Genomic DNA, 55,491 nt, shown 5'->3' on the forward strand with positions numbered 1-55,491 from the left:
TCAACCAGGATGTCCGGGCCCCAGCGCGCCCGCCGGGCCCATGCAGGGGGTCACGCTCACCCCGGGCCTGCATGGGCCCGGCGGGCGCGCTTCGGCCGCGACCACGCTGCCGATCGCGGGCAGGGCGGGAGGTGTGGTTTTTGGGGACGGCCGTTACGCGTACCGGATCGATTTGATGGAAAGCACTGTCGGCACCGGCGTGCCTCCTTCACTGAAACGGGTGAAGGTCAAGCCGGCGTCCAGGAAAGCGTGCAGCAGGCCGGGCAGCGGCCAGTGGCTGGCGCCGACCTTGTCGCGAACCCCCTGGGTGGTCCAGGAGGCCTTGGTCCAGTGGCCGTCCAGGTACCCGGGGCGGATGACCACCGCCTGCGGATCGCTGCGGTCGGCGAAGCCGCCGCAGAACGCCGGATGCACACCGACATGGACGAACGTCCCGCCGGGCCGCAGCACCCGGGCCACCTCGCGCAGCACACCCGGATAGCCGGGCATGTCGGTGTGCACCATCACCGCGACGGCGGCGTCCAGCACGCCGTCGCGGATCGGCAACCGGGTCGCGTCGGCGCGGGCGACCGGAAGGCGGCCCGCGGCGTAGCCCAGCATCCCGCTGGAGAGATCCACGCCGACCGGCGTCCAGCCGAGAGCGCGTAGCTGCTCGGCGTGGACACCGGTGCCGCAACCCACCTCCAGGCAGCGGCCGCTGCCCGGGCCGAGCAGGTCGGTGAGCGCCCGGCGGATCCCCAGCGGGTCGCCGGGGCTGCTGGCCGGGAGGAACTCCTGCTCGTACCAGTCGGCGATCTCGTCGTAGGCGGCGGTCACAGCACCCATTCGTCGTCGCGGATGATGTCGACGGTTCCCTTCGGGCCGGTGCCGGTCACGGTGATGCCGTCGCCGCCGATCACCACGTCGGTGTGCACGCCCGACGTGTTCAGGCCCAGGCCGGCACGTTCGGCGTCGCTCATCGCGAGCCCGCCGGGCACCGCGAACGGGAAGCTCTGGCCCCAGGCCACGTGGCAGCCCGCGTTCTCGTCGAAGAGCGTGTTGTGGAAGACGATGCCGGCCCGGGCGATCCGGCTGTCCCGGTCCACCAGCGACACCTCACCCAGGTAGCGGGCGCCCGGATCGGTCTCCAGCTGGGCCTCGACCACGTCGGCGCCGGAGTCGGCGGTGACCTCGGTGACCCGGCCGCCGGCGAACCGCAGCCGCAGGCCGGTGACCAGCCGGCCGTGCAGGACGAGCGGTTTCGTCACCCGGATCACGCCCTCGGCCGTCCGGCGGTCCGGGCTGGTGAAGACCTCCTCGGTGGGGATGTTCGGCAGATAGGCGATGCCGTCCGCGTCGACCATCCCGCCGCCGGTCCAGTGGCAGCCCGGGATCAGGCCGACGGTCAGGTCGGTGCCGTCACCCAGATACCGGATCTCGGTCAGCTCCAGCGCGTCCAGCTCCGCACCACGTGCCGCCAGGGTCTCCGCGCGCTGCTGCCAAGCGGCGGCCGGGTCCGGCTCGTCCAGGCGCATCGCGGTGGCCACCGCGTCCCAGAGCCGGTCCACGTCCGGCTCACCGAAGATCTGGGTCGCCCAGCCCGGGTTCGGCGCGCCCACCGCGGTCCAGCGCAGCTTGCCGAGCACCGCCACACGCCGGGCCCGCGCCTCCTCGAGCGGGAAGGCGGCGGCCCGCACCGGGTCGGCGCCGTCGAGCACGTGCGGGTCGGGGTCGCCGAGCAGGCTGATCGAGGCGGCGCCCTGCTCGCTCCACTCCTTGATCCGCTGCAGGGCCCACGGGCGGCTCCGCCGCAGAGACTCCAGGTCGGCGTGATCCACAGCGGACCGGTGCATCGGTCCGTCTCTCCAGATCGGCTCGACCCAGGCGGCGCCTGCCGCGTACGCCCTCTCGACCACCGCCCGGGCGATCTCCAGATGTGCGGTGTCGGTGTTCAGGATGACGCCCTGGCCGGGCTGAAGGTTTACCCCCGCCCGGACCACGACTTCTGCGAAGCGCTGAATCCGGTCCATGCCGGCCAGCGTAGTTAATCGGTGTGCGGCACGCGGCCCGCCGGGATGACGCCCAGCCGTCCCTTCTGGAAGTCCTCGAAGGCCTGCTTGAGCTCGTCCCGCGTGTTCATCACGAACGGGCCGTAGTGCGCGATCGGCTCCCGGATCGGCCGCCCGCCCATGATGAACAGGTCCAGCTCGCTTTTCGCCTCGACCCGGACGGCGTCGCCGGGGCCGTGGGTGGCGAGCTGGCCGAGCCGGATCGGCCGCATGTCGGTGCCGACCGAGCCCTCGCCGGAGAGCACGTAGACCAGAGCGTTGTACTCCGGCTGCCAGGGCAGGTCGAGCCGTGCTCCCGGCTGCAACGTCACGTGCGCCAGGTTGATCGGGGTGAACGTCGAGCCCGGCCCGCTGTGCCCGGAGATCTCCCCGGCGATCACCCGGATCAGCGCTCCGCCGTCCGGCGTGGTCAGCAGGGCGGCGGACCGACCCCGGATGTCCTGATATTTCGGATCAATCATCTTGGCGGCCCGGGGCAGGTTGACCCAGAGCTGGAGGCCGTGGAACAGGCCGCCGCTAGTCACCAGGTGCTCCGGTGGGGCCTCGATGTGCAGGATGCCGGATCCGGCGGTCATCCACTGGGTGTCGCTGTTGGTGATCGAGCCGCCACCACCGAGCGAGTCCTGGTGGTCCATGATGCCGTCGATCATGTAGGTGACCGTCTCGAAGCCGCGGTGCGGGTGCCACGGCGTACCTTTCGGCTCGCCCGGCGCGTAGTCCACCTCGCCCATCTGGTCCAGGTGGATGAACGGGTCGAGCTCGGTCATCGGGACCCCGGCGAAGGCGCGGCGAACCGGGAAGCCCTCACCCTCATATCCCTGCGGGGCGGTGGTCAGCCGGCGGACCGGCCGGTACGCGGTGGCCACCGGGTCCAGCTTCGGCAGCCGGGGCAGGACGAGCACGTCATCGACGGTGATTGCAGGCATCTCAAGCCCTCCTGACTTCGATGACAACAGCCTAGCTCTTTCAAATCTGAAACACTAGGGATTAGCTTCAAAACTGAAGAACTTGTGGGGTGCGCCACCCGGAGCGGCTGAGAGTGGTGATCGGCGCAGCCGACCGGCCGGCGCCCGACCCGGTCGCGGCGATTGAGTACCTATATCGAAACTGGTAGCTGACCATCTAGACAGCCAAAGTATGGATCGTATACGATCTATGTGCCTGTCCTTCGGGCCACTCCTGCATGCATTTCTGCCGGTATTTGGGCGCTCTCCCTCAAACTCAGGAGCTTTCCTTGACGTCTGAAAAGACAATTGCAAAGAGTGTCGCTGCGGCGATCCTCGGCTCGGCCGCCGCGCTTGTCAGTCCGGCGCCAGCCCTCGCGACCAGCCAGTATGGCTGCAACTATCCCTATGTCTGCGTGTACGGGGGTAACGGTGACTGGGTCAGCTCGAACATCGTGGGCAGATTCCGCGACATCACTTCCGGCTTTCAGTACGCAAGCACGAACAGGTCGCCGTTCTCGGTCGTGAGCACTCGCAATGACGACACCGTCTACGTTCTATATCGAAACGGCGGCGAGAATTTCGATCGAGTAGACTGCCTGCTTCCTAATGAGGGCGCTTTCTATAACTCCACATTCAGGGGTATCCGGATCGACGACCGGCCGGGGTGCAGCGGACTCGGGACGCCGTAAAGCGCCAGGTGGTCACGGCCGGCACTGCTATCAACAGACCCAGGCGTAGTCGTGGACACGTAGCCGTTGGACTTACCTCCGCGCTGCGCCTGGGCCGTTGGCCGAACGGCAGGGCAACTTTTTCGTCGCTGAGCGCCGCGAGGTGAGCGCTGGAGTTGAGCCAGCCCGGCGCGGGCCGGCCGGACGGAGTCGCGTGTCAGCGCTCCGGCCAGCGGACTCACACTTTCCTGATCTTGGCGAAGGCTCGGCCGATCACGGCTAGTTCCTCGTCGTCGAGTTGGTCGATGAAGCTCTTGCGCACCGTGTCCAGATGGGCCGGTGCGGCGGCGCGCAGCATCGCCAGCCCCTCGTCGGTGAGTACGGCCTCGAAGCCGCGCCCGTCCTCCGGGCAGCTCTCCTTGCGGACCAGGCCCCGCTTGATCATCGAGGTGATCTGGTAGGTGACCCGGCTCGGCGAGAGCACCAGGCGGTTGGCCAGCTCGCCCATCCGGATCCGCCGGCCGGGTGCGTCGGCGAGGGCGACCAGTACGTGGTAGTCGTTCATGCTCAGGCCGGTGTCGGCGCGCAGCTCGTCCTCGAGACGGGTGTGCAGCGCCCACGAGCTTTCGATGAAGGTACGCCAGTGCAGCAACTGCGTCTCGGTGAGCGGTTCGGCCATGCCGTCGACGGTACTCGTTCAAATCTGAAGCTTCAAAGCTGAAGTACGTGTGACCGTCGCCTCTAAGGTTCCTGAAGTGCAGATCCGTCAAGCCGTCCCAGCGGACGCCGCCGAGCTGATCCGCCTGCGCGTGGTCATGCTCCGCACCATGAGCACCGCGAACTGGAACGACGACTGGCGCGAGCCGGCCCGCCGATCCCTGGTCCGGCGCCTCGGCGAACCGGAACCCACCCTTGCCGCCTTCGTCGCCGACCGGCCCGACGGCACCGGCCTGGCCGCCTGCGTCGTCGGCCTCATCGAGGAGCGCCTCGGCAACCCTCGCAATCCGACCGGGCTGGCCGGCTACGTGTTCAGCGTCGCCACCGACCCTGACATGCGACGCCGCGGCTACTCCCGGGCCTGCATGACGGCCCTGCTGGACTGGTTCCGCAGCCGTGGCGTCGGCGTCGCCGATTTGCGCGCCTCGCCGGACGGCGAGCCGCTCTACGCAGCGCTCGGCTTCGTCCGCACGCCCGACCCTGCGATGCGCCTGCTTCTCTGAGGCGTCCTCGCGGCGTGCCTGCACCTATGAGGTCCGTGCCCGCCCCGCCGCGCATGCCCCGCCGGGGGACGCAAGCGCCCTCGCTCCACCCGCCCACTGCCGACAACCAGCCGCTCGCCATGCGGGTGTCGCGGGCTCCGATTCATGCCTGGCTGGCGGCTGGCAGTCGCCGGCCGCCGCTCAGGCGGGTAACGGGTGCCCGGTTGCATGTGCGGCTGGCGGCTGGTGGTCGCGAGCCGCCGCTCAGGCAGGTAACGGGCTCGGTTGCATGTCTGGGTGGCGGCTGGTGGTCGCGAGCCGCGCTCAGGAAGGGAACGCGCGCCCGGAGGGCGGCTGGTGCGGGCGGGCCGCCCGTCAGGATTGGGCGTCGGCGGGGGGGGGGGCGCCGGCCCCCCCCCCCCGCGACGGGCCCAGGGAGGCCGCGGGGTGCCCGGGCTGGGCCGGGCGGTCGCGGTGGGGCCTGGAGTGGGCAGGTGGCCGCGTGGGCAGGGCGGGACGGACAAAGTCCGGCGGGACGGACGATTACCCGTACCCCGAACGGTTTCAGGCCGCGTGGCTGCTGAGTGACCGGGTCAGCTGGTCGCGCACCGCGTCGAAGTCGACCTCGCGCTCGGCGAGGATGAGGGCCGCAAGGCCCCGGCCTTCGCGCAGGATGCCCAGCATGATGTGTTCCGGCGCGATGAAGTTGTGCTTGAGCCGGATGGCCTCGCGCAGCGAGAGCTCGAGGACCTTCTTGTTTCGCGGCGAGAACGGGATGTGGCTGGTGCCGGCGTAGAACCGGCCGAAGATTCCCTTCTTCTTCGGCGCGGGGCGGGGGAGGTGCAGCGCTCCGGCGCCGAAGTTCTCCTCGATGGCGGCGCGGACCGCGTCGAGGTCGATGCCGATCGCCTTGAGTGCCGCGGCGTCCTCGGCGTCGCGGTCGGCGATGGCGGCCGCCTCGCTCCGGTCGCCGACGTGCCGGATGATCGCGTCACGCACGTAGGTCTCGTCGATGCCCGCGTCGCGCAGGGCGTCGCGGGTCGAGCCGTTCTCGGAGGCGAGCAGCGCGAGCAGGGTGTGCTCGGTGCCGATCGTCTGGTGTCCCAGCTCGCGGGCCTGGTGCTGCGCGCCGACCACGACGGTGCGGGCGTCCTTGGTGAATCGCTCGAACATGTCAGCCCTCCCGTGGATCCTGCATCGGCATCAGTTTCGCGTGTTTCTTGTGCACGCCCTGGCGAGTCACCTCGAGTGCGTCGGCGATCTCCTGCCAGGACCAGCCTTTGGCGCGCGCGTTGGCGACCTGGAGGTGCTCCAAGCCTTCCAGGAGGCGGCGCAGCGCCACGACCGCGCGCAGCCCGACGCGTGGATCGGCGCTGCTCGCTGCCGCGGCCAGATCGGTCGCTTCAGTCATGCTGTCAACGTACGTTGACAAGGCCCGCCTGTCAACCTCGGTTGACGCGGGCGGCAAAGAGAAGGACCGGCCCGATCGGGCCGGTCCTGCACGAGCCGGGGTCAGCGCCCCCGGCCGGTCTTCTCCTGCAACTCGTCGATCTTGCGGGAGGCGTCCGCCTTGGTGAGGTCCTCCGGGACCTCCTCGTGCGCCTCCGCCGCGAGGGTGTTCAGGTACGACTCCTGCGCACCGGTCGCCGGCTCCTCGCCGGTCGTCCAGTCGGCGGGGTCCTTGATCGTGTTGCTGTTATCGGCGCTCGTCCGGTCAGCCATCACGCTGTCCTTCCGGTTGTGGACTCGAACGCCTGTGCCATTACCCTCCGAAGGTCATTCCCATGCGGGCAGATTGCCCAGAGAAACCGTCAGCTCGACCGGGTGGTGTACCGGCGCCGCCACCGTGAAGCGGGCGCCGTACGGGTCGGCCAGCTCGGCGAAGGCGGTCAATCCGGCCTCGGCGGGCTGGCTGACGATCGAGCCGCCGAGACGCTCGCAGAGGTCGGCCGCGTGCTCGATGTCGTCCACCTGGAACGCGGCCCGCCACCATGCCCCGCGGTAGCCGGCCGCCAGCCCGGCGATCGCGTCGTGCGCCTGGTTGAGCCACTCCCCGGTGCCGAACTCGTGCCGCAGCAGCCACCCGAACGCGGAGCCGTAGAAGCGGGCCGCGGCGTGCGGGTCGTCGGTGATCAGCTCGGGCCAGGACATGGTGCCCGGCTCGCCGCCGGCCTGCGCGCCGGCGAAGTCGTAGCCCTGCCAGAGGCCGATGATCGCCCCGGACGGGTCGGCGACGACGGCACGACGGCCGCCGTGCGCCTCGGTCGGGTGGGTCACGCAGTGCCCGCCGGCGAGAGCGACCTGCTCGAGGGTCTCCTCGAGATCGGAGGTGCTCAGGTGGGTGAGCCAGCCGTCCGGCCGGTCGAGCCGGCTGCGGGTGAGGCCGGCGACGGCACGCCCCCCGAGCTTGAACCGATCACCCGCCGACTCCCAGCCGAACAACTCTCCGTAGAACTCCGCCGCGCGTGCGGGGTCCGCACTCGCCAGTTCCACCCAGCAAGGTGTCAAGGGTGCATAGCCTCTGATCCGCATGAGCCGCTCCGTTGTGGACATCCCCAGTTGATTCAGCACTCTACGGCACTGATAACGCTTCGTCACCACCGCACGGTTCATTGTCCGGTTTAGAGCAGAAAAGTATTACCTAGCGTGAGCGGTTGAGTGATCCAGGTGACGCATCACGGGTGTTGCGGCGATTCCATGGAGCACGACGGAGACGACGACCACGAATCCGGCGATCGCCCAGACGAGGTCCGCGGCCGGAAAATCGGCGTGCGTCATTGCATACGCAAGGTAATAAAACGAGCCGATGCCACGGATCCCGAACGCCGCGATCACCCAGTGTTCCGCGGTGGTCCCGGGCGCTCCGCGCAGCGACGCGAAAGCGGCGAGCGGCCGCACCAGGAAGATCAGAACCAGGCCGGCCAGGGCGGCGGGCCAGGTGAGCGGCGCCAGCAGGCCGCCGACCACGGCGCCACCCAGCAGAAGCAGCAACAGTACGGTGAGCAGCCGCTCGGTCTGCTCGGCGAAATCGTGCAGCACCTGGTGGTACTCGTGCGACCGCTCGGCGGCCCGGATCGCCCGTGCCGCCACGAAGACGGCCAGGAAACCGTAGCCGCCGACCACCTCGACCAGCCCGTACGCCAGGAAGGTGGCGGCCAGCGCGAGGAAGCCCTCGGAGTGCCGGGCCAGTCGCAGCGCGTCCCGCTTCGCCCGGAAGAAGAGCTTGCCGAGCATCCATCCGATCAGTACACCGCCGATCAGCCCGACCAAGCCCTTGTAGAGGACGTCCTGGAGCACCCACTCGCCGAACCAGGAACCGCCGACGGCCATCGCGATCGCGGCGTACACGAACGGGAACGCCAGACCGTCGTTGAGCCCGGCCTCCGAGGTGAGGGCGAACCGCACCTCGTCCTCCGAATCCTCCTCATCGGTCGGCTCGCCCACCTGCACGTCCGAGGCGAGCACCGGGTCGGTCGGTGCCATCGCGGCGCCCAGCAACAGCGCGGAGGCCGGCACCAGGCCGACCCACCACCAGCCGAGGAACGCCATGGCGGCGATGGTGACCGGCATGGCGACGATCAGGAGGCGGCCGGTCGACGCCCAGCGGCGCCGGCCGAACGGGCGGTCGATCTTCAGGCCGGCGCCCATCAGCGCCACGATCACGCCGACCTCGGTGAGGTGTTCGGTGAGCTTGGCGTGCTCCAGCGGGTCCGCCTCGGGCAGGCCCAGCGGCAGGCCGAAGACCAGCAGGCCGAGCGCAAGGAAGGCGATCGGCATGGAGAGCGGGCGCCGCTCCACCAGGCGCGGCAGGATGCCGGCGAGCAGGGCGCCCACCCCGATCAGGGCGAACACCACGTCGGAAAGCTGCATACCTAACCGAGCTCGGAGATCGCGGACGACTCCAGGTCGTGCAGCAGTGCGGCCGGGTTCGCGTACGTCGCGACCGCGCCCGCCTCGCGAAGTTCCGCCGCGCTGGTGCCGCCGCAGGTCAGACCGATGCAGGGAATGCCGAGCTTGCCGGACGCCTGCACGTCCCAGACCGCGTCGCCGACGAACACCGCCCGCTCCGGGTCGATGTCCGACCGGTCGAGCGCCGCCTGAAGGATGTCCGGGGCGGGTTTGCTCTCCTCCGCGTCCGACGACGACGTGGCCGCGGCGATCACGTCATCCGCGCCGAGCACCCCGCGGAGGTGGTTGAGCTCGGTCTCCTTGGCCGAGGAGGCGAGCACCACGGCCAGGTTCCGGGCGGCGACCGCGCGTACCAGATCGGCGGCGCCCGGCAGCGGCCGCAGCCGCTCCCACCAGGCCCGGTAGAGCACGTCGTGCGCGGCGGTCATCTCTTCGTCCGCGCCGCGGTCCCGGTCCGCGCCGAGCAGATGGTCGAGCAGCTTGTCGGAGCCCATCCCGATGCTCCGATGGATCTCCGACATCGGTACGTCCCGGTCGTGCTGCCGCATCGCCTCCCACCAGGAGACGGCGTGCAGATAGGTGGTGTCGATCAAGGTGCCGTCGACGTCGAACAGAACTCCGGGCCTCATGCCCTGGCATTACCCGCGAGCAACATCTCGAACCAGACGGTTGATCCACGAACCGTCGGATCGGTGCCCCACGAGTCGCTCAGCTCCTCGATCAGCCCCAGCCCACGGCCGCGGCTGGCCAGCGTGTCGGTCTGCGCCCGGATCACGCTGCCCCGGGTGCCGGTGTCGGCCACCGAGACGAGCAGGCGCTCCGCGTTCAGGTCGATGTGCACCTGGGCCGGGGTCCCCGCGTGCAACAGGGCGTTCGTGGTGAGCTCGCTGGTGCAGAGGATCGCCGCACCGATCACCGGCTCCGGCACACTCCACTCGCGCAGGCGGGTCGTCATCCACTGCCGTACCCGGCTGGGCCCGGTCGGCTCGGCCGCCACCTGCATCGTCGCCGACCGGCTCATCGCCAGCGCGTGCTCCACCACGAGCACCGCCACGTCGTCGTCGGTGGTGCCCGGCACCGCGGCCGTGGCCAGCGCGCACATGTTGCGCGGGTCCCCGCTCGGCGAGGCGGCGGCGGCGGCGACCAGCGCGTCCATGCCGTCGTTGAGCGGCCGGCCGCGGCGCTCCACCACGCCGTCGCTGAACATCAGTATGGTGTCGCCCGGCTCCAGCACCAGCGAACCGGTCTGCCAGCGGCCACCCAGCCCCAGCGGCGCGCCCGGCGGCACCTTCACCAGCTCGGCGGTGGCTCCCTCGCCACCCTGCCCGGCGCGGCGCAGCACCGGCGGCGGGTGACCGGCGCTGGCCAGCGTGATCGAGCCGTCCGTGGGGTCCAGCACGCCGTACACGACGGTTACGAAGATCTCCTCGTTGCGCGACTCCGCACCGAGCGAACCGACGAGGCGGTCCAGTCCGGCCAGCACGCTCGGCGGTGCCGGATCGGTCAGGGCCAGCGCACGCAGCGCGGCCCGGACCTGCCCCATCACCGCCGCCGCCCGCACGTCGTGCCCGGCCACGTCGCCGAGCACCATGGCGAGCCGGCCGTCGAGCAGGTGGAACGCGTCGTAGAAGTCGCCGCCGGCCGCGTTGCCGTCCACACCGACGTCGTAGCGGGCCGCGATCCGGAACGTGTCCAGCTCGGGGAGGTGCTCCGGCAGCATGCTTCGTTGCAGCAGCTGCGCCGTACCGTGCTGAGCCTCGAAACGCCGCGCCCGCTCGGCCGCCTGGGCCACCAGCTCGGCCGCGGCCTTCAGCAGCGCCCGCTCCGCGGGCAGCCAGGCGTGCGCGTGCCGGAAGCCCATGGTCAGCGCGCCGCGCAGCGAAGGCGTGCGCAGCGGCAGCACGGCCAGCGCGCGGATCCGGCGCTCGTGCCGGTCGGTGGCCACCTCGCGCAGCGGCTCGCCGTCGGCGACGAAGGACGCCCGCCCGCTCTCCGCCGCCACCACCAGCGGCGCCGCCGGATCGGCGCCGATGCGGCGCCAGACCGGCGGGAGACGTTCGTCCGCCTCGTCCAGCATTTCGCCGCGAATGCGGCGGACATAGCGGTAGGCAAGGCCGTCGTCCACCGCCAGCACGCAATGATCAAGATCAAAAGAGGCCATCGCGTACGCGAGGACGACGCGCGTGACGTCGTCGATGGTGAGCGCGCCGGCCAGCCGGGCGGTCAGCTCGCCGAGACTGTGCAGCCGGTGGATCACCTGAGTGGTCTCGGCGGCGACGGTCAGCACGCCGGTGATCTCGCCGCGGGAGTCGCGGACCGCGGAATAGCCCTGGGTGTAGAAGGCCGGTTCGGTGCCGCCCGGGGTGACCGGAACCTCGCTCTCCGGCTCCAGGACCGCGCGGCCCGTGCGGTAGACCTCCGCGATCGCGTCACCCATCCCGGGCTGCCGCCACGCCGCGCCGAACGCCTCGGCGGCGGGGCGGCCCAGCGCGGTCGGGTGCAGGGCGTGCAGGACCTCCGCGTACGCGTCGTTGTAGAGCACCACGAAGTCGTCGCCGCAGGTCAGCATCATCGGCACGGGGGAGGCGAGCATCAGCTCGACGGCCGCCCGGACCGCCGGGTCCCAGCCGATCATCGGGCCGAGCGAGGTCCCGGACCAGTCGAAGGCATGCACCAGCGCCGCGCAGCCCTTGCCGGTGTGTTCCGCGCCGACCGCCTGCACGGGCAATGCCGAGATCGCGGACGGGCGCAGGCCACCCGGCCCCATCCCTCCCGAGCCGACCATGCGGAAAGCCTATCCCGACTGGTCCGTTTGTACGATGTCCCACCGGCCGTCCGTCCGGTTGTTGACTATCCGCCAAGCTCAGCGGCACCGCGTTTCACGCGGAAGATGACGCAGAGTGGCAGGTCAGAGGCGCTCTGAACGTGGCCGGCAAGATCCAGGTTCGGCTAAGGTCGCCGCCGTGACCGAACGACCGCACGGTGTGATGCGCTACATCGCGGAGATGCAGCAGATGGAGGACATCACTGATCGTCCGGCTCATCGGTATCCGCCGGCCGGGGAACGGCCTTCGGATTTGTCGGATTTCGCTGCGGAGGGGGTTCCGGGTCCCGCTGCTGGGTGGTCGCCGGGCGGGCCGGCCTCGGATGTGGATGTGGAGTGGTCGTCGGATCTTCCGTCCGGTTGGCTTCCTGCGCCGTCTTCGGATTTTTCTGCTGGTCCGGATCCGTCGCGGTCTTCGGGCTTTTCTGCTGGTCCGGGTCCTTCGCCGTCGTCGGAGGTGCCGGTCCGGGGGTCCGAGGATCTGACGGGTGAGCGGTATGCGGCCCTCGCGAACTGGGCGGAGTCGGCCGAGACCGTCACGATGTCGGCGGTGACCGAGGCGCGCCTCGAACGAGCGTGGCCGGCGGCCGGCGCCGAGCTGCCGCGAACGCCGGTCTCGCACGTCGCGCCGGGCAGCGCGACCCGTTCACGCCGGATCAGGGTCGCGGTTCTGACCGGCGCGGCACTGGCACTGCTGGCCGGTGGGGCGGCGGTCCGGTGGGGCGGCGACGACCGGCCGGACACCCCGGTCGCGGCCGGGGCCGTACCCACCACTGGCACCGAGCCCGCGGTGTCCGGCCCGGAGCCGGTCAGCCCGGAGATGACTGCCGGCCCGACCGGATCGGTCTCCGCGTCCCCGTCCGCGACCGCGGCCCAGCCGTCGCGGTCCGTTTCGCCGACTCCGTCGGACGACGAGGGCGGCCTGAGCGTGGGCACCGCCACCCGGGCACCGGTTCGCTCCGCCGAACCGGAGCCGAGCGTCCCGGATGAGGAACCGCCGGTCTACACGGCTTTCTACGGCTATCAGGCGGATCCCGGCTCGGGGTACGCGGGCACCGTCCAGGTGGTGAACGCGGGCGGCGCCGCCGGTGGCGACTGGACGGTCACCCTCACCGTCCCGGGCGCCGAGAAAGTCGTTCTCACCAGCGGGAACGTGCGGATGTCGCAGTCCGGCAGCTCGGTCACGTTCCGGCCGGCCGGTGGTGCCGAACTCCAGGTGGGCGGTTCGGTGACCATCGGGTTCACGATCGACGGCGTACCCGGAGAACTGCCGACCGGCTGCGCGGTCAACGGCTCCGCCTGCGCCTGATCGACTTCTGTCCGGTCCGAGACTGGAGAGATTGTCAGGGGTACGTGGTACTCCTTCAGTCCTATCGTTCGTTGAGGTGGCCGAGCGCCGAGCGAAGGAGGGCGGATGACCCAGGACGGGCTGAGCCGTGGGCTGAGCGACCTGTGGCGATCGGTGGTGCTGTTCCTGCCGTACGCGGTGGCGTTCATCGCGATCCTGTTCGTCGGCTACCTGCTGGCCAGGCTGGCCCGCACGGTGACCGGCAAGGCGTTGCGCCGGGTCGGCTTCGACCGGGCGGTCGAGCGCGGACCGGCCGGCCGCCTTTTCCGGGAGAACGCGCCCAGCGCCACCGACGTCTGCGCCCGGCTGGCGTTCTTCGTGGTGTTGCTGATGGCGGTCCAGATCGCCTTCGGCCTGTGGGGTCCCAACCCGGTCAGCGACCTGCTCAACGCCCTGATCGCCTGGCTGCCACAGGTGTTCATCGGGATCGTCATCGTGGTGGTCGCGGCGGCCGTGGCCGGTGCCGCCCACGACCTCGTCGTCGCCGTCCTCGGCGACCTCGGCTATGCGCGGGTGCTGGCCAAGGTGATCGCGGCCGTGATCGTCACGCTCGGTGTGATCGCCGCGCTGGACCAGATCGGGATCGCCACGTCGGTGACCCGCCCGTTGCTCATCACGATCCTGGCCACGGTGGCCGGCGTGATCATCGTCGGCGTGGGTGGTGGTCTGATCCGGCCCATGCAGCAGCGCTGGGAGGGCTGGCTGGACCGGGCCGCCACCGAGTCCGCCGCGATCCGCCGGCAGGCCCGGGCGTACGCGGAGGAGCAGGCCCGGAAGGCCGCCGAGGAGGAGGCCCGCAAGGCCGAGGAGGCCCGGCTGGCGGAGGAGGCTCGCCGCGCCGAGGAGGCCCGGCTGGCCGAGGAGGCGCGTCTCGCGGAGGAAGCTCGGCAGGAGGAGGCCCGCAAGGCCGAGGAGGCCCGGCTGGCCGAGGAAGCCCGTCGCGCGGAGGAGGCCCGGCTGGCCGAGGAGACACGCCGCGCTGAGGAAGCCCGTCGGGCGGAGGAGGCCCGGCTGGCCGAGGAGGCACGCCGCGCCGAGGAGGCACGCCGGGCGGAAGAGGCGCGTGCCGCCGAGGAGCGCCGGGCGGAAGAGGCCCGTGCCGCCGAAGAGCGCCGGGCGAAGGAAACCCGTGCCGCCGAGGAACGCCGGGCTGAGGAGCGCCGGGTCGAGGAGCAGCGACGGACCGACGCCGAGAAATGGGCGCGGGCTGCGCGGCTGGCCGCCGAGGAGCGGCGCGCGCAGGAACGCGACGCCGACGAGACCCAGGTCATCGCCACACCGGTCGGGGACCTGCCGCACCCGGTCCCCGGTTTCGGGGGCGACCCGTCACGCGACGACCTCCCCGGCGACACGGAGGACGAGGTGACGACCGTGATCCGGAGCGCCGACACGGCTGCGACCAGCGACGACTCGACGGAAACCGTGATCTTCGGCCGCGGCGACGACGACACGGTCGACACGACCGGCGACGCGACCGAAACGGTGATTTTCCGCCAAGGCGGCGACCCGGCCGACGCGACCGCCCCCACCGACACCGTGATCTTCCGGCGCGACGACGACACGGTCGACACCACAGGCGCCGCCGACGGTTCGGTCGAGACGGTGATCTTCCGCGGTGACGACGACACCGCGGACACCACGGTGGTCACCTCGGGGAGCGACTCGCAGAAATCGAGCCTGGTGCCGATCCCCGGCCCGGAGCGGTCCGTGGTGCTCGAGCCGGCCGACGACAGCGACCGCACGCAGGTGGTGCCGCTGCCGGGCCCGGAGCGGGCGCAGACCGCCGGGGCGGACGGCGAGCCACCCACCGAACCCGGCCGCGACCGCCCCGGCAGCGGCCGAGGCCGGAAGTAGGCAGCCGGGGGGCGTGCGGCAGGCTTCCAGCGCCTGCCCCCCAATCTTCGTGGGCTACCACGCGGCAGTTGCGAGCGGCTGTCTGATTCGGCCGCGCGGTCGGCGAGGGCGGTCGCCGGTAGCTCGAATGCCCGGGCCGGGAAATGAGTTGGGGCCGGCACCGGGTGTCCGGTGCCGGCCCCATACGGCCGTTGTCGGTTGCTGGGTGGCCGACGTGCGGCCGTGACGGTCATGCGGGAGCGGGTTCGGTCCGGCGGCCCGCCAGGCCCCGCCCGCCGTGTGGCGGGCCGGGCCGGTGGCTGCCGGATCGTGAGCTTGGCTGGTGGCTGCCGTTCGGCGAGCCGGGCCGGTGGCTAGCTGGGTGTGGTCTGGGTCAGCGGGGCGCGGGCAGGGTGCGGGCCAGCACGCAGACCGCGAGCAGGCGCCGCAGCACCCAGTCGTTCTCGGTCCAGTCGATCTGGCCCTCGGGTGCGGTCCAACCGTGCTGGAAGGCGGCGTCGCGGACGCCCTCCGCGTATGCGGCGAGCAGGATCGCGGTGAGCGGCCGGGTGTCGGCGGAGAGGCTGTCCCGCACGCCGGCGGCGTGCTGGTCGATCACGGACATGAGGCCCGGGTTCTCCTGCGCGGTGGCGATACCGCTGACGCCGACTGCGGCGGTCAGGTCGGCGAGCGAAGCGTGGGCGGAGCGCTGAGCAGCGCGAGCGGCGGCGTTGCTGAACAGGCCATTCATGAGGAGAACGTTATGGAGGCTGGGGTAGCGAACGGTTCTTCGTACCGGTGCAGGTCGGTTGAACCCGGCGGCGCTGGGAAACAGCGAAGGGCGCTCGGTTGGCGGGCTGGCTGTCACGGTTGTCCGTGGGTCCGCGGTGCGCTGGGCAGCTTCGCCCGGAAGGAGGGCGGCTGTCAGGGTTGGCCGCGGGTGCGCCGTGGGCAGTTTTGAGGGCCGGCCGGGTAGCTGGGCTGGCTGTCAGGGTTGTTGGCGGGTGCGTGGAGCAGTGTGAGAGCCAGCCGGTGGGAACGGCTGACGGCGCGTTGGGGCGCGGTGAGAGTGTCGCGTCATCGCGCGCTGTGCGCCGGAGGTGAGGCGGGGAGGCGCGGAGTGGGAGAAGGGGAAGAGGCTGTGGCGAGGACGGGACCGGAGGAGCCGGGGGCGGATCAGCGTCGGCCGGCGGGGTCGGGGGCGGAGCAGCGACAGGCCGGCGAAGCTGAGGAAGAGCGCGGGCGGGCTGGTGGGCCGGGTGCGGAGCCTCAGCGGGCCGATGGGCGGCCGGGTGCGGCGCATCAGCTGGCCGATGGGCCGGATGCGGAGCATCGGCGGCCTGATGGGCTCGATGATGTCACCGTGCAGGCGCTCGGGAAGCTCAGCGAGGCGCTGGAGACGGTGGAGCGGGTGCGCGGGCACCTCTACGCGATGCACCAGCTCACCGGGACCGCCGACTTCATGCTGGATGAGGCGGTTTCGTTGTTCATGCAGGCCGGGCACACCGAGCTCGCCGATCGGATCCAGCGGGAGTTGATCGGGCGCAACGTCATACCGGGGCACTGGACGTTCCAGATCGTCGAAGCGTACGACGATGGCTATTACACCGAGCTCCGGACGGTGGAGCGCGACGCCCGGGAGCGGTTGGCTCAGGGGCGCCGGCACCTCTACGAGGCGGAACTCAAGGAACGCCGGCGGACCCACGGCCGGCCGGGGCATGAAGCGCTGCCGGATTACTCCGGGTAGTCGGCGGGTGTGGGACGGCGGCGCTGGGCGTCGTCCGCGATGATCACCGTGGCGACGACGAGGGCCACTACGACGGCGAAGAACCAGGAAGCGTCATCGACCAGCTTCGCGGCCAAGGGAGCCTGGAAGGCGGCGAGCAGAAAGCCCAGCCACGCGAAGCGGCGCTGACGTTCGGAGAGAAAACCGACAGATCGCACTCGGACAGTCTGGCTCGATCAGGACGGATCGCCGTCACCCGTTCGGCCGATTCTCCGTTGACCGATGGTGCCTCCCGCCTTGCGTCGCCGCCGCTCAAGCGTGTTCGTCATGAGCCTGTCCGTGCTGGTCGTCACGGTTGTCGCGGCCGCCTGCTCGGCGTCCGCGCCGCGCCCGGCGCCGTCGGCGCCGTCGGCGCCGGATCGGGTGCTGGCGGGGCCGCTGGACGGCCGGACCGGAGGTTGGCTCACTCTGGGTGATGCGGCGAGCCGGGTACGTGTATACCTCGCCACGCTGCCCGGCCTGCTGTACCGGATCAGCACCGGCCCGGACTCGGGCGTCGCGCCGGTGGTGAAGCGGCGGGGCGGGCGGGTGGTGGTGCGGCTGCGGGGCACCGATGGCGAGGGCCTGGACGAGGTGCGGATCGTGCTGAACCGCGACGTCCGGTGGGACATCCGGCTTCCGGCGGGCGCCGGCGAGCAGCAGCTGCACCTGCGCGACGGCCGGGTCGGCCGGATCGATCTGGGCGCGTCCGGGCTGGCCGAGCTGTGGCTGCCGGATCCGGCCGGCACGGTGCCGGTGACCTTCATCGGCGGAACCGGCACCGCGTTGGTGACCGCGGCGACCGCGGCGCCGTTCAAGATTCGATTCGATCGGGGTGCCGGGTCGGTGCGCACGCCCTGGTCGGTGAACAACGGCACGGCCGCGGGCACGGTTCTCCGCGAGCGTGGCTTCGCCTGGACTCCCGACCGCTACCTGATCCGCGCCAAGGACGGCCTGGGCCGCCTCATCCTGCACCGCCCGGTCCAGCGGCGGCCCGAGCCCGCCGCACGCCCCGGCGATCTACCCAAGCCGGCGGCGCGTCCCGGCGGTCCAAAGGGTCCGGCGGCGCGTCACGGCGGTCCGGCGGCGCGTCCCGGCGGTCCAACCGGTCCGGCGGTGCGTCCCGGCGGCCCAAACGGCCGGGCCGCGCGTTCCGGCCATCCAAACCGGCTTGGCGTGCGGCCCGGCGACCGAAACGGGGCCCGCCGTGCGTCCCGGCCACCCGCACGGCCCGGCGGTGCGATCCGCCGGCCTGCATAGGCCGGCGGTGTGACGCGGCGGCCTGCTTGGGCCGGCGGTGTGACGCGGCGGCCTGCTTGGGCCGGCGGTGTGACGCGGCGGCCTGCTTGGGCCGGCGGTGTGACCCGGCGGCCTGCATAGGCTGGCCGGCCTGCACAGGCCGGCCGAGCGGCCCAGCCACCTACCTGGGCCCGGCGGCCGGGTGGCGGCCCGGAGTGGCGCTGAGCGGGCCGTGGGCACGGCGGGACTTTCCGTCACGCGTACCGAAAATCAATGCGGACCGCTACGGCCTGTGGTGCTCGGCCGCGCATCGGCGGCCTCGGGGTCCTGGCCGGTGTCGTTGTCGCTGGGGTCGTTCTGGCCGTCGGTGTCCCAGGTCGCCATCGCCTTGTTCAGTTCGGTGAGTGGCAGCCGTTCCTCGTCGCGCCAGACGCCGTCGTTCTCGCGATCAGTCATGCTTGATCGGTTACCCGGGGCCGGGCATGCGAAACGGCCGCCCGGAGGCGGCCGTCTCACGTGGATCATCAGATGCCGGGCCGGTCCACCTGGCCGCGCCAGGCGCCCGTCTCGATGCCGCCGCGGCTCTCGATGAACTCCTTGAACCGGTGCAGGTCGCCCTTGACCCGGCGGTCGAGGACGCCGAGCTTGTCGCCGGCCGTCTCGACGAAGCCGTGGGGTTCGAAGTCCATCTGGACGGTCACCCGGGTGTGGTCGTCGTCGAGCCGGTGGAAGGTGACCACGCCGGCCTGGCTCTCGCCGCCGGTCGCGTGCCAGGCCACCCGCTCGTCCGGCAGCTGCTCGGTGATCTCCGCGTCGAACTCACGCTTGACCCCGGCGATCTCCGTCTTCCAGTGCGTGTGGGTGTTGTCCAGCTGCTTGATCTCCTGCACACCCTCCATGAACCGGGGGAACTCCTCGAACTGGGTCCACTGGTTGTAGGCGGTGCGTACCGGGACGTTGACGTCAACAAACTCGGTAACCGTACTCACGCGGTACTCCCTTCACTCGCATCCCAGACCTGCGCGACGTTCTCGTAGACCGTCCCCTCGGGGAGCAGTGCCAAACGTCGCATCACGTCGTCCGGGGCTTCCAGAACCCGTGCCGACTGCTCCAGCGCGGCTCGATCGCCGGGGAGCGCGGACAGGCCGATATAGGTGCCGAACCTGCTGAAGGCCTCGCCCTTGGGGCTGCCGACCCCAGCGGGTACGCCACGTCCGTAAGCACCTCCGGGTGCCACGGTCACTTCCGGCTGGTCCTCGCCGGCCGGTTCAGGCATTTTCCATTCCTCAGCACGCCCGCCGACGGTCCCTTGGATGGTGCCTCGGGTCTCGCTCTTCATCTGCTCGTCGAGCACCGGGCCGTGCTTCGTGTTTCCCCGTTCCATGATTGCTGGGTGCCCGGGCCCCGGCGGACTAAACGGTGTTTTCCCCAGCATCCGCTGGGTAGCGTTCGGGAGTGGAGACTGTGGATGCGATCGTCGTCGGGGCCGGGCACAACGGGCTCGTGGCGGCCAACCTGCTCGCCGACGCCGGCTGGTCGGTACGGGTCCTGGAAGCCACCCCGCACCCGGGCGGCGCGGTCCGCTCCGGGTTCGTGACCGCACCCGGTTACCTGTCCGACCTGTTCAGCTCCTTCTATCCGCTCGGCTACGCGTCCCCGGTGATGCGCTCGCTGCGTCTCGACGACCAGGGCCTGCGCTGGACCCACGCCCCGGACGTGCTCACCCACCTGCTGCCGGACGGGCGGGCCGCCACCATCAACCGGGACCTGGAACGGTCCATGGAGTCGATGGAGCGGTTCGCGCCCGGTGACGGGGAGCGGTGGCGGCACGCGTACGAGGACTGGCGCGACGTCTCCGCGCAGATGCTGGACACGCTCTTCACGCCTTTCCCGCCGGTTCGCAGCGGACTCGGCCTGGCACGCCGGCTGGGAGTGGCGGGTGGGCTGCGCCTGGCCCGCCGGCTGGTCCTCTCGGTCCGCGAGATCGGCTCGGAGCTGTTCCAGGGTGAGGGCGCGAAGCTCGCGCTGGCGGGCTGTGCCCTGCACACCGACCTGTCCCCGGAGGAGGCGGGCGGCGGGGTGTACGGGTGGCTGCTCGCCATGCTCGGCCAGGAGTTCGGCTGGCCGGTCCCGGTCGGCGGCGCACAGGAGATCACCTCCGCGCTGGTGAAGCGGCTCATCGAGCGGGGCGGCGAGATCGTCTATCAGGCACCGGTCAGCCGGGTGCTGGTGGCCCGTGGACGGGCGATGGGCGTGCGGACCGCCGACGGCCGCGACTGGCGGGCCCGGCGCGCGGTGATCGCCGACGTGCCGGCGCCGGCGCTCTTCCTGGACCTGGTCGGCGACCGCTGGCTGCCGTCCCGGTTCGTCGAGGATCTCGCGCATTTCCGCTGGGACGGAGCGACCCTGAAGGTCGACTGGGCGGTGCGTAGCAAGATGCCGTGGAAGAACCCGGCCGCGGCCGGTGCCGGCACCGTGCACCTCGGTGCCGACATGAACGGCCTGACCCGGTACGCGGCACAGCTCGCCACCGACGAACTGCCCCGGCACCCGTTCGTGCTGCTCGGGCAGATGACCACGGCCGACCCGACGCATTCGCCGGCGGGGACCGAGTCGGTGTGGGCGTACACCCACCTGCCGCACCGGAAGTCCTGGTCGGCCGGGGAGATCGGCGAGCACGTGCAACGGGTGGAGGCGGTGATCGAGGAGCACGCGCCCGGCTTCCTCAGCCAGGTGGAGGCGCGCAATGTCTTTTCACCGGCGGATCTTGAACGGGAGAACCCGTCCCTGGTCGGCGGTGCGCTGGGCGGTGGGACGTCCGCCGCGTTCCAGCAGTTGTTCCTGCGCCCGATCCCGGGACTGGGGCGCCCGGACACGCCGGTGGACCGGCTGTTCCTGGGAAGCGCGTCGGCGCATCCGGGCGGGGGTGTGCATGGGGCGCCGGGGGCGAACGCGGCGCGGGCGGCGCTGGCCCGGGACCGGGCCCTGACCGGCGAGCTGTACCGGGCGGCGATCAGCGGTGCGCACCGCGCGATCTACCGCTGAGTTCCGTACGGCGCCGGACGACGGCGACGCGAAGGGCGGGCCAGAGGCGTAGCCGGCGGCCGCTGTCCGCCGCCGCCAGCAGCCGGGCGAGACTGTCCCGTTCGGCGGGCGGCACGAGGCAGATCACGATCAGGACGGGGAGCGCGGCGGCCGCCAGTTCGGTGAGCACCACGAAGACGATCAGAGCGGCCACGGCCGCGGCGATGACGAGTGACTCCATCGCCTTCACCCCGTCACCAGAGTCGCGACCAGCAGCACCAGCGCGGTGCTGACGGCAAGGGCGAAGAGCGCCAGCGCGGCGGCGGCCCGGATGATCACGCCCACCGGCGCGAGGGCCTCCTTGAGCGAGCGCACAGCCATCAGGAGGCAGAGTCCGGCGAGCAACAGATAGATCGGCTGAGCGAGCGTGGTCATCTCCATGATCGTCTCCGGGGGTCTTCTGCGGTCGGCAGTCCGATGACGGGAGGGCCGGTTCGCCAACTCCCGCTTCGAATATCTGAAATCGGTGGCTGCATATCAACGAATATTCGTCTACCGCTAAAAGCGGATAGGTCGGAGATGACCAGCTAGCTGGCAGATAGGCATAGCGCGGATTGCCAGCAGGCACTAGCGTCCTGAGTTGAAACGTGTTCAGATTGCAGTTCGTCGATGATCCGAGTGTGTGACCGATTGTGGTCGCCTGAATGCGCGCTGCAACTTTCGACTTAACGGACTCCCAGTCAGTCAGAGAGTGCATATATGCGTTACTCTCATACTATGACCAACGCTGAAAAATCGGGCATAGCGCTCGAAGTGCTCGCGGGCGTATGCACGACGGGCAGTTGCCCCACTGTGTACCGGACTGACCGAAATTCACTAATTGTGCAGGGCTACGTCGTCACCGCTGCTGATGCCGGTGTCGACCTGCCGGAAGGGGAATCGCTCGTTGAGATTCCACTCGACCTGCTCCTGGATGCTGCACGCCGAGCCGGTTGACCGGAGGTCGGGCGATGGCTGATCTCTTCAGTCCGCCCGGCCCCGAAGAACCGACCATCGGAGCTGCTCTCCGCGCGGCACGCAAGCGCGCCGGCCTGACCGGCGGACAGCTCGCCGCCCGAGCCGGCATCAGCCAGGCCAAGGTGTCCCGGCTGGAAACCGGAGCGTCCGGCGCGGACCCGGCCGACGTGCGGCTGCTGGCCGACGCGATGCGCCTGCCACCCGCGGAGCGCGACGAACTGGTCCGGCTCGCTCAGCGCACTCGCGAGCAGATGCGGGACTGGCGGCCCGAGCCGGGCGGCCTGCCCCGGCGACAGGACGAGATCTCCGTCCTGGAGCAGGAGAGCAAAGAGATCCGGGTGTTCAATCCCGCGGTCGTACCCGGCCTCATGCAGACCAGTCAGTACGCCGAGGCCTTGATGGTGTCGATCAGCCGCATGCACACGCCGGAGGGCGCGGGGCCGGCGCTGCGGACCGACGTGATGGCCGCGGTGACGCGCCGGATCAGACGCCAGCAACTCCTGGCCTCACCGGCGAAGGCGTTCTACTTCGTCATCACCGAGTCGGTGCTGGGCAACGGGATCGGTTCGCCGGAGGACATGATCGGCCAGATCCGGCGCCTGCGGGACCTGGCCCGCCTGCCGAACGTCACGTTCGCGATCATCCCGGCCCGGAGTTTTCTCCCCGACGCGCCGATGCACTCCTTCGAACTACTCGACGAACAGGCCGTGATCATCGACCTGTTCAACACCTCGGTGACCTCCCAGGGGCGGGCCGACGTCAAGCTGTACCGGGAACTCTTCGGACGCCTCGAGACCGCGGCGGTCGCCGCCGTGGACGCCACCCTCAGTGAGTACGCGGCACATTACCGCCGACTGCTCGGCGCCTGAGAACGTTCCGCGATGTCGGCCAACCGGTGCAGGGTCTCGATGTTGCGGCGGTGCAGGATCAGGTCGTTGACCTTGTTACGGGCCCACCGCAGCGGACCCTCCGCGAACTCCTCGTAGATGACCACCCGGGTCGCCGAGTCGCCGATCGGCTCCAGCCGGATGTCGACGACGGCAGCACCCAGCGGCCACAGTCCGGCGTTCAGCTTCAGCCGGCGGCCCGGTGTGCAGTCCAGCACCGTGGAGGAGTCGTGCAGGGAGAGCGGCCATGGGCCGGCCTTGTGATGCAGCTTCGAGCCGGGACTCGGCCATGCCGGGTCCACATCCCGGATATGAACTGTGCCGACCACCCAGTCGCTGTAGGTCCAGCCGTCGGCTAGGACTGCGAAGACACGATCGGGTGGGGCCTGAACCGTACGCTCAACGATCGCCACGGCACCCGGAATACCCTGCTTACACCGCTCCTAACGATCCAGCCATGTTTACGCCTGAACGAGTCGGGCAACTGGCACCGCGTATCCGATTCCGGCTGGAGGAGACCCCGTGCGAATTGCGATGATCTCCGAGCACGCCAGCCCGCTCGGCGCTGGCGATCAGCACGCCCACGTCGCCGAGCTGTCCGAGGCACTGGTGGAGCTCGGGCACGACGTACGTGTCTACACCCGGCGCGATGACCCGGACCTCGCCGAGGTGGTGCTCACCCCCAGCGGCGTACGCGTCGTCCACGTCGCGGCCGGTCCGGCCCAGCCGGTCCCGTCGGGTCTGCTGCTGCCGCACATGGGCGAGTTCGCCCGGGTGCTCAGCGAGCAGTGGCGCGAATCCGACTGGGCGCCGGACGTCGCCCACGCCCACTTCTGGACCAGCGGTCTGGCCGCCGTCACCGCGGCCCGCCAGTTCGGCATCCCGGTGGTGCAGTCCTTCCACGAGCTGGGCGCCGCGGAGAACGAGGCGAAGACGCAGGGCCCGTCCCGGTCCGGCTACGAGCGCGCGCTCGGCCGGGCGGTGGACCGGGTGGTCGCACAGACCCAGGACGAGGTACGCGGACTCGTGCGGATCGGCGTACCCCGGGCGCGTCTCTCGATCGTCCCGGCCGGCGTGAACAGCGACCGGTTCTCCCCGGACGGCCCGGCCGTCCCGCGCGACCCGCAACGCCCCCGCATCCTCTCCGTCGGCAAGCTGGTCGAGCGCAAGGGCTTCGGTGACGTCATCCAGGCCATGCGCTACGTCCCCGGCGCCGAGATGGTGGTGGTCGGCGGCCCGTCGCCGGAGCAGCTGCCCGCCGACCCGGGCGCCAAGGTGCTGCGTGATCTCGCTGAGCAGTTCAAGGTGGCCGACCGGTTCCGGCTGGTCGGTTCGGTGCCGCACCACGACATGCCGAACTGGTACCGCTCCGCCGATCTGCTCGTCGCCACGCCGTGGGAGGAGCGGTCCGCTCTGGAGGCGATGGCGTGCGGCGTACCAGTCATCGGCACCGCGGAGGGCGCGCTCACCGAGACCGTGGTCGACGGCCTGACCGGGGATCTGGTTCCGGCGCGCGATCCCCGCGCGCTCGGTGGTGCCCTGCGCCGCCTGGTCAACGACAAGGTGCGCCGGTTCACGTACGCGACCGCCGCGCTGGACCGGGCCCGCCAGGCGTACTCGTGGAAGCGGGTCGCCGCCCAGGTGGGTTCGATCTACTCGGCCGTCACCGGGCTGCGCCGCAGCGGCAGCAACACCACCGGGGTGAACACGGAGGCCATGGTCTAGGCACCGGTGGAGAGCGGCATCCACCGATCGGTGGATCGCCGCGATCGCTCGCTGGTCGATTCGGGCACCCCGGTCCATCCGTGACGCTGGGTGCATGCCAGTCATCGAAGTCAAGAACCTCAGTAAGAGGTACGGCGACACGGTCGCCGTCCGTGACGTCTCCTTCGCGGTCGAGCCCGGCGAGATCTTCGGGATCCTCGGGCCGAACGGTGCCGGCAAGACCACCACGGTGGAGTGCATCTCGGGGCTGCGTAACCCGGACTCCGGGACGATCACCGTGCTCGGCCGTGAGCCGCGCGACCGTACCCTGCGCGCGGAGGTCGGCGTGCAGCTGCAGGAGAGCGAACTGCAGGAGAAGCTGACCGTCCGCGAGGCGCTGGAGTTGTACAGCGCGTTCTACCCGAAGCCGGCGGATTGGCGTGAGCTGGCCGGCGACCTGGGTCTGGACGAGAAACTGAACACCTATTTCGGCAAGCTTTCCGGCGGTCAGAAGCAGCGGCTCTCGATCGCGCTGGCGCTGATCGGCAACCCGAAGGTCGCGATTCTCGACGAGCTGACCACCGGCCTGGACCCGCAGGCCCGCCGGGACACCTGGGAACTGATCTCCGGGGTCCGGGACCGGGGCGTCACACTGCTGCTGGTCACCCACTTCATGGAGGAGGCCGAGCGGCTCTGCGACCGGATCGCGGTGATCGACCGCGGTGAGGTGGTCGCCCTGAACACCCCGGCCGGCCTGGTCGAACAGACCTCCACCGCGGACCAGACGATCCGGTTCCGCCCCTCCGCCCCGATCGCGGACGAGCTGCTCACCGTCCTGCCCGAGGTCAGCCGGATCAACCGGCACGGCGACCGGATCGAGGTCGTCGGCACCGGCAACCTGCTGCACGCCGTCACCTCGGTGCTCGCTTCCAACGGGATCGTCGCCGTGGAGCTGCGCCTGGAACAGGCCACCCTCGACGACGCCTTCGTCCGCCTGACCGGCCGTACCGCAGAGGAGTCCCCGCGATGAAGGTCTTCGGCAAGCTTGTCGCCACCGAGTTCCGTACCGCGCTGCGCGAACCCGTCTACCTCGGCTTCGCGGGCCTGTTCCCGGTCATCCTCATCGTGATCCTCGGCGCGGTGCCGTCGTTCCGGGAGCCGAGCCCGGATCTGGGCGGCCTGCGGGTGGTCGACGTCTATGCCGGCATCGTGATCGCCCTGAGCATCGCCATGATCGGCTTGCAGGGCATGCCGACCGTGCTCGCCAACTATCGCGAGAAGGGCATCCTGCGCCGGCTCGCCACCACCCCGGTCAACCCGATCGCCCTGCTCGGCGCCCAGCTGGCGTTCTCCGCGATCCTCGTGGTGCTCTCCTCGGTCCTGGTCTTCACCGTGACTGGGATCCTGTACGGCGTCCCGCTGCCCGAGTCACCGATCGCGTTCCTGCTCGCCGTGGTGCTGGCGGTCATCGGCGTCTTCGCGGTGGGCCTGCTCATCGCGGCGGTCGCACCGAGCGGCAAGGCGGCGAACGCCATCGGCCTCATCCTGTTCTTCCCGCTGATGTTCCTGGCCGGCCTCTACGCACCGCGCGAGGTGCTGCCGGACGTGGTGCAACGGATCGCCGACTTCACCCCGTTGGCCGCCGGCGAGCGCCTGATGCACGAGGCGATGACGGGACAGTGGCCCAATCTGCTCTCGGTTACGGTTCTGGTGGGCTACCTGGCGATTTTCGGGGTCGCCGCGGCGAAACTCTTCCGGTGGGAGTGAACAGGACATGACGGACACCCGGGAGGGATGGCTGACCTGGTTGCCGTTCGGGACGCTGTTCGTCTCGTTGCTCCTGGTCATCGCCGCCCTCAACACTCCCATACCCCGGCAGGACCTCGGCGTCGTCGTGCTCGTCGTCGCCGTGACGGCCGCCTGGGTCGGGTGGTGGGTGACGCTGCACCCCGGGTGGCAGCAGCGGCACGGCCTCATGGTCGTGTTCTTCCTCGGCCTGCTCGTCTGCGATCTGCTTCTGGTGTGGGCCAGCCCGCTCTTCGGCTTCTTCGTCTGGACCGGCTACCTCTTCGCGGGCTACGCCCTGCCCGGCATGTGGCGGGTCGCCGGTGCGGTTCCGGTCGCAGTGATCTCGGCGCTCGCCCAGATCGGTGGCATCCCCACCGTGACCGTCGCCGACGGCGCCGCGTTCTTCGCGGTCGCCGTGGTCATCAACCTGGTCATCGCCGGAGTGATGATCTACAGCGAGACCCGCAAGGAGCAGGCGTCGGCGGTGCGGGACAAGATGCTCGACGACCTGGCCACGGCGAACGTCAGGCTGGAGGAGGCGCTGCGGGAGAACGCCGGCCTGCACGCCCAGCTGCTGGTCCAGGCCCGGGAGGCGGGCATGCTCGACGAGCGGCAGCGGATGGCCGGCGAGATCCACGACGTGCTGGCCCAAGGCCTGACCGGCATCGTCACCCAGCTGGAGGCGGCCGACGCCCACCCGCGGGAGCGCGAGCATCACCTGGCGGCCGCGAAACGCCTGGCCCGGCAAGGGCTGGCTGAGGCACGCCGCTCCGTGCAGGCGCTGCGGCCGCAACAGTTGGACGGCGCCGCCCTTCCCGAGGCCCTCGGCGAGGTGGTGGAGAGCTGGTCCGAGCTGACCGGTCTGCGCGCCGAACTGGTCACCACCGGCTCACCCCGGCGCCTGCTGCCGGAGATCGAGGCGACGCTGCTGCGCACCGCACAGGAGGGTCTCGCCAACGTGGCCAAGCACGCGGACGCGGGCCGGGTCGGGCTGACGCTGTCCTACATGGAGGACGTCGTCACCCTGGACGTACGCGACGACGGCGCGGGCTTCGACCCGGCCGAACCGCGCGAGGCGACCGCGGACGGCGGATTCGGGCTGCGGGCCATGCGGGAACGGCTGTCCCGCATCGCCGGAACGCTCGAGGTGGAATCAGAGCCGGGCGCGGGCACGGCGATCTCCGCCTGCGTACCGGCGATCACGGTCGGGGGCACCGCATGATCAAGCTGGTCATCGTCGACGATCACCCGGTGGTCCGCGACGGGTTACGCGGCATGTTCGCCGCCGACGACCGGTTCACGGTGCTCGGCGAGGCGGGTGACGGCCGCGAGGCGCTCGCGGTCACCGACGCCGTCCATCCCGACGTGATCCTGCTCGACCTGCGGATGCCGGTGATGGACGGCGTCACCACGATCCGTGAGCTCCGGTCCCGCGGCGCGACGGCCCGGGTGCTGGTGCTGACCACCTACGACACGGACGGCGACGTGCTGCCGGCGATCCGGGCCGGTGCGACCGGCTACCTGCTCAAGGACACCCCGCGCGAGGACCTGTTCCGTGCCGTGGTGGCCGCGCACAGGGGCGAGTCGGTGCTCTCTCCGGCCGTCGCGGGCCGGTTGATGGGCGAGCTCCGCTCACCCGCCAAGGAGCCGCTCAGCCAGCGCGAACTCGAGGTTCTCACGCTGATCTCGCAGGGCTGCACCAACCGGGAAACGGCCGGCCGCCTCTTCATCAGCGAGGCGACGGTCAAGACGCATCTGCTGCACGCGTACGCGAAACTCGGTGTCCGCGACCGCGCCTCGGCCGTCGCCGCCGCCTTCGAGCAGGGCCTGCTCGGCCGCGACTAACGTGGCGCGCCGCGGTACGTGCCGAAGCTCCACAGATTGCCCTCGGGGTCCCGGGCGGTGAAGTCCCGCGAACCGTAGTCGGTGTCGAACGGCTTGCGGGTGATCTCCGCCCCGGCCGCGACAGCCCGGGCGTGCAGCGCGTCGATGTCATCGGCGACCACGTACGCCCCGAACGTCCCCGGTTTCAGCGCCCACGGGTCGTCCGGATCTTCGCGCACCGAGCCGAGCATGATGCCGCCGCCGAGCGGCCAGCTCAGCTCGGCGTGATCCACCCGCTTGCCGTCGCCGTGGACGACGGTCTCCTCGAAACCGAACGCGTCCACCAGGAACCGGATCAGAGCAGGGGCGTCGATGGCCCGAAGCGTGGGCCACACCTGTGGCGTAGGAGAGTCAGTCATGGTCCCCATCGTGGCCGGGAACCGCCGGCAGGGCTTGGACGAAAGCGAACTCGTCGGCCAGCCATTGCGACGGCGGGCATCCCGCGAACGCCTGGAAGTCGCGGACCAGGTGGGACTGGTCGGCGTACCCGTGTGCGGCGGCCACGTCGGCCAGCCGCAGTCCGGGCCGCAGCGCGCGCCGGGTCCGGTCGAACCGGGCGACGCGGGCCGTCTCCTTCGGGCGCAGGCCGAGCTCGGCCCGGAACCGGTCGGTCAGGTACCGGCCGCTCCAGCCCACCTCCGCGGCCAGGTCGGCGATCGGGACGCTGCCGCGGAGCAGCCGGGTGAACGCGTACCCCACCTGGTCCGGGCCGTCGCCGTCGCGCAGCAGGCCGCTCAGCATCCGGTCCAGGGCGGCGAAGCGGGCCGGCCAGTCCGGAGCCGTGGCGAGCCGTTCCCGGACCTCGCCGACGAACCGGTCGCCGAGCACGGTGGCCGCCGCCACGTCCAGGCCGCCCAGCTCGCCGGCGGGCAGGCCGAGCAGGGCGCGGCAACCGAGCGGGTGCACCGCCACCTGCACCCCGGACTGGTTGCCGTCGTGGGTGATCAGGGCCGGGCCCAGGTGCAGGCCCCCGATCAGCGCGTCGTACCGGTCCGGGGTCTGCCGCGGATCCGGGTGCGCGGCGACCACCAGCGGATCGTCCAGCGTGAAGATCAAGGTCAGGTACGGCGACGGCAGGCCCCGGTGCCGGGCCGGTGTCACGCCGTGCTGCCGGTAGCCGGAGTAGAGGGCGACGTACGGGCGCAGCGCGGGCGCCGGGCGGGCCTGCGCGTACTCGTCGAGCACCATGTAGGCCAGTGTCCCCCGGATGCGAAGATCGGTGCATGTCGAGTGCGGTGGTGATCGGGGCCGGTATCGGTGGGCTGGCGGCCGGCCTGGCGTTGCAGCGCCGCGGCTGGGACGTGACGGTGCTGGAGCGTGCGCCGAGACTCGACGCTGTCGGGGCCGGCCTCGCCGTGGCCCCGAACGCGCTGCGCGCCCTCGACCAGCTCGGGGTCGGCGGGCGGCTGCGAGAGCTCGCCGCGTTGCAGGGTGCGGCCGGCATCCAGCGGCCGGACGGTGGCTGGATCACGCGTACCGACGCGGACCGGGCCGCCGAACGCTTCGGTGAGCCGGTCATCCTGGTGCACCGGGCGACGCTCGTCGAGGTGCTGACCGACGGCCTCGCGCCGGGCACGCTCCGCCTCGGCCTGCCGGCCGAGGACGTCGACCCGCAGGCCGGGCGGGTGGTCACGGCCCACGGTCCGCTCACCCCCGATCTGGTGGTCGCGGCCGACGGACTGCGTTCACCGGTACGCGCGAAGCTGTTCCCCGCACACCCCGGACCGGTCTACACCGGCGTGACCAGCTGGCGGATCGTAGTGCCGCACCCCGGCGGGACGCTGCCACCCGCCGAGACGTGGGGTGCGGGCAAGGTCTTCGGGGTGGCCACCCTCGGCGACGGCCGGGTCTACTGCTACGCCACCGCGCCCGCGCCGGCCGACGGCCGGGCCGATGACGAGCAGGCCGAGATGCTGCGCCACTTCGGCGGGTGGCACGAGCCGATCCCGTCGCTGATCAGGTCGGCCACGGCGGTCACCCGGACCGACATCCGGTGCCTGGACGAGCCGTTGGCGCGGTTCCACGCCGGCCGGGTGGCGCTGCTCGGCGACGCCGCGCACGCGATGACGCCGAACCTGGGGCAGGGCGCGTGCCAGGCGATCGAGGACGCGGTCGTGCTGGCCCGGTACGCCGAGGACCTGGACCGGTACACGGCGGAGCGCCTGCCACGTACCTCCGCGGTGATGAAGGCGTCCCGGCGGATCGGCCGGATGGCCGGATTGAACAACCCGGTCGCCGAATGGCTCCGCAACACCGGCATGGGGCTGGCCGGCAAGCTCGGCCCCGACCTGGTGCTGCGCCAGATGGACCCGGTGCTGAGCTGGCGTCCGCCCGCGGGGTGAGGGCCGGGCCCTCACCCCGGTGAACTCAGGCCGCGAGGGCCTTGGCGAGTTCGTCGCGGAACGTGCGCTCGCTCTCGGTGACGTCCTCCGCGCCGATGCCGAGCACACCGCCGGTGGAGGCGGCGCCCACCACCGCGTCGGCGATCTCCAGCAGCCAGTGCCGGTAGGTCTCGGCGTCGGCCAGGGAGGCCTTGGCGGTCAGCAGCGCAGCCGCCTCACCGGCGCGGCCCAGCACGTCCGCCGCGTAACCCGCCGGGTCGCTCGGCTCGATGACCGGCGGCTCCTCGCCGATCTCCGGGTCGCCGGCCTCGGCCACCGCCGCGGTGGCGACGGCGGAGACCAGGGTGCTCGCCGAGGCCCGGGCATCCGAGATCCGGTCCAGTCCGGCCGCGCTCTCGGCGCGGGTCTTGCGGGCGCTGTCGGGCGTGGCGGCGCTCGCCGCGGTGAGCACCGACTGCGGAAGACCGGTGAGCAGCCCCCACTCGGGGTCGGTGAAGCCCAGCTTTGCGTAGAGCGGTTCGTCCGTCACTCGCGGGTCCTTTCCGGTTCGGCAGTTGCCGACAGCATTCTTACCCCAACGGCCATGCGGATCACTCCCATGTCGCGGCGTGCCGCCGGCTGCTGCCTCGTCCCGCCCGGACGATCATTGGCATGAATCCCGCTTTACAATGCTGATCTTGAATGTTTGACTGCGGGCTCCGTTCGATGTGGACCTCGGAGCTCTCATGGCTGTCTTCCCTGTTCAGCGTGCGATCGCGCGCGCCGTGACCGCACTCGCGACGGTGGCGGCCGGCCTGGCGGTGATGGCCGGGGCGGCGGAAGCCGGACCCACCCGGCCCGTGTCGCCGCAGCAGCCTGCCATCATCTTCCCGAACGGGTCGGAGACCGCCCCCGGTGGCACGCTGACGGTCACTTTCGCCGCAAGCGGGGACAAAGGGGTCACCAAGTTCCGCTACAGCCTGGACAGCCCGGCTCTGGATCGCACGGCCGAAGCGGTCACCCCGGGTGGGTCGGTCACCGTCACTCTCGACGTCGGTACCACCACAGGCCCGCGCCCGATCTACGCGGTTGCGGTAGACCGCCGCAACCGGACGAGCGACCTTACCCAGGCTGAGATCATCGTGACGCCGACGACGCAGCTCGACGGCACCGTGCTGAGCCTCAGCACCTGGCTGCCGGTGGAGGGCGCCACGGTCACCCTCGAACCCGGTGGCCGGCAGACGACCACCGATGCCAACGGCTTCTACTCGTTCAGCGGTGTCGGCCCCGGCGTCTACACGGTGACGGCGACCCTCGGCGGGGACTGCCCGTCGGCCGGCAGCCAGACGGTCGAGATCGACGGCCAAGGGCTGACGCTGGAGCTTTATCTGTTGCCCACCGGCACCTGCGGCTGAGGACCCCCCTCGGCCCTCAGCCGCAGATCGGTGTCAGGGGCGCGCTTCGTAGACGATGTTGAACGGCGTCTCGGCGGCCCGGCGGAAGCGGGTGAACCCGGCGTCCGTGACCAGCCGTCGGATCGGTTCCTCGCCGGCCTGGGCGCCGAGCGAGTAGCCACCCTCCTGCGACAGCGCGCTCGGTACGCAAAGGAACGCCGAGAACGAGTAGTACACCCGCCCGATCGGGTTGAGGTTGTCGCCGACCGAGTCACCGGCCGCCGGCTCGACGATCATCCAGGTGCCGTCCGGGGCCAGCTGAGACCGCACACGCCGGGCCGCGCCCAGCGGGTCGCCCATGTCGTGCAGCGCGTCGAACGTGGTGACCAGGTCGTACGGCCCGCCGCTGAAGTTCTGCGCGCCGGCCGCCTCGAACCGCACCCGAGCGTCCAGTCCGGCCTCGGCCGCCCGCTTGCGCGCCTGGTCGACCGAGTCGTGGTGGTAGTCGGAGCCGGTGAAGAGCGAAGCCGGGTACGCCTCTGCCATGAGCACGGTCGACGCTCCGTGGCCGCATCCGACGTCGGCCACGCGTACCCCGCGCCGCAGTTTTTCCTCGACCTCGTCCAGGGCCGGCAGCCAGTCGGCGACCAGGTTGGCGCTGTATCCGGGCCGGAAGAACCGCTCGCATCCGGTGAACACGTCCTCGTCGTGCTGGTGCCAGCCGAGCCCGGAGCCGGTGCGGAACGCCTCGGTGATCCGTGGTTCGGCCCGCAGCGCGCCAAGCGCGAGCTGGAACGCTCCGGGCGCGAAGATCGGGCCGTTCGGGTCGGTCAGCGCGAACGCCTGCTCCTCGGTGAGCGAGTACCAGCCGGTCTCCGCGTCGTACTCGACGTAGCCACCGGCCGCCTGGCCGCGTAGCCACTCCTCGACGTACCGGGGTGCGGTGCCGGTACGCCGGGCGAGTTCCTCCGGAAGGGCGGGCCCCTCGGCGAGCGCCCGGTACAGGCCCAGCCGGTCACCGATGACGATGCCGCCGGCGGCCATCGTGGCGCCCAGATCGCCGATGAACCGGTGCACGAATTCCATCAGTCTTTGCTCGTTGACTGTCATGCGTTCGTTTCTACGGAAAGCGGGACCTGCGGAAATCCGTGTCGGGTACCTAGCTCGGCGATCGTCGCTACCTAACCCGGTACCTAGAATCCTGGCCATGTCCCGGTCCCTTCTGGAGCGCGACCACGAGCTGACCGAGCTCGGCGCCGCCGCCCGGCGGGCGCTCGACGGTCAGGGCTCGGTCGTGCTCGTCACCGGTGAGGCCGGCATCGGCAAGTCCAGCGTGGTGGAGGCGGTCCGGTCGGTGCTGCCGGCCGAGGGCCGCCTGCTGGTCGGCTACTGCGACGACCTGGCCACGCCGCGAGTGCTCGGCCCGCTGCGCGACCTGATCGGCAAGGTGGGCACCACGCTGACCGACGCGCTCGCCTCCGGTGACCGGAGCGCGGTGTTCGACGCGTTCCGTGCCGAGCTGGACTGGCCCGGTCATCCCACCGTGCTGGTGGTCGAGGACCTGCACTGGGCCGACGAGGCGACGCTGGACGTGTTGCGCTTCCTGGTGCGGCGGATCGCGGCGTTGCCGGCTGTGCTGGTGGCGACGTACCGGGACGAGGAGATCGGCGCCGACCATCCGGTGCGCGGGCTGTTCGGCGTCGCGGCGGCGACCTCGGTGCGCCGGCTCCCGCTGGCCCGGCTCTCCAGGACGGCGGTGCGCAGCCTGGTCGGCGACGAGGACGCCGATCGGGTCTTCGCCATCACCTCCGGCAATCCGTTCTTCGTCACCGAGCTGCTCGGTGCGGGCGACGCCGAGGGGGTGCCGGCCACCGTGACCGAGGCGGTGCACGCCCGGCTCCAGTCCCTGGCACCGGATTGCCGGGACGCCCTGGCGCGGCTCGCCGTGGTGCCGTCCACAGCCGAACGCTGGCTGGTCGAAGCGGTCGTGCCCGGCGGCCTGGACACGCTCGCGGCGGCCGAGCAGCGGGGCATGCTGACCGTGACACCGGCCCGGGTGGGTTTCCGGCACGAGCTGATGCGGCGGGCCGTGGAGGCCTCGCTGTCGGCGTCCCAGCGGATCGCCGCGAACCGCGCGGTGCTGACCGCCCTGCTGGAGCGGGGCGACGCCGATCTGTCCCGGCTGGTGCACCACGCCGGCGAGTCCGGCGACACCGACTTGATCCTGCGGTACGCGCCGGCCGCAGCGGCCGAGGCGGTCGCCGCGGGCTCGCACCGGGAGGCGGTCGCCCACTACCGGCTGGTGCTGGAGCACCGGGCCGCGTTCCCGCCCGGTGAGCGAGCCGGCCTGCTCGAGGCGTACGCGGAGGAGTGCTACACGATCGGTCTCGCCGATCCCGCGGTCACCGCGCAGCGCGAGGCGGTGACGCTGCGCCGCGGCCTGCCCGACCGGGCCGCACTCGGCCTCGCCCTGCGCCGGCTCTCCCGGCTGTACTGGTACTGGAACGACCGCCCCCACGCCGAGGCGACCGCGGTCGAGGCGGTCGACGTGCTGGAGGGCGCCGGCGACGACGCCGCGCTCGCCTTCGGCCTGAGCAACCAGGCACAGCTGCTGGCCCTGGCCGGGCAGAGCGCGCCCGCGGTCGCGGTGGGGGAGCGGGCGATCGTCCTGGCCCGCGCGGCCGGCGACGCCGCGGTGCTGTCGCACGCCCTGAACAACGTCGGCTTCGCACTCTGGGACCTGGACGACCCGCGAGGCCGGGAGCTGCTCGAGGAGAGCCTGGCCGTCGCCCTGGCGGCCGGGGAGGGTGATCACGCCTGCCGGGCCTACGCCAACGTCGCGTGGCACCTGATCGACACCTGGCGGCTGGACGAGGCGGCCCGGCGGCTGGACGAGGGGATGGCGTTCGCCGAGCGGACCGAGGTGCTCGGTTTCCTGCGCTACCTGCACATCACCCGCTCGATGGTGCATCTGCTGAGCGGCGACTGGGACGAGGCGGAACGGCACGCCCGGTGGGAGATCGGCGCGCCGGCGATGATGCGTACCCCGGCTCTCGTCGTGCGGGGCCTGACCCGGCTCCGCCGGGGGCTGCCGGGCGGCGACGGCTTTCTCACCGAAGCCTGGGAGATCGCCTGCGGCATCGGTGAGGCGCAGCGGGTCGGCCCGGCGGGTGCGGCGCTGGCCGAGGCCGCCTGGCTGCGCGGCGATGCCGCCGCCGCCGACCGGCTGACGCCGGTCTTCCACCGGATAAGGGCCGCCGAGGGCGACCGCCGGCTGGGGGCCTTCGCCTATTGGTTGCGCAAACTGGGTGCGGACGTTCCAGTTCCTGATCCGTACGCGCTACAGATGACCGGCCGCGCGAAAGAGGCGGCCGGGTTCTGGGAACGGGCCGGTTGCCGTTACGACCACGCCGTCGCGCTCAGCCACAGCACCGCCGAGGACGATCTGATCATGGCGGTCCGGCTGCTCGACGCGCTGGGCGCCGACCCGCTCGCCCGCCGGGTCCGGTCCCGCCTGCGTGAGCTGGGCGTGACCCGGATCCCGCGTGGCCCGCTGCCCACCACCCGCGGCAACCCGGCCGGGCTGACCGGCCGCCAGGCCGAGGTGTTGCGCCTGCTCGCCGACGGCCTGAGCAACCCGGAGATCGCCGCCCGGCTGGTGCTGTCCACCCGCACGGTCGACGCCCACGTGGCCGCCGTCCTCACCAAGCTGACCGCCCGCTCCCGGCGCGAAGCCGTGTCACGAGCCCGCGAGCTGGGCCTGCTGCCCGCCGGCTGACGCTCTTCACCCACGGCTTCCCTCTGCCCGGCGGCCTCCCCGGCCGCCCGGGCTGACACAATCGGCGGGTGCGAGAGGTGGTCGACGGGGTCTTCGAGCTCCGCCTGGGTTACGTAAACGTGCACCTGATCGTCACCGACGACGGTGTGGTCCTGGTCGACACCGGGTTGCCCGGCCGATCGCCGCTGATCGAGCGCGGCCTGCGGAAGATCCACCGGTCGCTCGGCGAGGTGACCACGATCCTGATCACCCACCACCATCCCGATCATGTCGGCAGCCTCGCCGACCTGCGGGAACGCACCGGCGCCCGGGCGATCGCGCACGCCGCGGACGCGCCGAACATCACCGGCGCGATTCCACCGGCGGCACCCGCCGGCCTGCTCGGCAAGCTGGCCGCCCGCCTGGTCGGCACGGTGCAGCCGACGAAGATCGACCAGCTGATCACCGCCGACGGCTCGGAGCCGATCGTCGGCTTCACCGCCCTGCACACCCCCGGCCACACCCGCGGCCACGTGTCGTTCCTGCTGGACCGCGACGGCGGGGTGCTCTTCGCCGGCGATGCCGCGGGCAGCCGGCGGGGCCGGGTGACCGGCCCGCCCCGGGTGGTGACCGCGGATCCGGTGCGGGCCGGCCACAGCCTCGCGCGGCTGGCCGAGCTGGAGTTCGAGCATGCGGTGTTCGGTCATGGCCGGGCGGTCTCCGGCATGGCCGTGGAGGCGTTCCGGAAGGCGGTGGCCGGGTAGGCGCTCGCGTCCACCCGGCCGGTCCCGCGTGACCGCTAGCGGGCTTCCGTAGTCAGGGTCCCCAAGCGGTGATCTTGCTTTTGGCCCAACCTCAATGCTGTCTCAACGGCCGCCAGACAGCACCCACGTTGGGCCGGACAAGACCCTGACCACATCACATCTAGGCCGCCGGCGTGCCGGTGACGGTGAAGTTCCGGGTACGGCCGATGTTGTCGAACGACCCGAATCCGACCCGCCCGGAGGCGAACGTCCGGTCCGCCGCCGTCATCACCGGATCCCGTTCGCCGTCAACGTAGACGGCGATCTCGCCGGTGGCCGGCAGGTGCTTGACCCGGACCCGGTGCCAGGCGGCGTCGGTGATCGCCGGGTTGGCACCGCGCGATCGCCCGTTCCACTGGTAGTCGATCCGCTCCCGGTCAGCGTTGTTCACTTTGAAAATGCCGTTGTGCGGATAAATCGTGTTATCGCTGGAGAGGTGGGTGTAGTAGAACTGCGTCGGTGACTGGTAACCGAACACGATGATCACATCCCGGTTCGACACCTCGACCGGCGTGTCCAGCCGGACCTCAGCGTTGATCTCCACACTGGAGAACGCCGGACCCTTCGTCAGCACCGCGTACTCGAACGGCCGTCGCGGTGGACCAGGGTCGGTGCCGGCCTCGGCGAGGATCACCTCGCGCCCGGTGAACTGCCACTTGGCCGGCGTGACCGGCGCCCAGTTGGCGGCGACAGCCGTCCCGGACACGCGCGTGTGGCCGACCGAACCGGCCGCGAACGTGTCGACACCGGTCACCTTCCACACCTTGCCGTTCGCCTTGGCCAGGATGTAGAGCTCACCCCGGTTGTCGGTGCCGAAGCGCAGGTCGACCCGCTCCGGGTTGCCGGGCGCTCCGGGCGAGGAGAGCTGCTGCATGCGGACCGACTCGCCGGCGGCGTTGAACAGGTGCAGCCGGTGGATGGTCGCCGGCGGGCCGCCCCGGCGCATCTCCGAGACCTCTGTGTAGAAGACGTATCCCGCGACCAGGTCGCCGAAGACGTACTTGCCGCGCAGCGCGGGGATCGCGGTGCCCCGGTAGACGAAGCCGCCGGCCACCGCGACGCCGACGTCGTCGGTGCAGTTCCAGCCCGGCGCCGGGTTGTGGTCGTAGACGGCGACCGGGTAGTCGTAGCCGTACTGGGCGTCGTCGGCGGGCAGCGGGTAGAGGCGGTCGCAGACGTTCGTGGCGGCCCGGTCGAAGACCAGGTAGCCCTCGCGCTCGCTCCAGCCCGCGTTGTCGCCCTTGCGTACCTCGTAGATCGCCTCGGTCGACTTCTCGCCGATGTGGCCGAGGTACATCCGGCCGGTCTGCCGGTCCCAGCTGAACCGGTGCGGGTCGCGGTAGCCGTACGACCAGATCTCGCCGAGCGCGCCGGCCTGCCCGACGAACGGGTTGTCGGCCGGGATGCCGTACTTGCCGTTGGCGGAGTTGGTGCCGGCCGGGTCGATCCGGATCAGCTTCCCGTGCAGGAGCCCCAGGTTCTGCGGGTCGGTCGTGCGTACGCCGATGCCACCGTCACCGACCGCGAGATAGAGCTTGCCGTAGTCGGCGGTGCCGCGCCGCGCGGTGGGGTTGAAGTTGATTTCCTGGATGCCGTGGATCTGCCCGGCGAAGCCGACGCGGAGGATCTCCCGCCGGGTCCCGGCGAACGTGTCCGCGGCGGGATCGGTCGCCGTCCACTCGTTGATCACGCCGTGGAAGAGCGTGGTCCCGGACTGCTGGAAGTCGGGCACCGCAGTCGTCAGGGACGCCTGCTCGGTGTGGATCGTGTAGAACAGGCCGTTGCGCCCGAAGTCCGGGTGGAAGGTCACGTACCCGAAGCCCTGGCCGAGGCCGCGCCCGGAGAAGAACTGCGGCGCGAAGGTGGCCGCGACGTCCAGGTAGACGTGCGGGACGCCGTCGCGAACCAGGTAGAGGTTCCCGTTCAGGTCGGGCACCGCGCGGCGCCCCGACCCGTCCGGCAGCTCGAAGATCGTGTTGATCCGGGCGTGCCGCATGAGCCGCACGTCGGTGGGCGCCGGCGTCGGGTTGGACTGCGGGAACGACGCGTACTCCTCAAGCACCAGGCCGAGGCGGGACGCGACCGGCTCAACAGGGACCGGGTCATCGATCGCCTCGGCGGCATAGGCTGCACCACTGGGCAAAGCGACCAATGTGGACATCAGTAATAGAACGAGGAAGCGGCGCATGAATTACCCCCGGGTCTTCATGTGACGGTATTGAAGAGCGATCTCCCGGGCCGACAGCGAGCGGTCCAGGAACATGAGCGCGTCCATCCGGCAGTCGCACGGATTGCGCTCGACGGTGTTCTGCGGGAAGCTCCCGCCGATCTTGATGCCGCGCGGGTCGGCGGCGGTGGTGACGTGCGGCCCCGGCCCGGCGACCTGCCACGGGTCACCCGTGACCGTGTAGAAGCCCTCCACCGGCACGCCGTTGCGGTAGAGCGCCATCGTCCCGGCGTTGAAGTCGAACGTGGCGGCGAGGTGCACCCACTGGTCCTTCGGCAGCAGGGTCGTCCAGTCGGCGCTCGCCGCGAACGTCTGCGCGGCGCCCCCGTCCAGCCGACGGCCCAGCGCGACCAGGCGAAGCGTGCCCTGCACGTTGATCAGTTCGAGCAGGGCACGCACCGCGTGCCCCTCGGAGTCGCCGGTCAGGATGCCAGACAGGCCGATCGCGTTGAACCGGTCGGCCGGGTCCGGCGTGACGGTGTTCAGCGCGGGGCCGTCCATCGAGCGTTTGAACCAGCCGGCCACCGTGGTGCCGCTGACGGCGTTGAAGGCGCGCAGCGTACGCACGCCGGTCGGTGAATAGACGCCGGCCTTCCAGTCGTCGTTGCCGGCCGCGAGAGGGTCGACCTGCCTGGTCTGCAGGGCCCGGCGGCCGCCCGGGTAGGCGGAGTCGACGACCCGCTGCGCGGCGCCGCCGTTGATCAGCTCGATCTCCGTGGAGGACCGGCCCTGGTCCCGTTCGAGGGCCGGATCATCGGGCATCGGATGATCGAAGTCGTAGAAGGCGATGAGGTCGGGACGGAGCGATGGGTGTACGTCACGCGGACCGTGATCGTCCGCATTGACCGGTGTTCCGATGGCGAGGATCAGTACCGCAGAGACAGCGAGTGCGAGTCTCATGGGCGACCTTTCAGATCTTCGGCTGTACCGGAGGTTCGGCGGGACGCCCGCCGAGATAGAGCTCCCCGAGCTGCGGATCGGCCAGTAGCTGCCGGGCGGGCCCGGAGATGTGTACGCGCCCGAGGTCGAGCACGCACCCGAGGTCGGCGGTCTCCAGCGCACGCCGGGCGTTCTGCTCGACGAGCAGCACCGCGGTCCCGGCGTCACGCATCCGCACGACCTGTTCGAACACCGTGCTTGTCGCTTTCGGGTCGAGACCCATCGACGGTTCGTCCAGCAGGACGACCTTCGGGTCAACCATCAGCGACCGGGCGAACTCCACCTGTTTCTGCTGCCCGCCGGAGAGCAGTCCGGCGAGCGAACCCCAGCGGTCGGCCACCACCGGGAAGACCTCTTTCACGAAGGCCACGCGTTCGGCGATCCGGGCCTTGTCCCGCAACGTGTACGCGCCGAGCAGCACGTTCTCCTCGACGGTCATCTCGCGGAAGACGCTGTGCCCTTGCAGCACCAGCGACACCCCGGCGGCGAGCATCGCCTGGGGCCCGTGCCCGGTGACGTCCGCACCGCCGACCTCGACCCGGCCCTCGCGCGGCCGGAGCAGTCCACCGGCCACCTTCAGGACGGTCGACTTGCCGGCCCCGTTCGGCCCGACCAGGCAGACGATCTTCCCGGCCGGCACCTCCACGCTGAATCCGCGCAGCACCGGCGCCGCCCGGCCGTAGCCGGCGACGATGTCCACGAGTGAAAGCTCAGACGCCAAGGTATGCCCCCAGGACGCGCTCGTCGGTGCGGATCTGCGAGGGCGGTCCCTCGGCGATCGGCCGCCCGCGGTCGAAGACCACGATGTGGTCGCTGATGCTCATCACCAGGTCCATGTTGTGCTCGACGATCACGAAGGTCCGGCCCTCCGCGTTCAGCTCGCGGATCAGCACCCCGATCCGGTCGAGCAACGCCGGGTTGACCCCGCCGGCGGGTTCGTCCAGCAGCACCGTCTCCGGCTCGGCCATCAGCACCCCGGCGAGTTCCAGCAGCTTCTGCTGCCCCCAGGACAGGTCGCGGGCCTCGGAGCCGGCCAGGTGCTCGATGCCGAGCCGGGTCAGCCAGCCCATCGCCCGCTCGATCTCGGCGCGGCCGCGCGCGCTGCGCAGCCCGCCGATCAAACCCGTGGGGGGTACGGCGGACAGCACGTTCTCCAGCGCCGTCATCCGTGGGAACGTCCGGCACAACTGGAAGGTGCGCCCGATCCCGGCCCTCGCGATCCGGTGCGGAGCCTTTCCGGTGAGGTCCCGCCCCTGGTAGCTGACCGTGCCACCGTCCGGTTTGATCATCCCGGTGACGCAGTTGAAGTAGGTCGTCTTCCCGGACCCGTTCGGCCCGATCAGCGCGTTCACCTCGCCCTGGTGGAAGCTCACGCTCGCGCCGTCCAGCGCGGTCACGCCGCCGAACGCCTTGCTCAGCCCGGTGGTCTCGAGAGTCATTTGGTCCCTCCCGCGTTCTGCAGCCGCTGCTCGCGCAGTTCGGCGGCGGAGACCTCGCGGATCGACGTCCGGTCCGACCGGCCGAACCGCTTGATCAGGTCGGCGATCGCCGGCAGCACCCCGTCCGGCATGAAGAGCACCACCAGCGCGAGCAGCAGGCCGGTGGCCACCAGGTGCAGCGGGGTGTCGCCGTACTCGACCTTGAAGAACTCCAGCGCGATCCCCACGATGAGCGCCCCGACAACCGGCCCGAACAGCTGCCGCACGCCGCCGAGCAGCGCCATCAGCACCAGATAGGAGCCGGTCAGGATGGAGAACTGGAAGACCGGGTCGAGGTCGCCGAACCAGAGCGCGTAGAGACCACCGGCCAGCGCGGTGAAAACCGCGGAAACCACAAAAACGATCAATTTGTACGCGTAAGTCGCGGTCCCCAGAGCCTCCGCCTTGTCCTCGTCCTCGCGGATCGACTTGAGTCCCAGCCCGAACCGGGACCGGTCGATCAGCCACCACGCCAGCACCGCCAGCGCGAGCAGACCGGCGAAGAGGAAGTAGAAGATCCGGTGGTGCTCCGGGCGGGTGAGCTGGAACGGCCGCGGCACGACCAGTCCCCGGGAGCCGCCGGTGACCGACGACCAGCTCTGGAAGACCAGCAGCAGGATCAGCACCAGCGAGATCGACACGATCACGAAGGACGCGCCACGGACCCGGAGCGCGGCCAGGCCGATCGGGACCGCCAGCAGGCCGACGAACGCCCCGGCCGCGGCCAGCGCGAGAAACGGCGGCAGCCCGGCCTTGGCGACCAGGATGCCGGTCGAGTACGCCCCGAGCCCGGCCAGCGCGCCGTGCCCGAGCGAGATGTAACCGGTGAAGCCGCCCACGAAGTTCCACGAGGTGGCGAGCACCGCGTAGTAGACCACCAGCACACCCGCCGACAGGATGTACGGGTTCGGCGCGATGCTCGGGAAGGCGAGGACCGCGACCGCCAGCAGCGCGACGGCGGCGAGTTTGAGGACTTTAGAACCGCTGGGCAAGACGACCTCCGAAGAATCCCTGTGGTCGGATCGCCAGCGTGGCGAAGAGCGCGACGTAGAAGACCGTCTGCGCCCACGTGGTGCCCATCGGGATCTGCAGCAGGCTCTGCGCCATCCCGAGCACCATCGCCGCGATCGCCGCACCCGGCACGCTGCCCAGCCCGCCGACCACGATGATCGCCATCAGCGGGCCGATCCAGTGCCAGTGCAGGGACGGGTAGATCGTGGTGTCCAGCGACAACGCGGTGCCGCCGATCGCCGCCGTGGCCAGGCCGATGCCGAAGCCGTACCCGGCCACCCGGTCGGTGTCGATGCCGAGCAGCCGGGCGGCGTCCCGGTGCTGGATCGTCGCGCGCAGCGCCCAGCCGAACCGGGTGCGCTTCATCAGCACGTACAGCGTGCCGAGCGCGACCACGGCCAGGCCGAAGGCGATCAGCTTGACCACCGCGACCCGGGCACCGAACACCTCGAGACTGGCCGAGCCGTAGCCCAGCTGGACGCGCCGCTGCGTGCCGGTGAACGCGTAGCCGAGCAACCCCTCGATGAGCAGGGCGATGGCGAACGTCAGCAGCACCGACATCATGGTCAGCGTGGCCGGCCGCAGGCGGGTGAGCAGGACCCGCTGGAGCAGCACGCCGGCACCGAAGAAGAGCGGGACGGTGCCGAGCATGGCGAGCAGCGGATCGAGCCCGGCCCGCTCGTGCAGCCACCAGCCCAGGTAGGCGGCGAGGATCAGGAACGCCGAGTGGGCGATCATCACCACCCGCATGATGCCGAAGTAGAGGGTGAGCCCGGAGGCGAGCAGGGCGTACAGGCCGCCCAGCAGGATCCCCAGGAGCACGCTCTGGAACAGCAGCGCACCAGATGGCATCAGCGCATCACCAGGCCGGCTTCGGGAACACGAACTCGGCCTCCTTGACGTCCGCCGGAAGCACGATCTTGATGTCACCGCCGACCCATTGCTGGATCATGTGGGCGCCCTTGGGCTTGCCGGTGCCGTCCCAGGACAGTGGTCCGACCACGGTTTCGACCGTGTTCGCGCGTACCCAATCCACCAATTTCTTCTGGCAGTCGCCCTGCTCAGCGCAACCCGCCGCGGTAACCGCGGCCGCCACCACCTGGCCGGTCGTGTAGCCGTTGGCCTGGTCCTCCTCGGGGGCCTTGCCGAACTGGGCGGTGAACTTCTCGACGAACTCCTTGTTGCTCGGGTACTGCGCGTCCTGGCTGTAGCCGGTGGGGGAGAGGATCCCCTCGGTCTTGTTGCCGACCGCCTTGGCGAACTCCGGGTTCGTCGGCGCGGTCGAGAACGCGGCCAGTTTCGGCTGGTAGCCGAGCTGCTGGAGGGCGACGATCAGGTTCACGCCGTCCTGGTACTGCGAGCCGCCGACCAGCACGTCGGCCTTGGCGTCGGCGACCTTCGCCGCGATGCCGCTGAAGTCGGTGGTGTTCGGCGGATACACCTCGTTCACCACCGTCTTGATCCCGCCGGCCTCCAGCTTGGCCTTCAGCCCGTACGCCGTACCCTGCGCGAACGGATCGTCCATCGCCGCGTAGGCGGCGGTCTTGGGCCGCTGGTCGGCCGGCATCGCCAGGATGTACTCGGCCAGGTGGTTGTAGTGGTCGTTGGCGACCGCGGGGGCCGCGTAGAAGAGGTTCTTGAAGCCCTGCTCGAAGACCTCCTTGGCGGCGCCGGCCGGCTCGACGAAGAGCATCCCGTACTCCTCGGCGACCCGGGCGGAGGGCACCACGAGGCGGGTGGAGAACGGGCCGAAGACCAGGTCGACCTGGTCCTTGCCGATCAGCTGCTCGTAGTCGGCGACGACCCGGTCCGCGTTGGACTGGTCGTCCAGGATCTTGAGTTCGACCTGGCGGCCGAGCAGGCCGCCACTGTCGTTGACGATCTTCGCCCAGGCCTCGTAACCCTGCTGGACGCCCTTGCCGGGCTCGGAGAAGTCGCCGGTCAGCGGCAGCGAGACCCCGATGACGATGGGCTCGTCGGTGTTGCCGCCGGTGTCGTCCCCGCCGCCACCGGAGCAGGCGCCGAGGGTCAGAATCATGGCCGCGGCCAGGGCTTTGAGTGACTTTGACATCCTCGGACGCTCCTTTGCACCGAGTGCGAAAGCGCTTCCGTAAGCGCTTACGTACTCTATGCTTTGATATTGATCACCAGCAATAGCTTGGGAGTCATCGTGCCGAAACCGGGCCCGGGGCTGCGACTCATCGACGTGGCCCAACGCGCCGGCGTCTCGCTGGCCACCGCGTCACGCGCGCTGGCCGGCCGCGACGGTGTGAGCGAGGAGGTGGCGAACCGGGTCCGGCAGGTGTCCCGCGAGCTGGGCTATGTGGCCAACCCGTTCGCTCGTACCCTGGCCGGCGGCGCCAGCTCCACGGTCGGCCTGATCGTGCACCAGGTCGACGACCCGTACTTCTCGGAGATCGCCGGCGGTGTCATCAAACTCGCCGACGAGCAGAACCTGCTGGTGCAGATCTGCCACTCCGGCCGCGATCCGGCGCACGAGCTGCGGCAGATCCGCAACCTGATCGCCCAGCGGGTCGGCATCATCCTGGTCGCCGGCTCCGGTTACCACGACCCGCACGCGGAGGCCGAGGCGCGTGCCGTCCTCGCTGCCTATCAGCAGGGCGGCGGCCGGGTAGCGGTCATCGGACGGCACGCCCTCGGCGCCGACGCGGTCCTTCCGGACAATCAGGCCGGCGGCCACGCCCTCGCCGCTCACCTGCTCGAACTCGGGCACCGCCGGATCGCCGTGGTGGCCGGCACGCCCGGCCTGAACACCGTCATCGACCGCACCGCCGGTATCGCCGCCGCGCTCAGCGACCACGGCCTGTCGCTGTCCGGCATGCCGGTGGTCCACACCGACTTCGTCCGCGAGGGCGGCCGGGTGGCGACCGACCGGATCCTGCGCGATCATCCGGAGGTCACCGCCATCATCGCCCTCAACGACGCGATGGCGATGGGTGTGCTGGCGACGCTGCGGGAACGGGGGATCGCGGTGCCGGATCGGATGTCGGTCGTGGGGTTCGACGACGTCTCGGTGGCGGCGGACCTGGCGCCGAGCCTCACGACGATCAGGCTGCCGATGACGGACATGGGAAGGATGGCCCTGGAGCTGGCCCTGAAACCGAAGGCGAGCCGGCCGCGCCGCCGGCCGACCGGTCATCAGCTGATCGTGCGCGACTCCACCGGACCGGCGATTTCATGATCCGCAGGTTCGCCGGCCCGGCCGCGATCCTCCTCAGCCTGCTCGTGGTTCTCGCCGGTGACACGTACGAGATGGACCGTGGCGCCGAGCCGGCCGCTGCCGCGGTCCCGCCGCCCGCCGCCTCGCCCGCTGCGGACGAGATCTTCAGCAGCCCGAACCTCCGGCAGATGGCCAACCTGCCCAAGGGCGCCCGGGTTTCCGGGATCAACACCGACCTGGCGTTCCGGGGCGACTACGCGTTCGCCGGCAACTACGACGGCTTCTCCGTCTACGACATCAGCGACCCGAACGCCCCCGAGGTCGCCGTCCAGGTCCTCTGCCCCGGACCGCAGAACGACGTCGCCGTCCACGGTGACCTGCTGTTCGTCGGCGCCGACTCGCCCAGCAGCGACAGCGACTCGTGCGCCGGCCTGGAAGGCGTCAAGATCTTCGACGTCTCCGATCCGCGTCGTCCCCGGTACGTCGCCGTCGTGCCGACCGAGTGCGGTGCGCACACCGTGACCCTCGTACCCGGCAAGGGCGCGGACCGCTCCGTCTACGTCTACGCCTCGTCGCCCTGTATGGACCCGGACGACCGCATCACGATCGTGAAGGTCCCGCTGAACGATCCCGCCGCCGCACGCGTCGTGCCGGCTGCGGGCCGGCTCACCACCGGCGACGATGCCATGGCGGCCGGCTGCCACGACGTCACCGCGTACCCGGAGAAGGGCCTCGCGGCCGCCGCCTGCGTCGGCGACGGTGTCCTGCTCGACATCTCGGAACCGGCCGCGCCCAGGGTGATCGCCCGCGTTCGCGACGACAACTTCGCCTTCTGGCACTCCGCGACGTTCAACAACGCCGCCACCAAGGTCGTCTTCACCGACGAACTCGGCGGCGGCGTCGGCCGCACCTGCACCCCGGACACCGACTCGCACCGAGGCGCGAACGCCATCTTCGACATCACCGGCCAGGGCACGCGGCGAAAGCTGGAGTTCCGCGGCTACTTCAAGATCGCGCGCCACAGCGCCGGGAACTGCGTGGCCCACAACGGTTCGCTGATCCCCGTCCCCGGCCGAGACGTCATGGTCCAGGGCTGGTACCAGGGCGGAGTGTCGGTCTGGGACTTCACCGACTCCCGCCGGCCCGAGGAGATCGCCTACTGGGCACGCGCCGACCAGAGTTTCATCGGCGGATCGTGGTCCGCCTATTGGTACAACGGCGTCATCTACAGCAGCGACCTGCAGCAGGGACTCGACGTGTTGCGGCTGGACGATCCCCGTACCGACCCCGCCAGGACCTTGCGCACCGACCACTCCAACCCGCAAACGCAAAACGACCACAACCGCTGGTGCTGCCGCTAGAAAGCCTCCGCGGTGGTCTTGTCCGGGGCCCAACGTGGGTGCTGTCTGGCGGCCGTTGAGACAAGGACCCGGCTCGGCCCGGCACAGCCCAGCGCCCGGGGTGCCGGTCCGGGTGTTGGGGCCGCTCACGGGTCGGCGATCGGCGCGGGGACCACTGCCGGTCACCGCCGTTTGCGTGGTGGCGGGAGGCAAAGCCGGGCTTGCGCCGGGAGAGCGGGGACAGGGTCGGCTTCGGCGGGACGACCGGTGCGCGTACCCCGAAGAAGTAGGGGTTTAGAGCGGTCCGGTTTCCAGACCGTGCTGCCGGGTCAAGGCCAGCGCCTCGTCCTTGTCCGGGCCGGTCAGCAGGTCGAGCCAGCGGTCGGCGGCGTTGATGCTGCCGGCGTGCACCTCGGCGAGCATTTCCGGCCAGCGGCGCTGGTGGGTCAGGAGGTCGACCAGGCGGTCCATGGCGTGCAGGTCGCCGCCGGCGGCCCGGTCGCGGAGCCCGGCCACGTCGCGCCGGTCGCCCAGCAGGCGGGCCAGGCGGCGTGCGGCCTCCCAGCTGCCGGCGTCGGCGCGGGCCCGGAGCTCGTCCAGTTCACCGCGGTCGGCGAGCCGGCCGCCCAGCTGTTCGTCGGCGTCCCAGTCACCGTTGTCCGCACGACGCCGCAGCTCGTCGAGGCGGCCGCGGCGTACCAGGATCCGGGCGAGACGGGCGGAGGCCTCCCGGTCGCCGCTGTCGGCGCGTGCGGCGAGTTCGTCCAGGTGGTCTCCGCGTGCCAGCAATGCGGTCAGCGCGCGCCGCGCGGGGTGGTCGCCGTCGTCGGCGCGGCGTCCCAGCTCCTCGGTCCGGCCCTCGGCGGCGAGAGCTCCGGCGAGCCGCTCGGATGCCAGGATGTCGCCGCTGTCGGCGCGGGCGGCGAGTTCGTCCAGGCGCCCTTGCTGAACGAGGAGTTCGGCGAGACAGAGGGCGGACATCGTGTCGCCGCTGTCGGCCAGCCTGGCCAGGTCTTCGATGTGCCCGCCCTCGACCAGCAGGCCGAGCAGCCGCCGGCGGGCGATCGCGTCCCCGGCGGCGGCGCACCGGGCCAGTTCGTCGCGGCGCCCCAGGGCGGCGAGGAAGTCGGCGAACTGCCGGCCGGCGTGATTGTCGCCGTTCTCCGCGCGGCGGCGAAGCTCGTCGGTGCGGCCCTGCCGGAGCAGCAGTTGTCCCAGCCGGAGGGCGGCGTGCAACTCGCCGCGGTCGGCGCGTTCAGTGAGCTCGTCCAGCCGGCCCCGGTCGACGAGGAGATCGGGGAGCAGGTAGGTGGCCATCCGGTCGCCTCGGTCGGCCCGTTCCCGGAGTTCGTCGAGCTGATTGCGGTCGGCCAGCCGGGAGGCCAGGTTGTCGGCCGCCATCGCGTCGCCGCTGTCGGCGAGTCGCCGCAGCGCGCTGAGGTCGTCCTCGGCGCGGCGCTCGGCGAGGACCGTCGAGCCCTCCACGTCACCGTTGGCGGCCAGGAGCTCGGCCAGCCGTCGCTTGGCATGGTGGTCACCCATGTCGGCGCGCTCTCGGAGGAGCTCGACGCGGCCCTGCCGGAAGAGGACATCGGCCAGGCGTTCGGCGGCCGGGCGATCGCCGCGGTCGGCGCGATGTCGCAGACCTTCGAGATCGCCTCGATCGGACAGGATCGTGGCGAGCAACTCCGCCGCGTACCACTCCCGCGCATCGGCCCGGGCCGTCAGCTCCTCGACGTCGAGCCGTACGGCGAGCAGTTCGTCTAGCCGGTGGGCCGCCCGCCGGTCACCGGCCTCGGCTCGCGCCCGTAGCTCGTCCAGATCGGTGGCGCTCGGACGCGAGGCGACCTGGGTGACCAGGAGCGCGCCGTGCCGGGCGAGTCTGTCGGTGGATGCCGGCTCGGCCTCGCCGCGGTCGGCGAGGTATTCGGCCAGCATGTCGGCGGCCGGGCGGTCGCCGCCGTCGGCGCGCGAGCGCAGCGTGTCGATCTCGTCGCGACGGATCAGGATCTCCGCGAGGCGGTGGCCGGCCGGTTCGATGCCCTGGTCGGCGTGAGCTCGCAGCTGGTCCAGTTCGTCGAGGTTGGTGAGCAGTTCGGCGAGCCGGCGGCCGCTGTACCAGTCGCCGGCGGCGGCGCGGGCCTCGAGAGCCGGGCGGTCTCCGCGGTCGGCGAGCAGGTCGGCCAGCTGCCGGGCGGCGGAGTTGGTGCCGCGGTCGGCGTTCGCGCTCTGGCGCAACTCGTCGAGGCCATCGTGGACGGTCAGGACCGTGGCGAGCCGGTCGGCGGCCCAGGTGTCGCCGGCGGCGGCCCGGGTTCGCAGATCGTCCAGCCGCCCGAGCCGGGCCAGTAGCGCGGCGAGTCGCCGGCCGGCGTCCCGGTCGCCGTTGCCGGCTCGCTCGCTCAAGGCCTCGAGATGCTCCGCCGGAGCCGACAGATCCGCCAGCTGCTCGGTGGCGTGCTGATCACCGGCGCCGGAGTCGGCGAGGCGCCGGAGGAGGACCGCGGCCCGGCCGTACCGCAGACGCCGTGTCGCCGCGTTCGCTAGGCCGGCGACGTCTTCGTCCGGTACGTGCTCGGTGAGCGCACGCCAGGCGGCCGGCGGGATCGGCTCGGTACGCCGTTGCCGGACCAGCCGCTGCAGAAGATAGTCGGTCACGGTGTGGCCGAGCGCGGTACGCCGATCGTCACTGGCCACCTCGAGCAGCGGCGCGGCGGCCCGGTCCTGCGGCCGGTGCTGGCTGGACAGTTCGGCGAGTGCCGTGGTGAACCAGGCGTTGCCCGGCCGGACCCCGGTCAGATAGCCGCGCGCGGCGGCCTCCAGCAGCGCGGCGCTCAGCGGCGACTGAATCCCGGCCCGGCGGGCGTCGGCGGCCGCGTACAGGATCGCCCGCTCGTCGTCGGTCGCCCGCTGGTACCGGTTCATGATCTCGCGAGCGCCGGCCAGCGCCTCGGTGACGTTGTAGTCCGGGTCGGCGACCGCGGTGGCGAGACGACTGTCATGCGCCGCGAGACGGCCGGCGGCCTCGCGCTCGGCGGCGGAGAAGCTGTCCAGCCGCAGCTGCTGGACGCGCTGACCGCCGATGATGTCCATGGCGGCCGGGTATCGCGGCCGCCGGCGGCCGTGCTCGTCGACCACGTCGGCACGCAGCGCGGTGGCGTAGTCCGGCCACAGCGTGCCGAGGATGACCACCGGGCCGGGCGAGTCGAGCAGCCGCCGGACGGCCGCGGCGGTGATCGGGGTGGAACCCTCGCTCAGGTACGGGCCGGGAAGAAAACGCTGCAACTCGTCCAGCCACACGATCAGCTTCGCGGGCCGGCGACCGTCGGCGGCGACGGCGTTCACCAGGTCACCGCCGCCGAGGTCGGGCGCCAGCACGGCGAAGCCGGGCAGTTCGGTGCGGGCGCTCTCGTAGAGCAGGCGGGTCTTGCCGACGCAGGAGTTGCCGATGAGGATCAGAAATCCACCCTCGGTACGCGCCCGCCGCAGCCGCCCGCGGAGATCCTCGCCCAGATCCCGCTCGACGAACGTGGGCAGCCCGGGCCCCGGCCCGGCCCGGTCCGGCTCGTCCAGCGCCGGGTGGACGCGCAGGTCCAGCGCCGAGATGCCGGGCCCGTCGATCAGCGGGAGCCGGTCCGTTCCGGTGGACGGCACGCTCCGGCCGGGTGCCGCGTCCCGCCGGTTCTGTGCCCAGCCGAACCCGATCGAGACGGCCAGCGACACCAGGCCGACGGCCAGGCTGGCCACGCTCGCGACGCTGTCCTTGTCGGCCAGGCTGAGGCCGAGAAAGGCGCGCACCTGCCCGACCAGAGGCGGAGCCGCCCACCATCCGGCGACGCCGAGCAGGCCGACTGTTGCGAAGACCTTCCACAACAGACGGCGGCGCCCGTGACACGGCTCGGCCATCGGGGCCGACCTCCGAGGTATCGATGACGTCCGGCCGGATGACCGTACTTCACCGCCACGACGCCTTCTAAGCAGCAGCCGCGTTGAGCAGCTTCTGCTCGACGACGACGGGCACCGAGAGCGTCTTGTAGCCGACCGAGTCGAAGAGCACGGTCATCCGTTCCTCCTCGTAGTTCATCACCGTGCCGGCGCCCCACTCGCCGTGTTCCACCCGGCTGTGCACCGGGAACGGGCCCTCGGCCTCGGCCTCGTCGATCGCCTGCGCGCTGCCGTCCGCGCAGTTGTCGCAGTGGCCGCACGGCTTTTTCAGGTCCTCGCCGAAGTACGCCAGCAGCGTCTCGGTACGACACTGCCGGGTCTGTGCGAATCCCCGCATCATGTCGGTACGGGACCGGACGACCACCTGCTGCCGCTCGTACTCCTCGATCGCAGCCGTTGCGGCAGCGGCCGGGAGCGGCGCGCGGGGCGGGACCGACAGCTTGTTGCCCGCGCCGGTACGCACCGCGCCCACCTGCTCCAGCAGACCCAGGTACTGGCCGATCTTGCGCGGCCCGAGGCCGGTCTCCTTCTGGAGCGCCGTCTTCGTCACCGGTCCCTTGTGGAGCGCGCCGGCCAGGTCGCGCAATTCGTCGGCGTCCGGGCTGCCGCCGCTGAAGAAGCGCTGGATCGCCTCGTCCTCGGACCGCCAGAGCAGCACCGTGCGGCCCGGATCGCCGTCGCGGCCGGCCCGGCCGATCTCCTGGAAGTAGCTGTCGGGGGAGTCCGGCAGGGCCATGTGTGCGACCCAGCGGATGTTGGGCTTGTCGATGCCCATGCCGAACGCCGAGGTCGCCACCATGATGTCGACCTTGTCGTCGATGAACTCCTCGTGCCGTTGCTCGCGCAGGCCGGCCGCCATGCCGCCGTGGTAGCAGGCGGCCGGGTAGCCGGCCTCGGTGAGGCGGTCGGCGAGTTCCTCGGCGGCCCGCCGGGTGGCCACGTAGATGATGCCGGGACGTTCGCCCTCATCGAGCAGGGTGGTCAGCCGCCGCCACCGGTAGTCCTCGTCGGGACAGTAGGCGACCTCCAGGAAGAGGTTGCGGCGGTCCAGCCCGGACACGTGGATCTCGGGCTTGTGCAGGCGCAGCCGGGCGATGATGTCCTCGCGGACCGGCGGTGAGGCGGTGGCGGTCAGGGCGAGCACCGGCGGGCGGCCGATCTGTTTGATCATCTCGCCGAGGGCCAGGTAGTCGGGGCGGAAGTCGTGTCCCCAGGCGGAGATGCAGTGCGCCTCGTCGACGGCGACCAGGCCCGGCTTCAGCGCGCGGACCTCGGCGAGCCGTTCCGGATCGCTGAGCTGTTCCGGCGTGATGAAGAGGAATTCGGCCTGTCCGGTACGGATCGCCTCGATCGCCTCCCGCTGTTCCTTCGGCGTCTCCGCGGAGCTGACCCGGACGGCGCGGATCTTCGGGTCGCCGCGCTCGTTGAGGGCGGCGATCTGATCCTGCTGGAGGGCGAGCAGCGGCGAGACCACCACGGTCGGGCCGGGCAGCAGCACGGCCGGGATCTGGTAGATCGCCGACTTGCCGGCCCCGGTCGGGAGCACCACCAGGGCGTCCCTGCGGCGGAGCACGGCGCGCATCGGCTTGAACTGGCCGGTACGCAGCGAGGGCCACCCGAAGTGCTTCCGGGCGACGCGGCGCAGCCGCGGTCCGTAGACGGGCAGCTTCATGCGATCTTGGGGAGGACGTCGCGGGCGTACAGGTCGAACAGGCCTTGGTAGTGGGGGCCGGTGTTGGCGACGTAGACCTCGTCGAAGCCGGCGTCCGCGTACTTTTTGATCATCTCGAGGTGCTTCTCCGGGTCGTTGCCGCACACGAAGCTCTCGGCGATCATGTCCTGCGTCACCAGCTGGGACGCCTGCTCGAAGTGCTTCGGCGAAGGCAGGACCTGGGAGAGCTCGCCGGGCACGCCGGCGTTCGGCCATTTCTGGTACGCGATCCGCGCACCCTCCTCCGCGGTGTCCGCGAAGGCCGCCTTGAATCCGGCCTGGCACGTCCGGTTGCCGCCGCCCTGCGAGCGGAACTGCTTCACCATGTCGCCGTCCGGCATGACGTTGATGTAGCCGTCACCGATGCGTGCGGCCACCTCGATCGCCTTCGGTCCGAAACCCGACACCAGGATCTCGACCGGCTTCTCCGGCAGAGTGTAGATCCGGGCGTTCTCCACCGTGTAGTGCTTGCCCCGGTAGGAGACGACGCCGCCCTTCCACAGCCGCCGCATGATCTCGACAGCCTCCTCGAGCATCTCCAGCCGCACCTCGGCTTCCGGCCAGGCGTCGCCGAAGATGTGCTCGTTGAGTGCCTCGCCGGTGCCGACGCCGAGCCGGAAACGCCCGCCGGTCAGGACCGCGCTGGTTGCCGCGGCCTGCGCGATGACGGCCGGATGGATGCGTACGGTCGGACAGGTCACCGCCGTAGTGATCGCCAGCCCGCACGCCTGGCTGAGCGCCCCGATCATCGACCAGACGAAGGCGCTCTGGCCCTGGGCGTCCACCCACGGGTGGTAGTGGTCGGAGATCCACAGGCCGGAGAAGCCGGCCCGCTCCGCGCCCTTGGCCTGTTCTAACAGCTCAGCGGGCGAGTACTCCTCGCTCGACAGGAAGTATCCGATGCGCATGCGCGCCCCGTTACCCCTATTTGCCGCCGAACATGCGGCGGATGGCCCAGAGCAGGAACAGCACGGCAAGGGCGACGCCGAGCAGGCGTACGGCGTGCACCTCGGACCAGTCGACCACGGCGGAATCCTATCGGGCTTAAGCCACCGTTAATAGAAAGGTTTGTTGACTAATCCGGGGAGCGGGTGTGACCATAGGTCCCCGAACGGGGGAGAACGTTCACATTGACGTTCGTGGATGTATCGGAGGTACGGGGGCTCATGTCCTTTCACGGCGATCTGCCGGAACTCGCCGCTGCGGTCCTGCAGCCGGGCTTCGTCGGCACCTCCGCACCGGACTGGGTCCGCCGGTGGCTGGGTCAGGGTCTGGGCGGCGTCGCCCTCTTCGCACGTAACGTCGAGTCGCCGGCCCAGGTGGCCGCGCTGACCGCGCAACTGCGCGCGGAATACCCCGACGTGATCGTGGCCATCGACGAGGAGGCCGGTGACGTCACCCGGTTCGAGTCCCGGTCCGGCAGCTCCCGCCCGGGCAACCTGGCGCTCGGCGCGATCGACGACGCCGAACTGACCGAGGCGGTCGCCCGCGACCTCGGCCGGGACCTGGCCGACGCCGGCATCACGCTGGACTACGCCCCGGACGCGGACGTCAACAACAACCCCGCGAACCCGGTCATCGGGGTACGGGCCTTCGGCGCCGAACCCGGCCTGGTGGCCCGCCACACCGCCGCCTTCATCCGCGGTCTGCAGGAGTCCGGGGTGGCCGGCTGCGCCAAGCACTTCCCCGGTCACGGCGACACCGCCGTCGACTCGCACCACGACGTGCCGCTGATCGCGAAGAGCGCCGCCGAGCTGGAGGCCTGCGAGCTGGTGCCGTTCCGCTCGGCGATCGCCGCCGGGGCCAAGGTCGTGATGACCGGGCACCTGCTCGTCCCCGCGTACGACGCCGAGCTGCCCGCCACGCTGAGCTCGAAGATCCTCACCGGGCTGCTCCGCGAGGAACTGGGCTTCCAGGGCCTGATCGTCACCGACGGCATCGAGATGCAGGGCGTGCGCCGCCGGTACGGCCTCGCCGGTGCCGGCGTCCGCGCCCTGGCCGCCGGGGTGGACGCCATCTGCGTCGGGGGCGACAACGCCGACGAGGAGACCGCGATCGAGCTGCGCGACGCCATCGTGGCCGCGGTGCGCAGTGGTGAGCTCCCCGAGGAGCGGCTGCGGGACGCGGTCGCCCGGGTCCGGCGGCTGGCGCGATGGACCACCGAGCGGCAGACCCGCACCGGGGCTCGCGCGATCGCCGACGCGGCCGCCGGTAACGAGGTGGCCGTCCTCTCCGGTCGTGGCTCGGCCGTCGGCTTCGCCGCCGCACGCAAGGCGATCAAGGTGACCGTCGCGGGCGACCGCGCAGTGCTGCCGGTGACCGGGGTGCCGCACGTCGTCGAGTTCGCCCCGCCGCGCAACATCGCGATCGGCAGCGAGACGCCGTGGGGGCTGGGCGCGCCCCTGGCCGACCTGCTTCCCGGCACCACCTCGCGCCGGCTGACCGCCGACGACCTGGCCGGCCTGCCGGATGCGGCCGAGCCGGTGCTGGCCGGCGCCGCCGAGCGGCCGCTGGTGCTGGTGGTCCGGGACGTGCACCGGCACCCGTGGATCGCCACGACCCTGTCCCGGGTGCTGGAGCTGCGGCCGGACGCGATCGTGGTGGAGATGGGCATTCCGGAGACGATCCTCGGCGGGGTGCACATCGCGACCCACGGCGCGACCCGGGCCCTCGGCCAGGCGGCCGCCGAGATCATCGCCGGCGTGGACGTTCCGGAGCCGGCACCCCAGCCGGTCGCGGCGTAGCGCGTTCGACCGGCTTGGATTTGCCGTCTTCGCGTACCGTTGCAAGGGTGTTGATCTCGAAGCCCCGCCGCCGTGCAGTCGCCGCGCTCGCCTCCGCCGCCTTCGGCCTCGCGTTGCTCACCGGATGCGGTGACGACGTGAGCTGCGGGCTCGACCAGTGCACCGTGTCCATCGCGCGGGAGACCAACGCCAGCGTGAGCGTGCTGGGCGTGGAGGCGAAATTCGTCAGCGCCGACGAGAACACGGTGACCCTCGACATCGGCGGCGAGCAGATCCAGCTCACCAAGGGTCAGCAGGCGGTCGACGTCGGCGGTCTCCAGGTTCAGCTGGAGAGTGTGACGGCGGATCAGATTCAGATAGAGGTGGCGCGGCCGTAGCCGACGTTTGACGAACGTCGCCGTCGGTCATATCCCGGGACATGTCCTCCACGACCTCGAACGTCAAATACCAAGCGTCACGGGCCGCCGAGAGTAAGCCGCTGGAGTATCTGGCCCGGGGCGGCTTCATCGGGTACGGCATCATCCACCTGCTGTTCGCGTGGATCGCGCTGCAGGTC

General features: G+C 71.1%; 56 protein-coding genes (1 of these 56 only partly in view). 23 read left to right on the top strand and 33 right to left on the bottom strand.

The genetic code is table 11. The features are described 5' to 3' along the window. Nucleotides 1-153 precede the first annotated feature (153 nt). Genes I4J89_RS43140 through I4J89_RS43150 form a run of 3 tightly spaced genes read right to left on the bottom strand, consistent with a single transcriptional unit; the run spans nt 154 to nt 2,974 of the window. A complete protein-coding gene (locus tag I4J89_RS43140) occupies nt 154-825 on the bottom strand; it encodes a class I SAM-dependent methyltransferase (RefSeq protein ID WP_196420019.1) in 672 nt (223 codons plus the stop codon). Beyond that, on the bottom strand, nt 813-2,009 hold the full coding sequence (locus I4J89_RS43145) for an aminopeptidase (RefSeq protein ID WP_196420020.1): 1,197 nt from the start codon (nt 2,007-2,009) through the stop codon (nt 813-815). Before I4J89_RS43145 ends, I4J89_RS43140 begins: the two co-directional genes overlap by 13 nt. A 14-nt stretch (nt 2,010-2,023) precedes the next feature. Beyond that, nucleotides 2,024-2,974 (bottom strand): pirin family protein, encoded by a 951-nt coding sequence (locus I4J89_RS43150; RefSeq protein ID WP_196420021.1) that lies wholly within the window; start codon nt 2,972-2,974, stop codon nt 2,024-2,026. 308 nt (nt 2,975-3,282) lie between these two features. Here I4J89_RS43150 and I4J89_RS43155 point away from each other — a divergent pair, with 308 nt between their 5' ends. Further along, nucleotides 3,283-3,684: a hypothetical protein gene (locus I4J89_RS43155; RefSeq protein ID WP_196420022.1), complete on the top strand. Its 402-nt coding sequence runs from the start codon at nt 3,283-3,285 to the stop codon at nt 3,682-3,684. Nucleotides 3,685-3,901: 217 nt separating this feature from the next. On the opposite strand, the gene I4J89_RS43160 is transcribed toward I4J89_RS43155, so the two are convergent. Beyond that, nucleotides 3,902-4,342, bottom strand: coding sequence for a MarR family winged helix-turn-helix transcriptional regulator (locus tag I4J89_RS43160; protein ID WP_196420023.1), 441 nt, complete (start codon nt 4,340-4,342; stop codon nt 3,902-3,904). Between the two features lie 76 nt (nt 4,343-4,418). Here I4J89_RS43160 and I4J89_RS43165 point away from each other — a divergent pair, with 76 nt between their 5' ends. Beyond that, complete coding sequence (locus I4J89_RS43165; RefSeq protein ID WP_309238732.1) at nt 4,419-4,883, top strand: GNAT family N-acetyltransferase; 465 nt, start codon at nt 4,419-4,421, stop codon at nt 4,881-4,883. Between the two features lie 543 nt (nt 4,884-5,426). On the opposite strand, the gene I4J89_RS51815 is transcribed toward I4J89_RS43165, so the two are convergent. From I4J89_RS51815 to I4J89_RS43200, 7 genes are all read right to left on the bottom strand, one after another. Further along, nucleotides 5,427-6,035 (bottom strand): Clp protease N-terminal domain-containing protein, encoded by a 609-nt coding sequence (locus I4J89_RS51815; protein ID WP_196420024.1) that lies wholly within the window; start codon nt 6,033-6,035, stop codon nt 5,427-5,429. 1 nt (nt 6,036) lies between these two features. After that, on the bottom strand, nt 6,037-6,273 hold the full coding sequence (locus tag I4J89_RS43175) for a helix-turn-helix domain-containing protein (RefSeq protein ID WP_196420025.1): 237 nt from the start codon (nt 6,271-6,273) through the stop codon (nt 6,037-6,039). Nucleotides 6,274-6,374: 101 nt separating this feature from the next. Beyond that, on the bottom strand, nt 6,375-6,584 hold the full coding sequence (locus tag I4J89_RS43180; protein WP_196420026.1) for a DUF3072 domain-containing protein: 210 nt from the start codon (nt 6,582-6,584) through the stop codon (nt 6,375-6,377). 54 nt (nt 6,585-6,638) lie between these two features. Further along, nucleotides 6,639-7,355 (bottom strand): VOC family protein, encoded by a 717-nt coding sequence (locus tag I4J89_RS43185; protein ID WP_309238733.1) that lies wholly within the window; start codon nt 7,353-7,355, stop codon nt 6,639-6,641. Nucleotides 7,356-7,499: 144 nt separating this feature from the next. Then, nucleotides 7,500-8,732 (bottom strand): cation:proton antiporter, encoded by a 1,233-nt coding sequence (locus tag I4J89_RS43190; RefSeq protein WP_196420028.1) that lies wholly within the window; start codon nt 8,730-8,732, stop codon nt 7,500-7,502. Between the two features lie 2 nt (nt 8,733-8,734). After that, nucleotides 8,735-9,400: an HAD family hydrolase gene (locus tag I4J89_RS43195; protein WP_196420029.1), complete on the bottom strand. Its 666-nt coding sequence runs from the start codon at nt 9,398-9,400 to the stop codon at nt 8,735-8,737. Further along, the gene (locus I4J89_RS43200; RefSeq protein ID WP_196420030.1) at nt 9,397-11,556 is read right to left on the bottom strand and encodes a SpoIIE family protein phosphatase; all 2,160 of its coding nucleotides are present in this window, start codon (nt 11,554-11,556) and stop codon (nt 9,397-9,399) included. Before I4J89_RS43200 ends, I4J89_RS43195 begins: the two co-directional genes overlap by 4 nt. Nucleotides 11,557-12,145: 589 nt before the next feature. On the opposite strand from I4J89_RS43200, the gene I4J89_RS51820 reads away from it, so the two are divergent. Further along, nucleotides 12,146-12,904: a cellulose binding domain-containing protein gene (locus I4J89_RS51820; protein WP_196420031.1), complete on the top strand. Its 759-nt coding sequence runs from the start codon at nt 12,146-12,148 to the stop codon at nt 12,902-12,904. 105 nt (nt 12,905-13,009) lie between these two features. Further along, nucleotides 13,010-14,797 carry a mechanosensitive ion channel family protein gene (locus I4J89_RS43210; RefSeq protein WP_230860588.1) on the top strand — a complete coding sequence of 596 codons (1,788 nt, stop codon included), beginning with the start codon at nt 13,010-13,012 and terminating at the stop codon, nt 14,795-14,797. Between the two features lie 373 nt (nt 14,798-15,170). Here the strand turns inward: I4J89_RS43210 and I4J89_RS43215 are convergent, their stop codons facing one another. Further along, a complete protein-coding gene (locus I4J89_RS43215) occupies nt 15,171-15,527 on the bottom strand; it encodes a DUF6401 family natural product biosynthesis protein (RefSeq protein ID WP_196420032.1) in 357 nt (118 codons plus the stop codon). 555 nt (nt 15,528-16,082) lie between these two features. Here I4J89_RS43215 and I4J89_RS43220 point away from each other — a divergent pair. Then, nucleotides 16,083-16,523, top strand: a complete 441-nt coding sequence (locus I4J89_RS43220; RefSeq protein ID WP_196420099.1) for a hypothetical protein — start codon at nt 16,083-16,085, stop codon at nt 16,521-16,523. On the opposite strand, the gene I4J89_RS43225 is transcribed toward I4J89_RS43220, so the two are convergent. Then, entirely contained in the window at nt 16,511-16,720 is a 210-nt protein-coding gene (locus I4J89_RS43225; protein WP_196420033.1) for a hypothetical protein, read from the bottom strand. The two genes, I4J89_RS43220 and I4J89_RS43225, sit on opposite strands and share 13 nt — an antisense overlap. Nucleotides 16,721-16,829: 109 nt before the next feature. On the opposite strand from I4J89_RS43225, the gene I4J89_RS43230 reads away from it, so the two are divergent. Continuing rightward, on the top strand, nt 16,830-17,801 hold the full coding sequence (locus I4J89_RS43230) for a hypothetical protein (RefSeq protein ID WP_196420034.1): 972 nt from the start codon (nt 16,830-16,832) through the stop codon (nt 17,799-17,801). 249 nt (nt 17,802-18,050) lie between these two features. Here the strand turns inward: I4J89_RS43230 and I4J89_RS43235 are convergent, their stop codons facing one another. The 3 genes from I4J89_RS43235 to I4J89_RS43245 form a co-directional block, all read right to left on the bottom strand. After that, a complete protein-coding gene (locus I4J89_RS43235) occupies nt 18,051-18,236 on the bottom strand; it encodes a hypothetical protein (RefSeq protein WP_196420035.1) in 186 nt (61 codons plus the stop codon). Nucleotides 18,237-18,304: 68 nt separating this feature from the next. Next, on the bottom strand, nt 18,305-18,769 hold the full coding sequence (locus I4J89_RS43240; protein WP_196420036.1) for an SRPBCC family protein: 465 nt from the start codon (nt 18,767-18,769) through the stop codon (nt 18,305-18,307). After that, entirely contained in the window at nt 18,766-19,164 is a 399-nt protein-coding gene (locus I4J89_RS43245) for a DUF2795 domain-containing protein (protein ID WP_196420037.1), read from the bottom strand. Before I4J89_RS43245 ends, I4J89_RS43240 begins: the two co-directional genes overlap by 4 nt. Nucleotides 19,165-19,235: 71 nt before the next feature. Here I4J89_RS43245 and I4J89_RS43250 point away from each other — a divergent pair, with 71 nt between their 5' ends. Next, nucleotides 19,236-20,825, top strand: coding sequence for a phytoene desaturase family protein (locus tag I4J89_RS43250; protein WP_196420038.1), 1,590 nt, complete (start codon nt 19,236-19,238; stop codon nt 20,823-20,825). Here I4J89_RS43250 and I4J89_RS43255 read toward each other — a convergent pair. Then, nucleotides 20,794-21,045: a hypothetical protein gene (locus I4J89_RS43255; protein WP_196420039.1), complete on the bottom strand. Its 252-nt coding sequence runs from the start codon at nt 21,043-21,045 to the stop codon at nt 20,794-20,796. The genes I4J89_RS43250 and I4J89_RS43255 overlap by 32 nt on opposite strands. A 5-nt stretch (nt 21,046-21,050) precedes the next feature. Beyond that, nucleotides 21,051-21,239 carry a hypothetical protein gene (locus tag I4J89_RS43260; protein ID WP_196420040.1) on the bottom strand — a complete coding sequence of 63 codons (189 nt, stop codon included), beginning with the start codon at nt 21,237-21,239 and terminating at the stop codon, nt 21,051-21,053. A 342-nt stretch (nt 21,240-21,581) separates the two neighbouring features. On the opposite strand from I4J89_RS43260, the gene I4J89_RS43265 reads away from it, so the two are divergent. Both I4J89_RS43265 and I4J89_RS43270 read left to right on the top strand, forming a co-directional pair. After that, nucleotides 21,582-21,800 carry a hypothetical protein gene (locus I4J89_RS43265; protein ID WP_196420041.1) on the top strand — a complete coding sequence of 73 codons (219 nt, stop codon included), beginning with the start codon at nt 21,582-21,584 and terminating at the stop codon, nt 21,798-21,800. Between the two features lie 14 nt (nt 21,801-21,814). After that, entirely contained in the window at nt 21,815-22,690 is an 876-nt protein-coding gene (locus tag I4J89_RS43270; protein WP_196420042.1) for a helix-turn-helix domain-containing protein, read from the top strand. On the opposite strand, the gene I4J89_RS43275 is transcribed toward I4J89_RS43270, so the two are convergent. After that, complete coding sequence (locus tag I4J89_RS43275; RefSeq protein WP_196420043.1) at nt 22,666-23,121, bottom strand: SRPBCC family protein; 456 nt, start codon at nt 23,119-23,121, stop codon at nt 22,666-22,668. The two genes, I4J89_RS43270 and I4J89_RS43275, sit on opposite strands and share 25 nt — an antisense overlap. Before the next feature lie 109 nt (nt 23,122-23,230). Between I4J89_RS43275 and I4J89_RS43280 the strand changes: the two genes are divergently transcribed. From I4J89_RS43280 to I4J89_RS43300, 5 genes are all read left to right on the top strand, one after another. After that, nucleotides 23,231-24,433 carry a glycosyltransferase gene (locus tag I4J89_RS43280; RefSeq protein WP_196420044.1) on the top strand — a complete coding sequence of 401 codons (1,203 nt, stop codon included), beginning with the start codon at nt 23,231-23,233 and terminating at the stop codon, nt 24,431-24,433. Nucleotides 24,434-24,527: 94 nt separating this feature from the next. Beyond that, the gene (locus tag I4J89_RS43285; RefSeq protein ID WP_196420045.1) at nt 24,528-25,442 is read left to right on the top strand and encodes an ABC transporter ATP-binding protein; all 915 of its coding nucleotides are present in this window, start codon (nt 24,528-24,530) and stop codon (nt 25,440-25,442) included. Further along, nucleotides 25,439-26,179 (top strand): ABC transporter permease, encoded by a 741-nt coding sequence (locus I4J89_RS43290; RefSeq protein ID WP_196420046.1) that lies wholly within the window; start codon nt 25,439-25,441, stop codon nt 26,177-26,179. Before I4J89_RS43285 ends, I4J89_RS43290 begins: the two co-directional genes overlap by 4 nt. 7 nt (nt 26,180-26,186) lie before the next feature. Next, nucleotides 26,187-27,422, top strand: a complete 1,236-nt coding sequence (locus I4J89_RS43295; RefSeq protein WP_196420047.1) for a sensor histidine kinase — start codon at nt 26,187-26,189, stop codon at nt 27,420-27,422. Then, the gene (locus I4J89_RS43300; RefSeq protein ID WP_196420048.1) at nt 27,419-28,045 is read left to right on the top strand and encodes a response regulator; all 627 of its coding nucleotides are present in this window, start codon (nt 27,419-27,421) and stop codon (nt 28,043-28,045) included. The genes I4J89_RS43295 and I4J89_RS43300 overlap by 4 nt, the downstream gene beginning before the upstream one ends. Here I4J89_RS43300 and I4J89_RS43305 read toward each other — a convergent pair. Together I4J89_RS43305 and I4J89_RS43310 are read right to left on the bottom strand one after the other, a co-directional pair. Beyond that, nucleotides 28,042-28,443, bottom strand: coding sequence for a VOC family protein (locus I4J89_RS43305; RefSeq protein ID WP_196420049.1), 402 nt, complete (start codon nt 28,441-28,443; stop codon nt 28,042-28,044). The genes I4J89_RS43300 and I4J89_RS43305 overlap by 4 nt on opposite strands. Continuing rightward, the gene (locus I4J89_RS43310) at nt 28,436-29,272 is read right to left on the bottom strand and encodes an AraC family transcriptional regulator (RefSeq protein WP_196420050.1); all 837 of its coding nucleotides are present in this window, start codon (nt 29,270-29,272) and stop codon (nt 28,436-28,438) included. Before I4J89_RS43310 ends, I4J89_RS43305 begins: the two co-directional genes overlap by 8 nt. 35 nt (nt 29,273-29,307) lie before the next feature. Here I4J89_RS43310 and I4J89_RS43315 point away from each other — a divergent pair, with 35 nt between their 5' ends. After that, nucleotides 29,308-30,426, top strand: coding sequence for an FAD-dependent monooxygenase (locus tag I4J89_RS43315; protein WP_196420051.1), 1,119 nt, complete (start codon nt 29,308-29,310; stop codon nt 30,424-30,426). A gap of 25 nt (nt 30,427-30,451) precedes the next feature. On the opposite strand, the gene I4J89_RS43320 is transcribed toward I4J89_RS43315, so the two are convergent. Continuing rightward, on the bottom strand, nt 30,452-30,955 hold the full coding sequence (locus tag I4J89_RS43320) for a hypothetical protein (protein ID WP_196420052.1): 504 nt from the start codon (nt 30,953-30,955) through the stop codon (nt 30,452-30,454). A 196-nt stretch (nt 30,956-31,151) separates the two neighbouring features. Here I4J89_RS43320 and I4J89_RS43325 point away from each other — a divergent pair, with 196 nt between their 5' ends. After that, complete coding sequence (locus tag I4J89_RS43325; RefSeq protein ID WP_196420053.1) at nt 31,152-31,820, top strand: carboxypeptidase regulatory-like domain-containing protein; 669 nt, start codon at nt 31,152-31,154, stop codon at nt 31,818-31,820. Between the two features lie 33 nt (nt 31,821-31,853). Here I4J89_RS43325 and I4J89_RS43330 read toward each other — a convergent pair whose 3' ends face one another. Then, on the bottom strand, nt 31,854-32,909 hold the full coding sequence (locus I4J89_RS43330) for a class I SAM-dependent methyltransferase (RefSeq protein ID WP_196420054.1): 1,056 nt from the start codon (nt 32,907-32,909) through the stop codon (nt 31,854-31,856). Nucleotides 32,910-33,006: 97 nt separating this feature from the next. Between I4J89_RS43330 and I4J89_RS43335 the strand changes: the two genes are divergently transcribed. Together I4J89_RS43335 and I4J89_RS43340 are read left to right on the top strand one after the other, a co-directional pair. After that, nucleotides 33,007-35,577, top strand: coding sequence for an ATP-binding protein (locus tag I4J89_RS43335; protein ID WP_196420055.1), 2,571 nt, complete (start codon nt 33,007-33,009; stop codon nt 35,575-35,577). A 68-nt stretch (nt 35,578-35,645) separates the two neighbouring features. After that, a complete protein-coding gene (locus I4J89_RS43340) occupies nt 35,646-36,320 on the top strand; it encodes an MBL fold metallo-hydrolase (protein ID WP_309238734.1) in 675 nt (224 codons plus the stop codon). A gap of 160 nt (nt 36,321-36,480) precedes the next feature. Here the strand turns inward: I4J89_RS43340 and I4J89_RS43345 are convergent, their stop codons facing one another. Genes I4J89_RS43345 through I4J89_RS43375 form a run of 7 tightly spaced genes read right to left on the bottom strand, consistent with a single transcriptional unit; the run spans nt 36,481 to nt 44,085 of the window. Further along, the gene (locus I4J89_RS43345; protein WP_230860589.1) at nt 36,481-38,502 is read right to left on the bottom strand and encodes a PQQ-dependent sugar dehydrogenase; all 2,022 of its coding nucleotides are present in this window, start codon (nt 38,500-38,502) and stop codon (nt 36,481-36,483) included. Between the two features lie 48 nt (nt 38,503-38,550). Next, nucleotides 38,551-39,486 carry a LamG-like jellyroll fold domain-containing protein gene (locus I4J89_RS43350; protein ID WP_196420057.1) on the bottom strand — a complete coding sequence of 312 codons (936 nt, stop codon included), beginning with the start codon at nt 39,484-39,486 and terminating at the stop codon, nt 38,551-38,553. Between the two features lie 10 nt (nt 39,487-39,496). After that, nucleotides 39,497-40,225: an ABC transporter ATP-binding protein gene (locus tag I4J89_RS43355; protein ID WP_309238735.1), complete on the bottom strand. Its 729-nt coding sequence runs from the start codon at nt 40,223-40,225 to the stop codon at nt 39,497-39,499. Nucleotides 40,226-40,235: 10 nt separating this feature from the next. Next, nucleotides 40,236-40,964 (bottom strand): ABC transporter ATP-binding protein, encoded by a 729-nt coding sequence (locus I4J89_RS43360; protein ID WP_196420059.1) that lies wholly within the window; start codon nt 40,962-40,964, stop codon nt 40,236-40,238. Further along, entirely contained in the window at nt 40,961-41,995 is a 1,035-nt protein-coding gene (locus I4J89_RS43365; RefSeq protein WP_196420060.1) for a branched-chain amino acid ABC transporter permease, read from the bottom strand. Before I4J89_RS43365 ends, I4J89_RS43360 begins: the two co-directional genes overlap by 4 nt. Next, nucleotides 41,979-42,866 carry a branched-chain amino acid ABC transporter permease gene (locus I4J89_RS43370; protein WP_196420061.1) on the bottom strand — a complete coding sequence of 296 codons (888 nt, stop codon included), beginning with the start codon at nt 42,864-42,866 and terminating at the stop codon, nt 41,979-41,981. Before I4J89_RS43370 ends, I4J89_RS43365 begins: the two co-directional genes overlap by 17 nt. 7 nt (nt 42,867-42,873) lie before the next feature. Next, a complete protein-coding gene (locus tag I4J89_RS43375; protein ID WP_230860590.1) occupies nt 42,874-44,085 on the bottom strand; it encodes an amino acid ABC transporter substrate-binding protein in 1,212 nt (403 codons plus the stop codon). A 99-nt stretch (nt 44,086-44,184) separates the two neighbouring features. Here I4J89_RS43375 and I4J89_RS43380 point away from each other — a divergent pair, with 99 nt between their 5' ends. Further along, entirely contained in the window at nt 44,185-45,216 is a 1,032-nt protein-coding gene (locus I4J89_RS43380) for a LacI family DNA-binding transcriptional regulator (RefSeq protein ID WP_196420062.1), read from the top strand. After that, the gene (locus I4J89_RS43385; protein ID WP_196420063.1) at nt 45,213-46,556 is read left to right on the top strand and encodes an LVIVD repeat-containing protein; all 1,344 of its coding nucleotides are present in this window, start codon (nt 45,213-45,215) and stop codon (nt 46,554-46,556) included. Before I4J89_RS43380 ends, I4J89_RS43385 begins: the two co-directional genes overlap by 4 nt. Before the next feature lie 273 nt (nt 46,557-46,829). On the opposite strand, the gene I4J89_RS43390 is transcribed toward I4J89_RS43385, so the two are convergent. The 3 genes from I4J89_RS43390 to I4J89_RS43400 form a co-directional block, all read right to left on the bottom strand. After that, complete coding sequence (locus tag I4J89_RS43390; RefSeq protein ID WP_196420064.1) at nt 46,830-50,441, bottom strand: hypothetical protein; 3,612 nt, start codon at nt 50,439-50,441, stop codon at nt 46,830-46,832. Between the two features lie 67 nt (nt 50,442-50,508). Beyond that, nucleotides 50,509-52,152: a RecQ family ATP-dependent DNA helicase gene (locus I4J89_RS43395; RefSeq protein WP_196420065.1), complete on the bottom strand. Its 1,644-nt coding sequence runs from the start codon at nt 52,150-52,152 to the stop codon at nt 50,509-50,511. Next, on the bottom strand, nt 52,149-53,099 hold the full coding sequence (locus tag I4J89_RS43400; RefSeq protein WP_196420066.1) for a TIGR03557 family F420-dependent LLM class oxidoreductase: 951 nt from the start codon (nt 53,097-53,099) through the stop codon (nt 52,149-52,151). The genes I4J89_RS43395 and I4J89_RS43400 overlap by 4 nt, the downstream gene beginning before the upstream one ends. A 258-nt stretch (nt 53,100-53,357) precedes the next feature. Between I4J89_RS43400 and I4J89_RS43405 the strand changes: the two genes are divergently transcribed. The 3 genes in view from I4J89_RS43405 to I4J89_RS43415 are tightly spaced (at most 47 nt apart) and all read left to right on the top strand, a layout consistent with a single transcriptional unit that may run on beyond the window. Then, complete coding sequence (locus I4J89_RS43405) at nt 53,358-54,935, top strand: glycoside hydrolase family 3 protein (protein WP_196420102.1); 1,578 nt, start codon at nt 53,358-53,360, stop codon at nt 54,933-54,935. A 47-nt stretch (nt 54,936-54,982) separates the two neighbouring features. Then, on the top strand, nt 54,983-55,312 hold the full coding sequence (locus tag I4J89_RS43410) for a hypothetical protein (protein ID WP_196420067.1): 330 nt from the start codon (nt 54,983-54,985) through the stop codon (nt 55,310-55,312). A 41-nt stretch (nt 55,313-55,353) separates the two neighbouring features. Beyond that, nucleotides 55,354-55,491: the 5' portion of a DUF1206 domain-containing protein gene (locus I4J89_RS43415; protein ID WP_196420068.1), read on the top strand. The gene runs 687 nt beyond the window's last position; the window shows 138 of its 825 coding nt (coding positions 1-138); it begins with the start codon at nt 55,354-55,356; the stop codon falls past the right edge of the window.

The sequence above is a fragment of the Actinoplanes aureus genome (assembly GCF_015704865.1).
Classification (GTDB): Bacteria; Actinomycetota; Actinomycetes; order Mycobacteriales; family Micromonosporaceae; genus Actinoplanes; species Actinoplanes aureus.

Coding starts and splice junctions, on each gene's coding strand:
- I4J89_RS43270 (WP_196420042.1), top strand. CDS start 21,815: ATGGCTGATCTCTTCAGTCCGCCCGGCCCCGAAGAACCGACCATCGGA.
- I4J89_RS43145 (WP_196420020.1), bottom strand. CDS start 2,009: ATGGACCGGATTCAGCGCTTCGCAGAAGTCGTGGTCCGGGCGGGGGTA.
- I4J89_RS43310 (WP_196420050.1), bottom strand. CDS start 29,272: ATGGTGCTCGACGAGTACGCGCAGGCCCGCCCGGCGCCCGCGCTGCGC.
- I4J89_RS43180 (WP_196420026.1), bottom strand. CDS start 6,584: ATGGCTGACCGGACGAGCGCCGATAACAGCAACACGATCAAGGACCCC.
- I4J89_RS51815 (WP_196420024.1), bottom strand. CDS start 6,035: ATGTTCGAGCGATTCACCAAGGACGCCCGCACCGTCGTGGTCGGCGCG.
- I4J89_RS43190 (WP_196420028.1), bottom strand. CDS start 8,732: ATGCAGCTTTCCGACGTGGTGTTCGCCCTGATCGGGGTGGGCGCCCTG.
- I4J89_RS43395 (WP_196420065.1), bottom strand. CDS start 52,152: ATGAAGCTGCCCGTCTACGGACCGCGGCTGCGCCGCGTCGCCCGGAAG.
- I4J89_RS43315 (WP_196420051.1), top strand. CDS start 29,308: ATGTCGAGTGCGGTGGTGATCGGGGCCGGTATCGGTGGGCTGGCGGCC.
- I4J89_RS43375 (WP_230860590.1), bottom strand. CDS start 44,085: ATGTCAAAGTCACTCAAAGCCCTGGCCGCGGCCATGATTCTGACCCTC.
- I4J89_RS43195 (WP_196420029.1), bottom strand. CDS start 9,400: ATGAGGCCCGGAGTTCTGTTCGACGTCGACGGCACCTTGATCGACACC.
- I4J89_RS43215 (WP_196420032.1), bottom strand. CDS start 15,527: ATGAATGGCCTGTTCAGCAACGCCGCCGCTCGCGCTGCTCAGCGCTCC.
- I4J89_RS43255 (WP_196420039.1), bottom strand. CDS start 21,045: ATGGAGTCACTCGTCATCGCCGCGGCCGTGGCCGCTCTGATCGTCTTC.
- I4J89_RS43175 (WP_196420025.1), bottom strand. CDS start 6,273: ATGACTGAAGCGACCGATCTGGCCGCGGCAGCGAGCAGCGCCGATCCA.
- I4J89_RS43325 (WP_196420053.1), top strand. CDS start 31,152: ATGGCTGTCTTCCCTGTTCAGCGTGCGATCGCGCGCGCCGTGACCGCA.
- I4J89_RS43260 (WP_196420040.1), bottom strand. CDS start 21,239: ATGACCACGCTCGCTCAGCCGATCTATCTGTTGCTCGCCGGACTCTGC.
- I4J89_RS43335 (WP_196420055.1), top strand. CDS start 33,007: ATGTCCCGGTCCCTTCTGGAGCGCGACCACGAGCTGACCGAGCTCGGC.
- I4J89_RS43390 (WP_196420064.1), bottom strand. CDS start 50,441: ATGGCCGAGCCGTGTCACGGGCGCCGCCGTCTGTTGTGGAAGGTCTTC.
- I4J89_RS43150 (WP_196420021.1), bottom strand. CDS start 2,974: ATGCCTGCAATCACCGTCGATGACGTGCTCGTCCTGCCCCGGCTGCCG.
- I4J89_RS43200 (WP_196420030.1), bottom strand. CDS start 11,556: ATGGTCGGCTCGGGAGGGATGGGGCCGGGTGGCCTGCGCCCGTCCGCG.
- I4J89_RS43300 (WP_196420048.1), top strand. CDS start 27,419: ATGATCAAGCTGGTCATCGTCGACGATCACCCGGTGGTCCGCGACGGG.
- I4J89_RS43230 (WP_196420034.1), top strand. CDS start 16,830: ATGAGCCTGTCCGTGCTGGTCGTCACGGTTGTCGCGGCCGCCTGCTCG.
- I4J89_RS43290 (WP_196420046.1), top strand. CDS start 25,439: ATGAAGGTCTTCGGCAAGCTTGTCGCCACCGAGTTCCGTACCGCGCTG.
- I4J89_RS43235 (WP_196420035.1), bottom strand. CDS start 18,236: ATGACTGATCGCGAGAACGACGGCGTCTGGCGCGACGAGGAACGGCTG.
- I4J89_RS43330 (WP_196420054.1), bottom strand. CDS start 32,909: ATGACAGTCAACGAGCAAAGACTGATGGAATTCGTGCACCGGTTCATC.
- I4J89_RS43245 (WP_196420037.1), bottom strand. CDS start 19,164: ATGGAACGGGGAAACACGAAGCACGGCCCGGTGCTCGACGAGCAGATG.
- I4J89_RS43285 (WP_196420045.1), top strand. CDS start 24,528: ATGCCAGTCATCGAAGTCAAGAACCTCAGTAAGAGGTACGGCGACACG.
- I4J89_RS43360 (WP_196420059.1), bottom strand. CDS start 40,964: ATGACTCTCGAGACCACCGGGCTGAGCAAGGCGTTCGGCGGCGTGACC.
- I4J89_RS43140 (WP_196420019.1), bottom strand. CDS start 825: ATGGGTGCTGTGACCGCCGCCTACGACGAGATCGCCGACTGGTACGAG.
- I4J89_RS43405 (WP_196420102.1), top strand. CDS start 53,358: ATGTCCTTTCACGGCGATCTGCCGGAACTCGCCGCTGCGGTCCTGCAG.
- I4J89_RS43305 (WP_196420049.1), bottom strand. CDS start 28,443: ATGACTGACTCTCCTACGCCACAGGTGTGGCCCACGCTTCGGGCCATC.
- I4J89_RS43160 (WP_196420023.1), bottom strand. CDS start 4,342: ATGGCCGAACCGCTCACCGAGACGCAGTTGCTGCACTGGCGTACCTTC.
- I4J89_RS43295 (WP_196420047.1), top strand. CDS start 26,187: ATGACGGACACCCGGGAGGGATGGCTGACCTGGTTGCCGTTCGGGACG.
- I4J89_RS43385 (WP_196420063.1), top strand. CDS start 45,213: ATGATCCGCAGGTTCGCCGGCCCGGCCGCGATCCTCCTCAGCCTGCTC.
- I4J89_RS43265 (WP_196420041.1), top strand. CDS start 21,582: ATGACCAACGCTGAAAAATCGGGCATAGCGCTCGAAGTGCTCGCGGGC.
- I4J89_RS43210 (WP_230860588.1), top strand. CDS start 13,010: ATGACCCAGGACGGGCTGAGCCGTGGGCTGAGCGACCTGTGGCGATCG.
- I4J89_RS43350 (WP_196420057.1), bottom strand. CDS start 39,486: ATGAGACTCGCACTCGCTGTCTCTGCGGTACTGATCCTCGCCATCGGA.
- I4J89_RS43400 (WP_196420066.1), bottom strand. CDS start 53,099: ATGCGCATCGGATACTTCCTGTCGAGCGAGGAGTACTCGCCCGCTGAG.
- I4J89_RS43370 (WP_196420061.1), bottom strand. CDS start 42,866: ATGCCATCTGGTGCGCTGCTGTTCCAGAGCGTGCTCCTGGGGATCCTG.